Genomic DNA, 57671 nt, shown 5'->3' on the forward strand with positions numbered 1-57671 from the left:
CCGGGGTCCCCAAAATCTCTGGTTTTAAGGGTGTACCTCTCCGAATGCGTTGCTCCCGGCGGCCCGCTAGCGGCCTCTGGCCGCGCCGGGGTCCTTGCCCAGATAGGCTTCCACCACTTTGGGGTCTTTCATTGCTTCTTTGGGGGAGCCGTCAAAGATCAACTCTCCGGCGTCCATAACCAATAGCCTGGGGCACAACTCGGCCACCAGCGGCATGTTGTGCTCCACCATGAAGAAACGAACTCCCTTTTGGGTCAGCTCCCTGATCAGCTCCACAATCTGTCTGGTGAGGGAGGGGTTCACCCCTGCGGTGGGCTCGTCCAAAAGGATCAGGCGGGGATCCGCCATAAGCACCCTGCCAAGCTCCAAAAGTTTTTGCTGCCCGTAACTCAGGCGTCCGGCAGGTTGATCTGCCAGATGATCCAGTTTGAGCATATTAAGTACTTCATCGGCCTTTTGGGAATTCTTCGCCTCCTGGGCCCTGATTTTAGAGGGAAGGAAAAATACAGGCAGAATCTTTTCCCCCAACTGATGGGGGCATGAGGCCAAGAGGTTGTCCCTGACTGTAAGAAAAGGCAAAACCCGGCTGTGCTGGAAATTACGCACCAGCCCTTTTTGGCTTATTTTGTGAGCGGGCAAGCCGTGAATCGGCTGATCGTCAAAATAGACCTCCCCGCTGTCCGGTTCATAGAAGCCTGTTATAAGGTGAAACAAAGTGGTCTTGCCCGATCCGTTGGGACCGACCAATCCTGTTATCAGGCTGTCTTTAAGGTCCATACTGAAGCGGTTGACAGCTTTTATGCCGCCAAAGCTCTTGTTTGCGTTTAGAACTCTAAGCATGGCTAGTTCCTGTGCTCCGGAATTATGCCTTGCGGCCTTTTCAACATGAGAATGATAAGCACCAGGCCAAAGACCATGCCCTGGGTGGCGGCGAGGTAGCGGTTGAACTCGGAAGGTATGGGTAAAAACCGTAATAGCTCCTGGAAGAATATAACCAGGAAAGCGCCTGCCACCGGCCCCCAAATGGTGCCTTTGCCACCCAAAACCACGCAAAGCAGAATCAGAATGGTGGTCTGCAGGGTGAAGTCATTGGGGCTGATATAGGTTATGTAATGGGCCCACAGGGCTCCGGCCAGGCCTGCGAGGGTGGAGCCCGCCACCACTGCCCTGACCTTAAAGGAAACCGCACTCTTACCCAGGGCGCGGGCCACGTATTCATCTTCCCTCACTACCTTAAGCGCCCTTCCAAAGGGAGAGCTGGTGAGGTGTTTCAACCACCAGAAGGCCAACAGGGTCAATACCAGGGAGAATAAAAGGAACCAGGGCAGGGAGTCTACGCCGTCTCCTATCCACTGGGGGCGGGGAATTCCGGGCAGCCCCATGGGGCCCTTGGTTAACCAGCGTTCATTTAAAAACCAGAGCCTGGCCATCTCGCCAAAGGCAAGGGTGGCAATGCCGAAGAAGTCTCCACTCAGGCGCAAGGCGGGGTAGGCAATCAAAAAGCCGGTCAATCCAGCCATGGTCATGGCCATGATTACGCCAAACCAGACCGGATATCCGGCCAGGGTGATCAGGGCCGTGGTATAGGCCCCAACCCCGAAAAAGGCCACTTGGCCGAAGTTGTAGAGCCCGGTATAGCCAAGCTGAAGATTAAGGGACATGGCCAAGGTGGTGTATATCAGGGCCAAGATGATTATATGCAGTAAATAATCCATTTTTCAGCGCACTCCCCTGGCCATGGCAAACAGGCCATGGGGCTTGAACAAAAGCATCAATACTATGACCGAAAAGGCGATAAAATCTTTATATCCGGGATCAATAAAGGCCACGCTCAAGTTTTCCGCCACGCCTATGAAAAGCCCACCCAAAAGGGCTCCCCATACGTTGCCGGCGCCTCCCAAAAGTACGGCCGCAAAGGCCTTTATCAGGTTGCCGGTTCCCATCATCGGATCAAGGTTGGTGTCCCAGGCTAAAAGAATGCCTCCCACACCGGCAAAGAGCGAGGCCAGGCACCAGACCGTGCGGCTGATGGTTTGCATGGGAAGCCCCATGATTCCGGCCAGTTCCAGGTTGTCGGCCACCGCCCTTAAACCTTTTCCCAAAAGGGTTTTGGTTAGAAGCAGATAAAGCCCGCCTAAAAAGACCAGGGCGCAGGCGGCCATGATAAGCTGCACTTCGCTTATGGTGATTTCGCCGAACTCCAGGGCCTGCATAAGCCCCACATCATAGGAAAGCAGATCAGAACCGAAGAAGAACTGAAGGGCGTTTCTAAGTAAAAAGGAAAGGCCGATGGAGGCGATCAAAAGGGTGATGCCCTCACCGTGCCGCAAGGGGCTGTAGACCAGGCGGTCCGCGGCCAGTCCTATGGCCATGGTAAGTGCAAGGGCCAAGGGTACGGCCCAGATCATGGGCAGATCAAAAGGCCATCCCTGGAATAAGAGCACACCGTAAGCCCCCCAGGCAATAAGTTCTCCGTGGGCGAAGTTGATGAACCGAAAAATGCCGTAGGTCATGGTAAGTCCCACGGCAAACAGGGCATATATGGCCCCCGCTATGATGCCGTTAAGCAAAAGTTGTAGATAAAACATTCAAATCCCAGACAAGTTGTTTGATTCACCCTTTCGGGTCCCGACAACAGCCGGCCTTTAGAAAAAATATGCAGGCTGGGTTGGCTTTTTGGGCAAACGTCCCGAACCGAAGGCCAATGCTATTATTGTCCGGGTCGGAAATGAAGCCAAAGGGGCCGGGCAACCGGCATTTAAAAGCCTCTGCCCGGCCATCGGCAATTGATTGGATGAATCAATAGGTGGTTATTTTACCGCCTTTTACAGTCCAGCGTCCGTAGGTGGCGCCTACGTCTCCGTTTTTGTCAAAGCTCTTGTCACCGGTAACTCCGATGTAGCCTTTAGATGCCTTCATAAGGGCCTCGCGGATGGAGTCCGCCTTGAAGTCGGGGGCCATGTTCAGCGCCTTGGCTGTGAGCTTGACCATGTCGTAGTTATAGCCGCCGAATATGGGCAGCTTCTTGCCGGGGTATTTCTTGTCCCAGGCAGTTTTGTAGGCCTTGTATTTTTCGGTGCCGTGGGCGACTGCGGGATAGGTGCCGATCACCCCTTCGGCGGCTTTTCCGGCCAGCTGAGCCAGCTTGGGTGATTTGGAAGCGGAACCCATGAGCCATTGAACTTTCAGTTTCTGCTCATAGGCCTGTTTCAGCATGGTTGCCCCTTCCTTGATATAGGTAAGGTTGACAACCGCCTTGGCCCTGGCCCTTTTCAGGCGCAGGATTTCGCTTCGGTAATCCGCCTTGCCTTCGTCATGGGCAAATTCGTCCAGAATTTTGCCGCCTTTGGCTGTGAAGGTCTTTTTAAAGACCTCTCCCAGACCCACGCCCCAGTCGTTGTTGATGTAGGTCAGGACCACTTCTTTATAGCCCAGGCTCTCGGCCAGTTGAGCAACACCTTTTCCCTGCAAAAGGTCCGAAGGGAAAACCCTGAATACATAGGAGCCGCAATCCGTAATAGTGGCTGCCGCGCTCTCCGCACCGATGATCACGGTTTTGTTTTTCTGGGCAATAGGGCAGACTGCCAGGAAGTTGGAACTGGCCGCCGGGCCAAAAACAACCGGCAGTTTGTGGATGGTTATGTGCTTCTGCATGGCGGATACAGAGCCCTGGGCTGTGGAGGCGTTATCTTCAAACCGGATTTCCATGGGCTTGCCTTTTATGCCTCCGGCTTCGTTTACTTCCTGGACAGCCAACATCATGGCCCTTTGAAAACCTTCGCCGTAAACAGATATTTTCCCGCTCAAAGGCGTAATGGCTCCCACCTCAACCGCATCTGCTGCGAGAGTCGGATTGCCCGGCAAAAATACAATGCCCAAAAGGGCCAGGGCGACCAGGAATTTTTTCATAACAGACCTCCTTCAATTTATTGGGTAGGCTTTTTTTACCTAAAATAAACTGCTCCGTAAACCGTAAGATTGCATATGGAAAAATAAAAAAAATTGGAGCAGGCTTGTGAAAACGATAACTCCGGAAATTGTTTTTCCAAGCCGTGTCGTTTTTTCTGCCGGGAAACCATATTATTGCCCACAGGCCTTTGACGTAAGGATTTTTATTTTATTTTTGGGCGGTATGGATATCAGATATCCCATGGCCTTTTTTATAGCCAAGGCGCCGGAAAAGAGGTTTTTTATCTGTTATGCTAGCGGTCATGATTGAAACTAATAGAGCCTGGTAAGTCCATAATAATTATGATGTTAGAATTACTTACGATTTTTGTGAATATTTTCCGATAAAACAAGGCTCTTGAAGCGGTATTTAAGGGTTTGGGGCTATAATAACAGTATGAGTATGTCTGTTGGGAATAAGCACCATCCGTCTTTATTTTTCAGCTGAATTAAGGATATCTAATATGCTGGAAGATCTTTTGAGTTATCCCGAATTTAAAGACAGGGTGGAAAAGGTGATGCCCGGTTCCATGCTTTTTTGGGAAGGGGATCAATCACAGGATCTTTATATACTGGTGAGCGGCCGCCTGGATGTGCTCAAGGGGGAGGCCGGTATAGGCCAGATTGTGGAGCGGGGCGCTGTGTTCGGGGAAATGTCCATGCTCCTGGGCCAGAAGCGAACAGCCAGTGTAAAGGCTGTGGAGAAATCGGAGATTATAAGGATCCCCAAAGAGGAGTTGCCGGAGTTTCTGAAGAAGTTTCCCCAGGTGATGCAGGCCACCAGCCGCCTTCTGGCCAAAAGGTTGGATGAGGCCAGCAAGGCCCTGCAGGGCCTGAAGGAATTTGTGGATCAACTGCCCGACGCGGTGGTTGTCTCCGACTCCACGGGAAAGGTCATTACCATAAATAACGCGGCGGTGAAACTTTATGGGCAAACCTGGAGCGAGTTGAGGCTCAGCCCGGTTAAATCACTTTACAAGGAGCCCTCTGAGTTCAGCCGATATACCGAGCAGATAAGAGAGAGCGGGATTCCGGCGGAAAAGGTCTTTGCCATGGAGCATCCCGAAACCGGGTTGCGCTATGTCTCCATCAGCACCAGTCTGCTTAAGGACTCCCGCAACCGTTTTCAGGGGTTTCTTTCCCTGGCCCGGGATATCACCAATGCCCGGGTCAGAGAGGACCGGTTCAGGAAACTGCTTTATTGGCTGGTCCCGACTTTTTTAATCCTCACTCTTTCGGTGGGGGGCTGGTTGTATTTTAAACCCAGCTTTGGCCCTAGGCTTCCCATTACGGATCTTCGCCAAAAAGAGTTGCGCAACCAGTTGGCTAAAGACTTTTTCCTTTTACGATCCCTGGTTAAACCCTTTTTCAGAAATCCTTCCGCAAAGGAGATGAATACGCTGTTTAAGGACTTCTTCCAGGTGCAGGATAAGGACACCGGTTTTTATGAGGGGGTGGTTATTTTGGACCCCGATAAAAAGGTGTTATACGCGTTCTGCGCAGGCACGGGTAAGCCGTCTCCCGAGATGGTGGGGACGACCTACGGCCACCTGGCTTTCAAGGGAGCCAATGATTCTTTACACAAGGTTCTAACCCTTTACCGCAGGGGAAAGATGCACCCCAAGGGTTATAAGGGCTTGGAATTGGCCTTTGAGGTGAGGGAAAAGGAAAAACTTTTGGGCTGGCTGGTTTTCCAGATGAAATCGAAATTGTTAAAAGAAGAGTTTGGGGTCAGCGAAGGCGAACTTTTGAGATATCGTTTTGAAGAGCGTCTTTAAAGGACATTTTAAAAGGGCTCTACAACGGCCCTGGTATGATCCCTTGTTACGCCGTTTGCGGCCCTTGGCCGGGTGCTTATAAAGGCAATCGTGCCCCAAGGCGGCATTGGGCCCTCAATCAAATCCGACTGATCCTGATTATGAAATTTTTATAAAAACTAAATATAATGATCAGGAAAAAATAATACCTTGGTGGTAGAGGCTGCGTTTTTTAGATAAGGTCGGTTTGGCTCAAGGGGTGTGCCTTGCTTTTGCCTTAAAGGCTGCTTCGCGGATTTTAGGCCCATGCCTCGTGAAGGTATTTTTTGGTTAGTATAATTATTCGGGCTTTCTCTTTGGAAATTTCGGGGGGAAACGTGTTTTCCAATTGCGAGCCGGTTTAATCGAGTAACTTTAAGTAGCTGCTAATTTAAGTTGGTTTTGAAGCCTTGGGCGGTTGGCAAGCGGCCTGTATGCGGGCTAAAAAAACACCCCTAAAATCGGAGATTTTGGGGGCCGGGGAGGGCGGCCTGCCGAATCACGAGGCTTTTGCAATCAAGTAATTTGAGTTCCTTGCCGAACTTCGGAAAGACTTGCCGCCAGGCTGATGTATGGTGCGGGGCGCAACCTTGTATTATTCTTGAATTGGATCTGTTGGGGCCTTTTCCCTTTATAAAAGCAATCAAACCAGGGAAAACAGGCTGTTAGCTGCTTGACGGATTATGATGTGATGGTTAGTCTGATGCCCATGAAATACGAGATCATAGCTGTTGGAAATTTGAAGGGAGGTACAGGAAAAACCACCATAGCGGTGAACCTGGCCTGTGCCTTGAACGCCTATCTGGTTGATGCCGACGCAGGCCAGAATTCGGCTGCCGTTTGGCTGGAAAAGGGAAACCTCCCCATAAAGGGAGAGAGCCTGCCTTTGGGCAGCAGCCTGGAGGCCTGGGTGCGGCAGGTGGCGGGCATTAATCACCGTCCTTTGGTGCTGGATCTGCCTCCTGCCCTGGGCGAGGTGACAACCGCCGCGCTTTTTATAGCGGATTTGCTTTTAGTGCCCATAACCCCCAGCGGTATAGACCTGCAGGCCACCATACCCACCCTGGAGATGTTGCGCCGAGTGCGGGAAAGAAGAAGAGAAAGGGACGGGAGCCCTCACTGCGTGTTGGTGCCTTCTAAGGTGGATGCAAGGACCGCCAACGGCAGGGATCTGCCGGCAGTGCTCAAGGGCTTCAGAAAAATGGTGGGGCCGGAAATCAGCCAAAGGGTGGCTTTTGTGGATTCATTTACCGAGGGCCAATGGGTGGGAGACTTTGCCCCGGGCTCCCAGGCTCACCAGGAGATTATGACTCTGGCCAGGAAGGCGAGAAGATGAGCCCCAAAAAAAAATTGGCGTCAGATATAGATATTGATCAGGTTGTGGAGGAGACCCGTCGCCTGGTCAAAGAATCACCTTTAAAAACAAGCCCCCAGCCTGGGGTTCCCCCCAAAGAGACCTATTCCACCACCGCAATAAACCTGCCTTCCAAAACCCTGGCCCTCTTGAAGCAGGTCGCAGGGGCGAGGGCTGCCCGGGAAGGCGGCCGTATAAGTGTCAGCGCTGTTCTGGCGCGGCTGGTGGAGGAGCACAGGTCCGAACTTGAGGCGGAGATAAAGGGATAGTTTAAGGGGTGAGTCAAAGCCGCCTTTAGAAGCTTTTGCAGAGAATGAGCCGGTTGGTTTCTCCTTCTTGTTCTTGAGAAACTTTGTCCATCATTTGATGAATAAAGAAAACACCCAGACCTCCTATTTTACGGTCTTCCAGCCGTGAGGTCAGGTCCGGCGGCCGGGCCTGGTCAAGGTCAAAAAAACTCCCCTGGTCTTCTATAACCAAAAGTACATCATTTTCCCGGCGTTTGATCAAAAGGCGCAACATGCCTTTGGGCTTGTGGGCGTAGGCATGGGTCATGACATTGGTTGCCGCCTCGTCCACAGCCAGATCCAGGGCGTGCAAAACCTTGGGCGGAAGTTTTAAGGCGGTCCCTTTTTCCTGAATAAATTCGGCTACTGTTTCCAGGTTTTTCAGATCCGCCTTTACGCAAAGTTCATATTCGTTTGTTTCATTTTCCGCCATTAATCTGTTCCCGCTTTTTTTGTCAGGGGCGTGTCCATGGCCCGCTGGACGCCTTGTGAATCATAAACCGTTAAATTATTTTTCCAACTACTTATATTAAATATTAAATCCTCATGGTTACTGTGGGACGGCCTTTAGACAGCCTGTTTTTTCATTGGATCGCTGTTGATCTGCGCCCGGCTGCCTGTTATTTGCATACATCAATATACCATGCCTTTAAAACGAATGGTTGAATCAAGATTTATCTTTTCCCTGGTGTTCAAGCTTGCTTGACCCTTGCCGCTTCTTCTGATACAAGACTTGTAAACACGGTAAGAAGCCGTATACAATCTTTATCGAAAAATAGACATCAAGGCCGCGAAGGCATTTTTATCTGTAGAAGCAGAAAATGCATTCGCGGCCTTTTTTTTTGTGTTGTGTGACAAAAGGGCGGTGATGGGGGCTAGCTGGACGATTTAAAAGGCGATTTTGAGCTTTTTAAACTCAAAAATGTTTGTCTTTTTGGGCGTGTAATTTGGCGCGCCCGGCAGGCTTTAAAGACAGCCTGCTAAATGGCCCGCAAGGTGGAACTGGATATGTTAAATGCGCGTCTGTGTTATTGACGGACAAGGGGGCGGCATAGGCAATATTATTATTCGCCGTCTTAAGGAAGATTATGGGGAAAACATGGAGGTGTGGGCCCTGGGAACCAACGCCATTGCCACGGCTCAGATGATGAAGGCCGGGGCCAATCGGGGGGCAACCGGGGAAAACGCGCTGATTGTCAGCACCCAAAAGGCGGATGTTGTAATAGGCCCCATAAGCATCGTGCTGGCCAACTCCATGATGGGAGAAGTGAGTCCGGCCATGGCTTCGGCTGTGGCCCAGTGTGAGGCCCGAAAATTTTTATTGCCCTTGACCCTGGAAAACGTGGATATAGTGGCAGTGAAAAGAGATCCACTGCCTCATCTGGTTGACGAGCTGGTCAAGGAGCGTTTGAAGGAGTTTATAGAAAATGTGTGAAGCCGCAGTTTTCATGGTTGATGATTCAGGCAAGGAAGACCTGGTGTTGGGCGAAGTCGACCTTATTGAGCCCACTGATGACGGCCAGATTCGCATGGTCTCCATTTTTGGGGAGCAAAAGCTGGTCAGGGCCAGAATCAAAAGCACCAATCTTTCAGAACACAAGGTGTTTTTGTCACCTATGTAGAAAGAAATTTGGAAAGTTCGTCCACGGATTTTTCCTCTTGATATCTGTGAAAGTCGATTTGGGTGGATAGCCCTTGCTCTGCCCCGGGAGCTTTTGCGACAGGTTTCCGGGATCTTACCCGGGCGGATTTATTCCGCCCGGGATTTTATTAAAAATCAATCAGGACCTTTTTAGCGCCTGGTTTGGCGGCCAGTTCGAAGGCCTTTTCAAATTCGGAAAAGGGAACAACCGCCTCAATCAACGGTCCCACCTCAATCCACTTGTTTTTCAAAAAGGCCAAGGCCAGAGAGAGGTCCCCGCAGCGGGAGCCCAAAAGCCGCACCTCGTTAACCACCAGTCCGGCCAGATTAAAGGTGGAAGGTTTGTGGGAGGTGGTTTTGGCCACAATGGTTCCCCGGGGTCTGACCAGTAACAGGGCCTGCTCCAGGCCTTTTTCAGATCCTGTGGCCTCGACCACCAGGTCAAAACTCCCCAGTTCCCGGCGCAGGCCGGGCAGATCTTCCAGATTGGAAAAAAAGCTGGTGTAAATCCCCTGTTTCCGGGCCAGGGCCAGTTTTTGTTGGTGCTTACCCAAGAGGGTTAATTCGGGAATATAGTGTTTCAGGGCAAGGGCAGCCAAAAGCCCCAGTTTGCCGTCTCCCATGACCAGCGCCTTGAGCCTGCTCTTAAGGTGAACCTGCTGGGATATCTCCAGGGCGGCGGCCAGGGGTTCGGCAAACACCGCCTGCTCATTTTTTATGCCTTGATCCACAATATGCAGGTTGGAAACCGGTGCAACCAGGAATTCGGCAAAGGCTCCCGGATAGCCTTTTATTCCCAAAACCCTGCGTTCCCGGCAATGCCTGGAGTCTCCTTTCAGGCACCATGAACAATGACCGCAGCCCAGGTTTATATCGGAGACCACCCTTTTCCCCTCCAACTCGGGGTGTTCAGGGGCCTTTTGCACCAGGGCCACAAACTCATGCCCCGGAGTGCCTGTGAAGTGGTAGTACCCCTTTTTCAGTTCCAGGTCTGTATTGCATATTCCGGCCAAGATGGGGCGTAAAAGGGCTTCACCCGTTTTAGGGGACGGGCAGGGTTTTTCTATGATGGTAATTTTGCTTTCGCTGAAATATACGGCTTTCATTTTGCTTTACTAATGTGGCAGTTAAAATTTTTCCGCGGCTTTTTGGAGTATGGCCTGGGTTTCTGCGCTAAACCATAGCTCCACAAACCGGGTGTTTTTTTCATTTTGATATTTACGGCAGAGATCGGCAACCATCTCCACCCGATTGGCCTTGATCTCCTTAAAGCCGTCTTGAGGCATGGCCGCCACTTTGGAAACCCTTTCAAAAGCCGCCTGATCCACTTCGTGGTCAGGCACGATCTGGTCTACCAGGCCGGTTAAAAGGGCCTTGTCCGTGCTTACAAACTCGCCGGTAAAGAGCATCTCCGTGGCCTGCCTGTCGCCCAGGAGTTGCCTTAAGATAAGGTCTGCCTGAAACGGAACCGGAACTCCCAACTTGACTTCGTTCAACCCCATAAGAATGCGTTTGGAGCCGGCAATGCGCCAATCCGACACCAGGGCCAGGATCTGGCCTCCGGCCACGGCATGCCCCTTAATCGCTGTAACCGTGGGAAGTGGAAGGGTGTAAAGATCCAGGATGGCGTCACTTAAGGTGTTTAAAAAGGCGAGCATTTCTTCTTGGGTGATCTTAAGCAAAAAGGGCAGGTCAAAGCCCATGGAAAAGAATTTTTCACCGCCGGAAAAGACCATGCCTCGAAAGTTTCTTTTTATCTCTTGGGCAGCCTGAGTAAGCTCTTGGGCCATCTCAGGATTAATGGCATTGGTGACACCGTGTTGCAGTTTCAAAAGGGCCAAGTCTCCTTGGGCATCCAGCTTTATGGTGTTCATGATCAACCTTTCGCCTCTGTTCTTTTCTTAAGGTTGCCGGAAATTCCCCATACTAACACATTCCGGCCCAGAGCCCTCGGGGAAAGGGGGGTGGCTATGGGAGTGGATTGGGTCAAAGAAAGGCCCGGCCTTTTTTAAAAAGTGGTTCTTTAAGATGGTTGGTTGTAATCTTCTTTACTTGCTTACCATTTCGGGCAATTGGGCTTTTTCTTTATTACTTAAAGGATTTTAACCACCCTATGAAGCCTTATTCCGCTGAAAATAAAAAGATGTTCTTTTTTCTTCTGGTCATGGCCGTGACCTGTGCAACCGGTTTTCAGGGCTGGCGCACCATCTATAACAACTTTGCGGTGGAACAGGTGGGGATTACCGGGCAGGAGAACGGAATTATCCAGGGAATGCGGGAGATCCCGGGTTTTTTATCCTTTTTGGTGATTTATGTGCTTCTTTTTATCAAAGAGCATCATCTGGCCGCTGTTTCAGTATTGATCATGGGTATGGGGGTGGCTTTTACAGGTGTTCTGGACAGTTTCGGGGGCCTGCTTTTTAGCACCATGGTCATGTCCTTTGGCTTCCACTACTATGAGACTGTAAACCAGTCGCTCACCTTGCAGCATTTCAGCTCCACCCAGACGCCTCTGGTGCTGGGGCGGGTGCGTTCGGCCAATGCCCTGGCCAACATAACTGTGGGGATATCGGTCATTGGTTTATCTTATGTCTTAGATTATTCGGCCATCTTTGGGTTGCTGGGAGGTTTGGTGGCCGTGGTGGGGCTGGGGGCTTATTTCAGCAACCCTTCTCCCAAAGAGACCACGCCCCAGCAAAAGAAATTCATACTGCGCTCGCGCTATAAACTGTTTTACGCCCTCACCTTTATGGCGGGGGCCAGGCGGCAGGTTTTCGTGGCCTTTGCCGTGTTTCTCTTGGTGCAGAGGTTTTCCTTCAGCCTTCAGGAGATAGCGGTTCTTTTCCTTATCAATAATGTCATTAACTTTTTTGTGGCCCCCATGGTGGGCAAGGCCATTAACCGCTTTGGAGAAAGAACTGTGCTCAGCGTGGAATATTCCATGCTGATCATAGTGTTTTTGGTCTATGCCTTTGCCCAGAGCAAGGCGGTGGTTGCGGCTGCCTATGTGTTGGATCATATCTTTTTCAGCTGCTCCATTGCGATCCCCTCTTTTTTCCGCAAAATAGCCGATCCCGGAGAGGTGGCCCCCTCCATGGCCGTGGGTTTTACCATCAACCACATCGTAGCGGTTATCATACCGGTCATAGGCGGCCTGGTCTGGATGGTTGACTATAGAATTCCCTTTGTCGGCGGAGCTGTGTTGGCCGGAGTTTCCCTTTACCTGGCGCGTTTGGTCCCGAGCAGGGAGAACCTGAAACCCGTGGTGACAAGGGTTAAGTAAAACCGGTGGGACTTTTCCGGCTCAGCAGGCTGCCTGCTCCAGCTGGGTTTTAAGGGCGTGGAAATCCTCGATATATTTTTCCGCACTCAGCTCGGGATTGTCGTAGGCCCAAAAGGTCAGGCCCGATTCAGCTGCTGTTCTTTCGTCTACCTTTGAATCGCCGATAAATACAGCCTGCTCACGGGTTGCTTCAAGTGTGGTCAGTATATGGTCCACCCCGTCTGAAAAGGGCTTGGGCCTGGCCACATCATCGGCGGTGACCACCATGCGGAAATAATCCAGAATTCCCAAAGACTCCAGTATTTCCCTGGCTTCATGGCCACCATTGGTGTCCACGGCCATGGCTGTCCCCTTGTTTTTGAGTGTGGCCAGTAATTCCGTGATTCCCGGCTCCAGGGTGAGCCTTGGCACCAGGTCCTGGGCAGTGATCCCCCGTTTGGATTGGGCTGCCTTTCCCCTTAACTCAGTGGGAATGAACCAATCAAGAGTTTCTTCCACGGAATGGATAAAGGCGTATTCCTGCTGCTCGCGGTTCATGGGCGGCAGACCCACTTCTTCTCTGATGCGGTTGAAGTAATAACAAGTGGAGTTAAAGGAGTGGATCAAAACCCCGTCGCAATCAAAAATGACCACCTTGATTCCGGAAAAAGGCATGGCTCTTTGTTATCTCCTAGGTTTTTTTGTGGTGAGTGGGAAACAGCCTTTAGGTCGGAATTTCCTTGAGAATTCCTCCCCTGTCAATAGAGGGAGGTTACGTATTTGTGGCTTTGGCCGGGGTAAAAGGCGGGAGATATGCAAGTCTTGCTATTTAAATCAATGAAAACAATTAGTTATATTTTTGCCCCCCCGTTAGCCGTTTTCTTTCCGGTTCAGGGGCTGGTCAGGGTCAGGATCAGGGAAAAACTTTTCCCCTTTCCTTCAGGCCTGATCAGGTCTCCCTGGTTCAGGATTGAGACCAGACAGGCGGCCATATACTGGTTGGGGCTTAAATCAGAGACTGCTATCCGGTTTTCCTGCCAGATGAATTCCGTTTTGAAGAGGTGTTGTTTTGACGGATTTCGGGTTTTTGCCTTGAATAGGCAGTCTTGGACCTTTGCCATCTCATGGCTTACCAGCCAGGTAACATGGTTATGGTTGACCTCTCCGCTGACCTGAACCAGCTTGAAAACCCTTCTCTGCACCATCCCCCTGATTTGAGACGGACCGGCTGCGTCCATGGGGGCGGCTTCTTTAATTTTCGTCGCCTGGGCCAGCCTTTGGATCTGTTTTTGGGGAGCCTTTTCAGGTGCGGGTTTAGACCGGAGTTGTCCCGACGCCCCGGCTGGAGCCGCCATCTCCGGGGCGGTTTCTGTCATGGGGGCTGCATTTTTGTTTTGCTTCGCCCGGGCCGCTCTCTGAATCCGTTTTGGGGCGGGCTTTGGGGGAACAGGTTCGGAAAGGACCGGTTCCTGCGTTTTGGCAGGGGCCTGGGCCGCCATTTTGGGGGCGGGCTTAATCGGTTGGGCCGCTTCCATTTTAGATTTGGCCGCCATTTTAGGGGCCGGCAACCGGGAGGGTTCCGCATCTGTTTGTCTCGTTTCGGTGGCCGCCTGTTCTGTTGTCGGGGTTTCATTTAAAGGCGCTTGCTGAGTTTTTTGGGTCAACAGCATGTGCCCGGGCTGATAGTTCACCCAGTAAAAAGAGATCATTACCACCGCCGCCGCGGTTACGGCCACCGGAGCCAGACGGGGCAGGGTGAGAAAACGGGATATACGCTGAAAAATCGATCCCGTGCTTTTTGGGGAGCTGAAGGGCCTTGTATCCTCTGGAACCAGTGCCTGGGCCTGTTCCATCCAGTCCTTAGGCGGTGCTTCATTGGAAGATGCCTGACTGCTCTCCAGGGTTGTGGCCAGCACAGCCCTGCAAAGTGGGCAATGATTCAGATGAGCCTGAACCTCTGCCATTTCCCGGGCGGAAAGGCGGTTGTCCATATAGGCAGCCAGGTCTTCCTCTCCCGGGCAGACGTCTTTTTTGCCGAAAAGGTTGAATTTTTGTTTTTTCAGGTCATTGGGCATCTCTGGTCTCCTGGCCTTAATAGACGGAAACACCAGCTGTTTATTACAAGAAACCTTTTTCTTCGGCTTTTTCACGCAGGCTTTTTTTAACCCTGTGAATAATCTGGTTCAGATGATTACGGTTCATTTTCAGCAGCATTGCCGTCTTTTCACCGGAAAGGCCGTCTTTAAACCTTAACTGGATGGCCAGCTTTTCCCTGGGTTTTAACTCGTCTAAAAGTTCATCCAAAAATATACGGATTTCTTTTTCCTGTAAAAGTTCGAGCGGCGGAGGGCGGCTGTCCGGTATTTTCAGGCCGTTGTTGCCTTGGCCATAGAATTCTTTTCCATATGAATCCAAAGAGATTTGAGGCAGTTTTTTTTTGCGTAGATAGTCGATCACCAGGCGGGAGGTGAGAACCCTTAGCCAGGTGGCCAGGGAACAGCCGTTTTTTCCTTTAAAGATTCTAAGCTTGCGATAGTTGTCCTCGCATAGGGCCAAAAAGGTCTCTTGAAAAAGGTCCCTGGCCAGTTCCTGATCCCGGTCCTTGGCCTCAAACCTCAACAGGGTGGCTTTTATGCTGTGAAAAACCAGCCCGCTGAAGCGCCTTACAAACTCCCGCCATGCCCCGGAATCACCCTCAAGGCATATCCGTAGAAGTTTTTGGTCTGTTAGGGCCTCATAATCCATGTAAAAAATTTATTCCTTAATATTTTCTCGCCTGCCTCCGTAACAAATTCGGGCATCCTTCGTCCGTTATCAGCAGGAAAAACAAAAATCGGAGGATGAAGATGTTTAAAAGGCCTCACCTTATCCCAGTCTACATTACCTGCCTGGCCTTGGGGATCGCTGTTTTTCTTGTCTCCCCTGTTTGGGCCGGGGGTCATAAGGATAAATGCCAGGCCCCCTATTTCTATATTGAGGATGGCGATCCGGATTTGGACAGGCTGCCGCTGACCGGCGCCAGGGCCAAGGTCAAGATCAGCGGTTTTCTGGCCCGTGTGAAGGTGATTCAGGAATACCACAACCAGGGGAAGCGGCCCCTGGAAGCGGTTTACCTTTTTCCCGCCTCCACAAAGGCCAGTGTGCACAACCTAACCATGACCATTGGCCAAAGGACCATAAAAGCCAGGATCAGAAAAACCGAACAGGCGCGGCGGGAATTCGGCCAAGCCAGGCAGCAGGGGAAGAGCGCCTCTCTTTTGGAGCAGAAAAGGCCCAATGTTTTTCAAATGAGGGTGACGAATATTATGCCCGGAGATCATATCCGGGTGGAGATGGATTACACGGAGATTTTAAAACCGGCAGATAAAGTTTATGAGTTTGTCTTTCCCACAGTGGTTGGCCCCAGATACAGATCAGAGGACCAAGGCGTGGAGGCAGACACCTGGGTGGCAAATCCCTATCTGCCCAGGGGTGAACAGTCCCTGCACAGCTTTGGCCTTGAACTGGAATTGACCAGCCCCATTGCCGTCTCCAGGTTGGGCTGCCCCAGCCATAACCCGAAAATCACTTATGAGGATTCCCACAGGGCAAAGGTGGTTCTGGAGCCTTCGCCCCAGGCCGGAAACCGGGATTTCGTGTTGCGTTACACCCTGGCCGGCAATCAGATCCAGACCGGTTTTCTTACCCAAAAGACCCTTCAAGGCAACCACTTCCTGCTGATGATCGAGCCTCCCCTGGAAGAAATCCGGGCCGAGGTGTTGCCCAGGGAATTTATTTTTGTGGTGGATGTAAGCGGCTCCATGCGAGGTTTCCCCCTGACCTGCGCGATCCGACTCATGAAAAACCTGATGACCGGTCTCAGCGAAAAAGACAGCTTTAATATTCTGTTTTTCGCCGGTGGGGATCGCTTGCTTTCTCCGGTTTCCCTAAAAGCCAGCCCGGAAAATAAAAAACGCGCGCTGGCCATGCTGGAGAAGGTCAAGGGCGGCGGGGGAACCAGGCTTCTGCCTGCCTTGGAAAGGGCCTTGAAGCTGCCCGAACAGGAAGAATCCAGTCGGATTTTAGTCTTGATAACAGACGGCTATGTGCATGTGGAGCAAAAGGCCCTGGCTCTGGTCAAAAACAACCTGGGAAGGGCCAACCTATTCACCATGGGGGTGGGGAGTTCGGTTAACCGCTACCTGGTGGAGGCCTTGGCCCGGGCCGGACAGGGCGAGGCCATGGTGATTTTGAATCCGGATCAGGCCGGAAAAGGGGCCGAAAGGTTTGCCCGCTATATATCAAGGCCCGTGTTGAAAGATATTAAAATCGAGTTCACCGGCATTAGCGCAAGCGAGCTTGAGCCGGGCAGATTGCCTGATCTTTTTGACCAAAGGCCGCTTTCGGTTCTCGGAAAATTTAAGGGAGAGACTCCGGCCAAGGTCAAGATCACAGGCCGCACTGCCAAGGGGCCCTATACTAAGGTTATTGAACTTAAAGCTTCTGATCTTGATAAATCAAAAGGCTCGCTGGACCTGCTTTGGGCCAAAAAGCGCATTCAAGGGTTAAACGATCTATTGAGTGTATCTGATCCCTCTGAACTTAAAGAGGAGATAACCGGATTGGGCCTTAAATACAACCTGCTCACCGCCTTCACCTCTTTTGTGGCCGTGGATGAAAAAATAAGGGCCAAAGGCGAAAAACCCGAAGTGGTGGTGCAGCCCTTGCCTTTGCCCCGGGGAGTGGAGAATTCGGCTGTCGGGCCAAGCCCGGCAATGGCCAGGGGAAAAGCCTTTTTGTCGGCTGCCCGCGCACCCAGGCCCATGGTTCTCACCCAGCCCGCGCCTGAGCCGGCAACCGGAATCGTTGGGAATTTCAGGCTTGGATTTGTACAGGCTGGTGATCAGCAAAACCGCCGGAAAGTGGAAAATCTTTTAAGGCGCAAGTGGAATCTTCTGGCAAGTTGCCTGGGACACTCCTTGCAAAACAAGATTACAGGTTCAGAAAAGTGGGTTGTCACTTTTACGGTGAACCGAAAAGGTAAGGCCGAAATAATACAACTAGAAAATAGATCTAAAAATATAAGCATTGTCTTGTCATGTGCAACGGCGTTTCTAAAAAAACTGCTCTTTCCCGCGCTTAACCCAAGAGCTAGATACGAGGTTAAGTTTTTGATTAATTTAAATTAAATTGCAAGGGGCGGAGGCTCCTCCGCCCCTTGGTTTCAGCTTTTTACTTCCCCTTGTTTCAGGCTTTGATTTTTTTGTTCCTAATATTTCCTATTTCTGGGCTTTTGTTTTATTTTGGGCTATACTGAGCAATCAATTGCATTCAGCCCCAAGAAAACCCCGGTCCTGACCCGCCGGTTCAAGAATGGCTCCATATCCGGTAGGGGAGTAGTGTGGTCAGGTCCGGATGGAGCCGGCTGATGACAATAAAATAGGGATAAGGTAGTCATGAGAACACAAGCAAGTAATGCAAGTGCGTTGGGGGTGCTCAAAAAGGCTAAACAACACAGTTTAGTGGCTGATGTAGTAAGTCAGGTCGAGGAGACCATCCTTTCCCGCCGTATCAAACCTGGTGAACGTCTGCCTGCCTCCAGGGATCTGCAATCCATTTTAGGCGCCAGCCTGGGAACCATCCGCGAAGCCGTGGCAATTTTAGAACAAAAAGGCCTGGTGGAAGTGAAAAAGGGCGCCAAGGGGGGCATTTTCGTTAAGGAGGCCTCCACGGATTCCGTGTCCGAGGGCCTGGGCCTTTTAATCCGGCAACTTTCCATTTCATATGAAGAACTGGCCGAGTTTCGGCAGGTTAATGAAGCCGCTGTAATGCGCCTGGTGGCCAGGAGGGCAAGTGATGATGAATTATCCGCTTTGGATGATTACATGGACGATTTCAGGCGGGCCCTCAACCTGGGAGACCAGGGGTGGAAGCATTTTTTAGCCACCGAGGTGAATCTGCGCAAGCATTTGATCGAACTTACCAAAAATCGAACCTATAACGCCGTCTTAAGACCAATTCACGATAACATCATGGCCTATACGGATAAGTTGCTGCCCGGCGAGAAAAGGTTGGTGCGGGAGGCTTTTACAGACTGGGAGAGCATAATAGAGGCCTTGAAAAAAAGGGACGGCGATACCGCCGCCGACATAACCAGCGATCATATCGGCCGTTTTCTGAACCATGTAAAAGAATAGTCCCGATTATAGTTTATATCCGTTTTCTGAGCAGGATCGGCGGTTTTTACCCGGCCTGTTTACGGGGTAATCCCTGGTAAAACCAGGCCTTCCGGCCTTTGCCGATCTGCCTGCATCCGGATGGTGTAGTAAACCGGAACCTGTTTTTTTTCATGAGTGCGAGGTGTTGGGCCTTTTAAATGGTGGTGTTTTTCTTAAGGCGGGCTTGCATTTGATGGGGATAATGTTCTAAGTATTAACTATTCATATGGGATTGAAAGGATTTAATACGGAATAAATGCACAAGGATTCGGAACTCATTGAGGCGATTGTTTTCTTAAGCCTGAAAATTTCATGCCGGATTAATTGATTCTCCATTGCGCGGGTCGCACTGATAAAAAGCGGCAAGAGTTTGCTAATGCATCAAATAACCACTAAAAATTCCAAACGCTTTTCTCTTGCTCAAGCTATTCGGTTTCTGCCTTGCCCCGGCGCCCGGCCCATGTGGGGTGTTGGGGTTTTTCCGGAACCGATCAAGGGCCCTGCCCAAGGGGCGAAAACCCGGTTTGCGGTTTTCGCCTTTTTTTATCGTTGAACAAGATCCAGGCCCGTAGTCACGGTTTTTTGGGCATGGTGTGCATGCCGTGAAAAAAACATGGAGATAGTTTATGGCCTCTATAAAACCTTTTTGGAAGTTCACCGAACCGGCCGACACTTATGACGCAGTGGTGATCGGCGGCGGCCTGCACGGTCTGGCCACTGCCTATTTCTTGGCCAAAGACCACAAGATGAGGCGGATTGCCGTTTTGGAGCGCAAGCATTTCGGTTATGGCGGATCCAGCCGCAACACCGAGGTCTTCAGGGTCAATCAAAGGGCTCCTGAAATCCTGCCCCTTTACGTACTTTCCAAAAATTTATGGCTTGAATTGAGCGCTGAGCTGGAATGGAACCTTATGGTCTGGGAAAAGGGCCTGGTGGGGCTGGCTCACAGTGAGGCCGGTTTCAACAACATGTTGATGCGTCATGAAACCCAGCGCCGCATGGGTATTGAAAACTATCTGCTCAATCCGGAGGAGCTTAAAAAGTTGGTCCCGCTTTTGGATATAAGCCAACGCAGGGACCAACCCGTGGTCGGGGGGTACTTCAATCCGCCGGGCGGCCAGGTGCACCATGACGCTGCCGTATGGGGCTTTGTCAAGGCCTGCCACCGGATGGGGGTGGATCTTTGCCCTAAAACGGAAGTCACCGGCATCCAGGTTAAGAACGGCAGGGTCACAGGGGTTGAGACCCCAAAAGGCGAGATATCCTCGCCTCTGGTGCTGATGGCTCCGGGCGGCTATTCCTCAACCGTGGCGGAAAAGGCTGGCCTTGAACTGCCGGTTGTGACCCTGCCCCTGCAGGCCATGGTCACCGAGTGCGTCCGACCCTGCCTGGATCACGTCATGGTGAGCGAGTCCTATTTTTGCTATGTGCAGCAGACTGTAAAGGGCGATTTGATCATGGGAGCTCATCTGGATCCCTGGCAGAGTTACAAGCTTTACAACACATATGAGTTCGCCCGGGAGCAGGCCTACGGCATGTTGGAGATGATGCCGGACATCGCCAACTTGAAGATCATGCGCACCTGGAGCGGGCTCTGCGATATGACTGTGGACGGCGCTCCCGTGATGGGGGCCACGGATATAGAAAACCTGTTTGTGGACGCGGGCTGGGGGTATTTCGGCTTTAAGTCCTCACCAGGCTGCGGCAAGACCATGGCTGAGTATATGGCCACCGGCAATTGCCCGGAGACGATACGTTATCTGGGGATAGACCGGTTTTACGAAGGGCGCATGATCCCTGAATCCTATATTGCCAGGACCTGATGGGGGTGAAACATGGGTTTTATGATCAATTGCCCCAACTGCGGGGCGCGGGACGTATATGAGTTCAAGTTCGGTGGTGAGGTCAAAGTTGAACCGCGAAGCGGTGCGGATCTGCGCGAGCTAAGGGATTACATCTACTTCAACCAAAATAAAAGCGGGGTCCAGGAGGAATGGTGGTGGCATCAGGCCTGCGGAACCTGGCTTAAGGTGACCAGAAACACCGAAACCAATCAGGTCCTGGGCGTTACTAGCGCCGGGGTCGGGGGGGAGTGAGGCCATGATTGATCGACTGCCCCAGAGCCCTTCAGAGGTGATTAATCGTAAAAAGCCTTTAAACCTTTTTTACGGCGGCAAAAAGATCCAGGCCTATGAGGGGGATACCATTGCCTCCGCCCTTTGGGCCCAAGGGGTGAGGCACACCTATGATTCCTTTAAGTACCATCGTCCCAGGGGAGTGATGGAGCTTGGGGTTCATGCGGTTGATCCCTTGATGGAGGTTAACGGCAGGCTGAATACAAGGATAGCCCGCACCCTTGTGAGCGAGGGCATGAAAGTGGAGAGCCAGTCCCAAAAGGGGCTGGACCTTTTAAAACTCTCCGATTTGAGCGGCTCGGTCACTCAGGTGGGTTTTTATTATAAAAACGCCACCCTGTACAAATCCCGCAAGGCCTGGGACAAGGCCAGGGAGATGATGCGCAAGGCCCCCGGCAACCTGGGAGCCATAAAACCCCTGGCTCAAAAGCCCAAATGTGAAGAAATCAACCTCACACCCGAACTGTTGGTGATAGGCGGAGGTCTGGCCGGGTTGGAAGCGGTCAAAACGGCGGTGGAGACCGGCATAAAGGTGGTTTTGGTGGAGGCCGAACCCTGGTTCGGCGGGTATCACGCCTTTCAGGGGCCGGATTATCTCAGCGAGATTAAGGATTGCCTGGATAAACTTTCCGGTTATGGCAACCTTACCGCCTTGTTGAACACCACGGCCGCCATGGCCTATCCGGACGGGCTTTTCGTGTGTGTGGAAAAATGTCCTTCGGGCGGGGATTTTCAGGAAAGGTCTTACCTGGTGCGCCCCCGGTGCGTGGTCTATGCCACCGGGGCCATGGATAGGCCCCTTGTGTTTGAACATAATGACCGGCCCGGAGTGATCTTGCCCCAGACCGCTCAAAGGCTGATACACCTTTATGGTGTGCAGCCCGGTAAAAAGGCGGTGCTGGCCGGTGGAGACGAGCAGATTTATCGCACCGCCCTGGATTTGGCGGCCTGCGGGGTGGAAGTGGCGGGAGTTGCCGATATCAGGCCGGATGCCAAGCCCGGACCTCTTATGACCCGGGCCGGGGATCAGGGAATAGCTGTCTGGACCGGAAGCTCCATAAAAGAGGTCAAGGGCAAGAAGACTGTGAACGCGGCCCTGGTCAGCGCTTTGGACGGCTCCGGGGAGAAGAGCCTTAAGTGCGATCTGGTGGTGGCTGCCTGTGGCAAGACCCCCATGTTCAAGCTGGTGGCCCAGACCGACGCCGTTATAAGCTATGACCATGACCTGGGCCTTCACCTGGCCCGGAATCTGCCTGCGGGGCAGGCCACGGCCGGGCGCATCAACGGCCTTAGCGCCAGGGCCGATATCAAGGCCCAGGCCGGGCAGGCAGTGGCAAAGGCCCTTTCTCATTTGGGCATAGAGCTTTTTGCCAAACAGGAACGCGAGGCTTCCTTCGCGCCCAATCCACCCCAGGTCAGGAATCTGGGTGATAAGAAAAGGCGTTTCATCTGCCTGGGCAATGATGTTACTGAAAAGGATATTGACCAGGCCATGGCCGAGGGGTTTGACAACCTGGAGTCCATAAAACGCTACACCACCGCCACCATGGGGCCGGAGCAGGGCAGCCTGAGCCAGGTCAATTTTCTGGATTACCTGGCCCATCTGGATCCTGAAAACATGGGTGACAATGCGGTCTTCACCCCCAGGGCTCCTTTAATGGGAGTGAGCTTGGGCGTCCTGGCCGCGGGCCAACATGACCAACCCAGGGTGCCGCCCACCCACCATGTTCAAGAGGCCATGGGCGGCAGGGCCTTTCGGGCCGGGCCCTGGATCAGGATCGAGCATTTCGGCGACCCGGAGGCCGAAACCATGGCCCTGCACAGGGGGGTGTGCCTTTTGGATGCCTCAACCTTAGGCAAATTCCGGATTTTTGGGCCGGATGCCCGAAAATGGATCAACCGGGTCAATCTAAGGGATGTGGACAGACTTGATCCGGGCAGAATTTTATACAACGGGGCGGTTAACAATGAGGGGGTTTTAATTGATGACGGCGCTTTTATCAAAAAAGGGCCGGAGGAATATTATTTCACCACCTCCACCGCCAGGGCTATCTCTACCAGGGAATGGTATGAGCGCTGGCGCAGGGAAGAAGACTGGCAGGCTCATCTGGTGGACCTGACTGAATGCAAGGCTGTCTTGAACCTGGCCGGCCCCAAGGCCCGGGATGTGTTGCAAAGCCTTACTCAAACAGATGTTTCCAACCGGGCCCTGCCTTTCATGCATTGGCTTGAGGCACGGGTCGCTGAGGTTGAGGTCCTGATAATGCGTATGGGATTTTTAGGCGAGCCCAGTTACGAGCTTCACTGCCCGGCTGCCCAGGCCGACTACCTCTGGCAAGCCCTTTGTAAAGCGGGGGAGCCTTTTGAACTGATGCAGGCCGGATTGGAGACCCAATTTATCGGCCGCCTGGAAAAGGGCCATATCATCCCCGGCCTGGACGCGGACGGCAATACAAACCTTTTTGAAGCTGGTTTCGATTGGTTATGGGACGGTAAAGAGGATCATGTGGGAGGTCCCATTTTAAAGCTTTTGGCCAACAGTAAAAAGCGATGCCAATGTGTGGGCTTTTACCTGGAGGGCAGGTCGGAAGTCACCGACGGCAATCTGATTATTCGGGGAGAGGCCAGATTGGGGCATATCACCTCGGTTCGCTACAGCCCGCTTTTGAACCGGACCATAGGCCTGGCCCTGGTGCAGCCGGAAAAACCCTTTGCACCGCAAGACGATATTTTTATCTGCTTAAAGGAAAAAGAAGTCAGGGCCACTGTGGCCGAGTTGCCGTTTTATGATCCCAAGGGTGAAAGGATGCGATTATGATTACCATGAAAAATCAGGTGGTCATGCCTTCCTGGGCAGGTTCGCCGGTGGTTCGCGAAGAGTCCGGCTGGCCCTTGGTAATGGAATATGAGCCCAAGTTTTTCTGGCGGGCGGGGCTGGTGGATTTGAGTCACAGGCCCAAGGCCCTTTTATGCGGGCGGGGGATCGAAGACGCGCCTGAGCTTTCGCCGGGCCGGGCCCGTCTGCATGAGGGGGCTTTTTATTGCCGCATAAATCAGGATGAAACGGCGGTGTTTGATCTTAAGGGAGAACTGAACCGTCCCTGGCCTGATGAGTTTTATACGGATATGACCCATGGCTGGCTGTTTTTCGCCCTGCTCGGCAAAAACGCCTTGCCCATCCTGCAACGCCTGGCGGCAGTGGATGTGGAACAGCCTGGGGTTTCAGAGCCGCTTTATCAGAACACTAAAAGCCACAATCTTTGGCTTCAGATTATCAACCCCAAATTCTCTGAACCGGGATTTTTCCTGGCCTGCGACCGTTCCCACGGCCAGAATCTGCTGGACGGGCTGCTCAGAACCGGAAGACATCTGGGGTTGAGGATTTTGGGACTTGGGGAGTATCAGGGCTGGGCCGAAAAGGTCGGGATATGAAAATTAGTTATTTTATCTGTGTAGTTCAGAAAAGCCCAGTTGGGAATTGACTGAGTCAAGTTCATTAAACAACTTGTATTTTAGACTTTTGGCCGGACCACTGTCGGGGTCCGGCCAATTCGTTTAAGCGGCATCCGGGACGAAAAAGGTATGGTTTGTGGGAATTTAAGTGGTATTTTCACCATCTTGTGATACAAAGCTCCATATATCTTCAAAAGCAACTTCCTCGTCCGGCGGTCCAGGCCTGTATGGCCACGGGAGGGTGCCTGCCGGAAATAAATATATTTTATTCGGCCCGGACAGAGCCGTTAACTCAAGAGGGCTTGAGCCGGGTTTTTGTTCCCATATAAAAGGTGCGTTAAATGGAACTTCCCACACTTAAAATCGGGGATCTGGTCAGCAAGCTGCCGGTCGTCCAGGGTGGAATGGGGGTGGGCATCTCCCTTTCCAGATTAGCCTCCGCTGTTGCCAATGAAGGCGGCATAGGCGTAATCGCCGCCGCCATGGCGGGCATCGGTGAACCGGACATCTCCCAAAACAGTACCGAAGCCAATATCCGGGCCATTAAAAGAGAGATTCAAAAGGCCAGGGAATGGACCAAGGGAATTTTGGGCGTGAACATCATGGTCGCCCTCACCAATTTCAGCGACATGGTAAAGGCTTCCTTGGAAGAACGGATCGACGTAATCTTCTCAGGGGCGGGGCTGCCTCTGAATTTGCCCGGCTACCTCAAGGAAGGCCTGCATACCAAGCTGGTGCCGATTGTCTCTTCCGGCCGGGCGGCCAAGATCATCTGCCAGAAGTGGCTTTCCCGGTTTGATTACCTGCCCGACGCCTTTGTGGTCGAAGGCCCCATGGCGGGCGGTCATCTTGGTTTTAAGACAAACCAGCTCGATGACCCCAAATTTTCTCTGGAAAAGCTGGTGACCGATGTCATGGAAGCGGTGAAGCCGTTTACCAAAGCCGGTCTACCCTCTATTCCGGTCATTGCCGCAGGCGGCGTTTTTACCGGCAGCGACATTAAAAAATATCTCAAGCTGGGAGCTTCGGGCGTACAGATGGGCACCAGGTTTGTGGCCACCCATGAGTGTGACGCAGACGATGCCTTTAAGCAGACGTACATTAATGCCGAAGAAGAAGATATTGTGGTGATCAAAAGTCCGCTTGGCCTGCCGGGCAGGGCTGTGAAGAACCAGTTTTTAACCGATGTGGAGTCCGGCGAGAGAAAACCGGTGCGTTGTCCGTTCCATTGCATTCGCACCTGTGAAATGCAGAAAAGTCCTTACTGCATTGCCATGGCTCTGGATTGCGCCCGCAAAGGCAAACTTAAAAACGGTTTCGCCTTTGCCGGAAAAAACGCTTACCGGGTGAAAAATATCATTTCGGTCAAGGAACTCATCAACACCTTGAAACAGGAATTTAGCCTGGCTCCCGGCTAAGGGGTTTTAAAATTCAAAGTCAGGCCAAAGCCATTTTAACGTGATTAAGCCGCCCGCCCCTTTAAGAGGCGGGCGGTTCAATTTGTGGGTAAGCCTTCCCTCGGGGCCTTCTCGACCGCCGCTATTTGAGCGCGATGCACCGTGCATCTTGGTTCCTCAATAAAATGTTATTTTGCTGACATATTAAAATCATAAGCCTGGTAAGCTTCTAATTTGCCGGGCTTTTAGCCTTGATTTCCCCCAGACCTTTATCCGCCTCGGCAGATGCCTATCCACTATAGGCAGGCGGTTTCAGTCATTATTTTTTTTATCACGGTCATGGCAAACTTAACCTCTCTGATCAAAATAATAAAATCGGCCTATTTCCAATGGACCATGGGCAAAACCGGCCACCGGCGGCAAGCTAGGTGAACCGGCTGGAAATCTTGTGCATCTGGTCAATACGGTTCGCTCCCAGATCAAGGATTTTGACTGGTCTGTCTGCGCGGCCCGGCGTTTTTTTTCTTCCCCCTTTTTTTTTAGGCTGATCCTGGAACTTTTTTCGTTTTTTCCCTTGTTTGGCTTGCAGTTTTTCTTCTTGTATGGTTTTAGGGTTAACCGTTTAACCATGTTATAGTGATAACTCGTTTACCACTACCATGGTTGAGGTGGAATTATTTTAATAATTTACCTGTAAAATTAATTATTTAGCAAAACTGACCTACAAAGTAGTTGCATTATTGTGTTGTAGGGTTATAGTAACAACTTGATAAGAGAGGTACGTAGATGACGGAACTAAGCAAACTGCCGGATTTAAACTCTGGGGACTTTAAACCCCTTTATGTCCAGCTTTGCGAGGTGTTAACTGCTTACATCCGCGAAAACGGCCTGGTGGAAGGCGATTCGGTGCCTTCTGAAAATGAGCTTATAAAGCGCTACAGCATAAGCCGCACCACCATAAGACAGGCCTATCAACACCTGGAATCCCAGGACGTCATCCGACGCATCAGAGGTAAAGGCTCCTTTGTGGCCTCTCCCAAACGCCGCGACTGGGTGCGGCAGTTCCAATCCATAGAAAAGATGCTTGCCGAGCAGGGCGTCAAGGCCACCAACCGGGTTTTGGAGATGGGCGAGGACTACCTGCCTGTGGACTGCGCCCGTGACCTCAAACTCGCCCCCGGCACCACCGGCCTTATGATCAAGCGCCTGAAACTGGCCGACGGCAAGCCCTATGCCCTGGAAGAACGCTACCTGCCTCATGAGGTGGCTGATCAATTGGATAAGGAATTGCTCAAGACCTGCTCCCTTAACGATCTTATGGACAGCAAAAGGGAGACCAAGGTCATTGAGATGAACTATCGTATTGGCACTTTCCCCCTTACCAAAAAAGAGGCCCAGTCCCTTAATGTCGACATGGGTTCGCTGGTGATCAGGCGAAGCGGTGTGTATTTCAACGCAGAATACAAACCGGTTATGTGGGGCCGACTCACTTTTTTGGCGGACAGGGTGGAGCTGACTTACTCGTTTCACAGAGACGATAAAAACTGGGGTGGAATCACCCTCGGCTAGGCGGTCCGCGAGTGCCTTCTGCGGATCCTTGGCCGCATTATAGTGCGGGACATTCCTTTTTTGTCCCGTCCCAAGGAGGAGTAATGGGAAACCAGTATCTTGAAGCGGATCTGCTGATTATCGGCGGAGGCAGCGCCGGCTGTATGGCCGCCATCCGAGCCCTTGAGCTTGATCCCGAGTTGAAGGTGGTGATCTTTGAAAAAGGCGATATAGACTACTCAGGCTCCATTGCCCGCGGTATGGATGCCTTGAATATCGTATCCATTCCCAACCTCACCTCTCCGGAACTCTACGTGGAGAGCGTCACCGAAGGTTCGGCCGGGGTTGCCGATGCCCCGGCCAGTCACCTGATGGCTGCCCGATCCTTTGATCTTTTGAAAAAACTGGAAGGCTGGGGAGTGTATTTCCCCCTGGATGCCTCGGGCAACTACCGCACCCTGAAATATCACGTAAAGGGCAATTTCCAGACCGCCATGCAAGAGCCGGACTTAAAGACCATGATGTCCGGCATGACCAAGGAAAAGGGGGCTTTTGCGGTCAACCGGGTCATGGGCGTGAAACTGTTGCAGGACGGACCCAAGGTCAGCGGTGCGGTGGGGCTCAATGTGCGCACCGGCGAGATGGTGGTGGCCAAGGCCAAGGCGGTGATTGTCTGTGCCGGTGGTCAGGCCAGGTTCTCTTTGCCCAACTCGGGCTATCTCTATGGCGGCTTTGACTTCCCGGGCAACACCGGCGACGGCTATGTCATGGCTTATCGGGCCGGAGCCTCGCTCACCGGCATGGAGGCCACCCAGAGCCCAGTGGTTATAAAAGACGCCAATATGCCTCTTTTGGCCGTCACCGTGACCAGGGGCGGCAAGGTCCTGGACATGCTGAACAATGTGATCATGCAAAACGAGGTGAATCACATAAGCCGCATGAACGAGGTCCATGAAAAAGGCTTGGGGCCAGTGCGTATCAGGCTGAGCCACCTGGACGAGGCAGTCATTCAGGAGATTGAAGGCATCCTCTTCACCACCGAGCGCCCGGTCCAGGAGCGCTTTTTTAAGAACCGCAAGATCGATTTCCGCAGGGATGATATTGAACTCTGGCCCACTGAGTGCCAGCTCTGCGGCGGCCATGGCATCAGCGGGGTGAGGGTCAATGAAAAGGCCGAGTGTCAGGTCCCCGGCCTGTTTGTGGCCGGTGACGTGGCCAGTGTGCCCAAGCAGCACTTAAGCGGTGCTTTGGTCTTTGGTGAAGTGGCTGCGGAAAGCGCCGTTGAATTCATGAAGGAGAATAAAAAGGCGGAGTATGACCCGGCCCAGGTGCAAGAGGCCATAGGTCTCAGGAATCAAAGGGCCGAGGCCAAGACCCGGGAGTTGGATGTCCGGGAGCTTGAGTTCAAGGTCCGCCGCTTTATCGGTGACTATCTTATTGGCCTTAAAAATAAGGACAAATTGGAAAAATGGCTGCATTGGTCTGAGATCTTCCGCGACCAGCTCGCCAAACAGACCAGGGCGGCTAATCCCCATGAACTCTCCAAACTGTATGAGGTGGAGCACATTATCCAGTGCGCCGACTTCTCGGCCGTGGCCTCCCTGACCAGGACCGAGAGCCGTTGGGGATCCTCCCACAGAAGGGCCGATTATCCGGAGCAGGACGACAAGAACTGGAAATGTCATGTGGTCTTGCAAAAGGATGAAGATCCCTCCCGCATCAAGGCTTTAAAAGCGCCTGTGATCGGTATGTAGCCAATCCCGGAAATGGAGAGTTCGAAGATGATTTCAGATGTGAATATAAAAATAGACCGCGATCTCTGCTTTGCCTGCGGCAACTGCGTTGATCGCTGTATCATGGATAACTTAAGGCTTTCCGTGGCCCCCTGCCGCCAGGCCTGTCCCTTGAATCTGAACTGTCAGGGCTATGTAAGGCTCATCGCCCAGGGCAAGGAAGAGCTGGCAGCCCAAGAGCTGCGTAAATACACCCCCTTTGCCGGAATCCTGGGTGCGGTCTGCTCCCGGCCTTGCGAATCCTCCTGCGAGCGGGGCAAGACCATAGGTGACGGGGCTGTGCAGATCAGGGCACTGAAACGCTACCTGGCCGCTAAATACCCCGAGATTGTGGAAACCCCGCCCGAAGTGAAGAAGACCTCCAGGAAAACCTGTGTGGTGGGTTCAGGCCCGGCCGGTTTGGCCGCGGCCTATGAAATGGCGGCGGCTGGTCATGAAGTGGCGGTCTATGAAGCCGCTGAAAAGCCCGGCGGTTTTTTGCTGGGGGCCATTCCCGCCTTTCGCATGCCCGAAGCCGAGTTGAAAAGGGCGCTGGATCTCCTTGGCAAGATGGGTGTCAGCTTTAAAACCGGTTTCAGACTGGGTGAAAACCTGGAACTTGATCAGTTGGAAAAAGACTATGAGGCCGTGGTTCTGGCCCTGGGCGCGGGCAAGGCAATGAAGCTTAACGTGCCCGGTGAGGACCTGGAAGGTGTTTTCCCCGGCCTGGATCTTTTGGCCAAGGCCAGAAACGGCCTGGCCGAGGATATGGAGGGCCGTGAGGTGGTGGTCATAGGCGGCGGCAACACGGCTGTTGATTCGGCTGTCACCTGCCTGCGTTTGGGTGCAGCCAAGGTGACGATGCTGTGCCTGGAAGGACCTGACCAGATGCCCGCCCATGCCGAGGAGTTGGCCCTGGCCCAAGAAGAAGGCGTGCATCTGCTTAATTGTCTTGGCGTTACCGGCATCAGGGCACAAGGCGACAGATTGGCCCTGGACCTGTCCCGTTGTTTGAGGGTCTTTGATGGTAAAGGCGTTTTTGCACCCCTTTTGACTGAAGAATTAAAGCCCGCTCCCCTGATAGCGGACCAGGTGGTGGTGGCCGTGGGGCAGACCCTTCAGAACAGCGGCCTTGACCAAAACCTTGAGCAAGAGAACAAAGGCCGCCTGGCCGCAGAACCTTACACCCAGAAATCTCCGGCCAGGGAAAAGGTCTTTGTGGCCGGTGACTGCCTGAACGGACCCAGTTCAGTGGTAAGGGCCATGGCCTCGGGCAAGGAGGCCGGAATCTCGGCCAACCGTCTGTTGGCCGGGCTTGAGTTGGACTATGAGAGGGATTTTTACCTGACCAATGGCCTGGAAAAGGAATATGTGGTTGAGCCGGAAAGGGCCAGGGACATAGCCCGAACAGACCTTGACCCCAAGGGCCGGACCGCCTTGGACGGCCCCCTGGAACGTAACTTAAACGATGAACAGGCCAAAAGGGAAGCCGAACGCTGCTTAAGCTGCGGGCGATCTTTTGAGCTGAACAAAACCTGCTGGTATTGCCTGCCCTGCGAGGTGGACTGCCCGGTTGAAGCGTTGGAGGTGCGGATGCCTTATCAGGTCCGCTAAGGAATGGATTTACTTATGGGCATTGGCCTGACCAGTCAATGCCCTTTTTGGGAGGTGCGAGATGAAGCGAGGAGTCTTTTCTTTTGGGTTGACTTTGCTTTTGGCCCTGACCCTTTGCCTGGGTGGCAATGCCTTGGCCAAATATCCTGATTCACCTGTTAACCTGGTGGTTGCCTTTAAGGCCGGCGGTTCGCTGGACGCCACTTTCCGCGTCTTTGCCAAAGCATTGGGCGATGAGTTGGGCCAGCCGGTGGTTGTCTCCAACCGGGCCGGAGCCGGCGGCGCGGTGGGTGCCAGCAACCTTAAGATGGAAAAGCCGGATGGTTATACCATTGGAGCCAACGTTAGCCTGCCTTTCACTTTAAGCACTTTAGTCTCCAAGACAAATTACAAAGTAGATGATTTTGACTACCTGGCCGGGATCTGTTTCACCCAGCCTGCCTTTGTGGCCAGCCCTAAAAAAGGCTGGAAGAGCTGGGCCGACCTGGTGAAAGCGGGCAAGGAAAAAGGCATGCTCACTTTTGCCAGCCAGACTACCTGGGACAAGCTGGCCGCCAAGTTGATCAGCAAAAAGGTGGGTTTCACCCTGGCCCCGGTTCCAACCAAGGGCGGCGGAGAGATGGTGCCTTCACTTTTGGGCGGGCATGTGGATTTCGCCTGGAGCGGCGGTGTGCACTATAAATACGCCATTGCCGGCAAGATGGTGGTTTTAGCTGCCTGCACCTCAGAGCCCTTGATGGCCTTTCCGGATGTGCCGACCTTAAAGCAGTTGGGCTATGATATTTCCATGGACGTTCCCTTTATGCTGGTTATGCCCAAGGGCGTGAATGCAGAAGTGAAAAAGACCCTGGAACAGGCGGCCAAACGCGCCTTTAACCATGAGGAAGTACAGAAGCTCTTAAAGGAAAAACTGCATATGCCGGCGGTCTTCATGGATTCGCCCCGGATCACTGAGCTGATTCTAAGGTCTCATGATTCATACAAGGCTTATCTTGATAAATAGCTGAAAACCACAGTCTGCGGCAGGCCTTGAGTTTGCCGCAGACTAAAGCGGAATTATTTTCGCTGTGGGGTGATAAATATGCAACGCACGGATTTTTTTCTCTCCATTGGGTTGATTGTCTTTGGCCTCTTGATGGCCATATGGGTGGCGCCGAGCCAGTGTGCCCCGGCTCCGGAGTTTGGCATGCCCCCTGCCGCGCTGCCTGTTGCCTGTTCAGTTTTGCTGGTTGGCTTAGGCCTGGGGCTTTTATATAAAAACCTCCCCAAGACCTGGTCAGGTAAAGAGAAAACCGTTTTCAGCGCCGGATCGCTTAAGAGCGTGGGGCTTAATTTCGGGCTTTCCCTGGCAGGGCTCTTGATCATGGCCTGGCTGGGGTTTATAGCCGGAGGCTTTTTTATAGTCGCAGCTTCCATGCTGTGTTATGGGCAAAGGTCGCCTGTGATTGTGGGGAGCTTTTCCCTGTTGGTGCCCTTGGCGGTCTTTTTGTTTTTCCGTTACGGACTCTTGATAAAGCTCCCTTAGGTAAAGGGAACCAGCGGACTGTAAACAAATGGATATGATTCTGGCAGGATTCGCCGATGCCCTGCAATGGGGCAATATACTTTATCTGGCCATTGGCGTGGCCACCGGGGTCTTGGTGGGGGCGGTGCCCGGCCTTAACGGACCCATGGCCATTGCCCTGGCAGTGCCTTTGACCTTTTACATGAGCCCTTTGCTGGCCATTGCCTTTTTAGTGGGCTTAAACAAGGGCTCCACCTTTGGCGGCTCCATTGCCGCAATTTTGTTGAACACACCCGGCTCCCCCGAGGCGGTCGCCACCACCTTTGACGGTTATCCCCTGGCCAAAAAAGGCAAGGCCTTGAAGGCCCTTAAAATGGCGCTTTACTCCTCGGTAACCGGTGACACCTTTTCCGACCTGGTCTTGATCTTCGTTGCCGCGCCCATTGCCACTGTGGCCCTTAAAATGGGGCCGCCGGAGGTTTTGTGCGTGATCATCTTCGCACTTTCCCTGATCGCCGCCCTGGAGAGCGAGTCCATGCTTAAAGGCCTGGTGGCGGCTGTGTTCGGGGTGCTTTTTGCCTGTATGGGCATTGACCCCATGAACGCCTCTCCCAGGCTTACCTTTGGGGTTATGGACCTGCAAAGCGGCATCCCCCTTATTGCAGTAGGCATCGGCATGCTGGCCTTGAGTGAGGTCTGGAATCAGTTGGAAAAGGGCGCGCAAAGCAAAGAGAACATGATCGTGATCGATCAAAATTTGCCCAAAGCGGATCAAAGAATTTCTTTCAGGGAATACCTGGCCGCAGGCAAGACCATTCTGCGATCCAGCCTGATAGGAACTGCGGTGGGCACCTTGCCCGGCTTAGGCACCACCATTGCCGCTTTTTTGGGCTATGGTGCGGCCAAAAGGGCCAGCAAACACCCGGAGACCTTTGGCAAGGGCGAGTTGGAAGGGATCGCTGCGGCCGAGGCGGCCAATAACGCAGTGGTGGGCAGTAACATGATCCCGCTTTTCACCTTGGGCATTCCTGGCAACGTGGTGGCCGCTCTGCTCATCGGAGCCTTTATCATCCACGGAGTCACCCCCGGCCCCATGATGTTTGAAGAAAACGGGCAACTTATCTACGGCATCTATGCAGCAATGCTCGTGGCCAATGTTCTTAACCTTTTTATAGGCAACCTGGGGCTGAAGGTTTTTGCCAAGGCCTTGAGCGCGCCGAAGAACATTGTCTACCCCCTGGTTATTTTTGTTTGCCTCACCGGGGGATACCTGGCCGAAAACAGCTTGCTGGCTGTTTTTATCATGCTGGTCTTTGCCTTGCTGGGCTACTTTATGCGCAAGCTCAAATTGAGCTTTGTAACCTTTATCATTGGATTTGTTCTGGGACCCATGCTGGAGATGAGCCTGCAGCAGACCGTGGTTATGTCCTGGGTCAATCCTTTTTTCATAACCCAGCGCCCCATAGCCATGGTGTTTTTGGCTTTGACGGTTGTATTTCTCTGGCGCATAGCCCATAGCCGCAGGAAAAAAGAAAAGGCGGCCTAAGGCCTTTGCCGCCTGATTAACTGTTTAACCGCAAGGGATATGAACCCGGGGTGAAAGTTCACGAAACCTGCTTTTGCCCCGGTTTTTTTACGGGCAAAGGGGAGGGGCTGTCAGAGGGAGGTCTTTTGGGTGATGCCCAGTTTCTGCATCTTTCGGAAAAGGGTCTTTCTCGGCAGGTCCAGGGCCTTGGCAGTGCGAGAGCGGTTCCAGCCGTTTTGTTCCAGGGCGCTTATGAGAATTTTTTTCTCGAGGGCCATCATGGTGTCCCTGAGCCCCTTGGTGGTTTGCCCCAGTTCATCATCCACAAAGGGAGGCACCAAGACGCCTGTTTCCTTGATGCCGACCTGCAGGAAATCCAGGTTGCCAAAGGCCATGTAGCGTTCCAGAATGTTGTAAAGTTCACGCACATTTCCGGGCCAGTCATATTCCAATAATATGGCCAGATCCTTGCTTGATATCTTGGTGGAATATCCCAGTTTGTTCAGGATGTGCTCTGCCAGGTGAGGGATGTCCTCCTTGCGCTCCCTTAAGGGAGGCAGATAGACCGGTATGACATGGATGCGGAAAAAAAGGTCCTGTCGGAACCGACCCGTTTGGGCCATATGCTCTAAGTCTGCATTGGTGGCGGCTATCACCCGGAATTGGGCCTTGGTGGGCTGGGCGCTGCCTATGGCAGTATATTCGCCGGAACCCAGGGCGCGCAGAAGTTTAACCTGGCTGGTCTGGGTGAGCTCGCCTATCTCGTCCAGGAAAATGGTGCCGCCTTTGGCCTGGTCCAGAAAACCGGTTTTGTCGGCATGAGCGCCGGTGAAAGAGCCTTTTTTGTGGCCAAAGAATTCGCTTTCAAAGAGTTCTTCCGGAATGGCTCCGCAGTTCACCGGCACAAAAGGAGCTTCGTTTCTTTGACTGAGTTCGTGAATGGCCTTGGATACCAGTTCTTTGCCTGTGCCGGTTTCACCATAAATAACTATGCTGAAATCACTGGAAGCCGCCCTGATAATCGACTCGAAAACCTCTTGCATCTTGGCGCTTCGGCCGATTATGTTGCCCAGCCGCACTCGATAGTCAATGGAGGTCTTAAGCCTTATATTTTCAACCTTGAGCTGCCTGGATTCCTTTTCCATCAGCTCTTCGCGCTGCTTGAACTCCGTGATATCCATCACAAACGAAAGCACGGCTGGTCTGCCTTGCCATTCAATCGGCACCGGCCTGCCTTCAAACCAGAATTTACGGCCCTGCCTGCCCACACCGGTCCATTGAAAGTTCAGCTTGGAATCTTCCTGCTTGCTCAGGTTTTTGATCACTTTTGTGTGTCTGGTGCGATCTTCTTCAACCAGAAGGTGGGCCGAGGGCTTGTCTATGAGTTCCGCAGGGTTGGTGTAGCCGAACATGGTGCAGAAGGTCTGGTTTACAAAGATCAGCTTGCCGTCTTGCATAAGCGCCACACCAGCCGGCACATGCTCGGCCAAAATGCGCATGCTGGCCAGTTCGCCTGTGTCCGAGGGACCGGCAAGGGCCACGGGATCTGTGGCAAATACTGTCTGGATAAGAGTTTCGTTGGAATTTTGGCAAGTTACCAGCTCGGTTATCTCCAGTTTCTGGTCCCAGACAGTGCTGTAGTTGCGGACTCCCACCCAATCACCAGCCATGGGCAGCCTGAAGAGTTTGGCCTGGCCATAGGCGGCTCGGGCTTCGGCCCAGTTGTTTTTCAGATAATAGCTTACCAGCCAGGTTTGGCTGTTAAAGGGCGGTTCGGTGATCTTGGTGCCCACCACCCTTTCTGCTTTCAGGTTGGTGAGTCTTTCCATGCCCTTGTCCCAGGCCACAATTATATGGTCTTTGCCCACGACAAACTGCCCGGCTTGAACCTCACCGGACAAGGGCCTGAGACTAGCGGCTTCAAGGTTTGCGGCGTGCTGCATGTTTTTGGGTCTGCTCATGTTTCCGCCGAACAAGTAGCTTAGTATACTAGATTTTTGATCCTGTACTTTGAGTTATACCTTATGCGCCGCTTCCGGGCGAGGGCCGGATAGTAATTGTCTACATCTTTTGTCTGGTTGGCGGTCGGAACCTTGATGATCTCCACGGATTTCTTGTTCCAGCGAATGATCTTGAGCCCGGAAAGGTCTGCCTGGGTCTTGACCGCCTTTTGGGTGGTATGAAGCTGATAAGTGGTGCCGGCTCAAAACCACAGGATGTTGTCTTTCTGGAACTCGGGGTAATTCTGGTACAGGTCCCAGAATACCAGGGAGCCGCCTCGGCGCTGGGGGCTATGCCGGGAAGCTCCAACACCGTGCTGAGGTTGAATTTACCGGCGGTCCTGGGGCAGTCGTTGCCGCCGATATTGATCATGCCGCTGATGGTGGTCGTTCAGCGAGGTCGAGGTATTGGGGTTGTAGTAGTTAATTTTGATTTGGCCCTTGGTGGCCTTTTCAATATCCTTGAACCAGGGTTTTCAGGCGTTCACTACCGCGGAGTGAGTGTTCATATAGACCGTAGTCATGCAAAGTTCCATATTTGCCTGGGCTGCCCCAAAAGAATTCAGCAACATGACCAGAGCAATAGCGGCTCCTAATATGGGTTTTTTGCGGGAAATCATTCCAACCTCTCGTTTTGGCTGTTTTCCTAACCTAGATTTGGCTGGGTCGACATCAGGCGCGAGTCGTTGTTGGCCTTTAATTCTCAACTTTTCCCGGCCAGTTGTGGCTTATTCGCCCTTAGATGCCTCCTCTTGGCTCTTAATGTTTGCTTGGCCTGGAAACCGTTTGGCCACAAGGCAGGAAAGGCAAAGGTATTTGGCCTGACAAAGCAGGGGGGGTCGTTTCGGATTCAGGTATGAAGAATCTGAGCGAACGAGGCCTGCATCGAGGTCTTGACCTGCGCCTTTTGTTTCTGTTTTTCAGATAATTGCATGAAAAAAGGTTCTATCTTCAAAGAAAGACAACAGGATTTGCATAGATCGCAATCGGCTTGAAAGATCATCCGGTAGAAAACCAAGTGGTTCGGGGAAGTAATTATAGCCTTAGTATTTCTATTGCAGCGATGGGTTATTTTGCCGCTTGCGGTCTGTGAGGCAGGCCTGTTTCCAGTAGAACCTGGGTGCTGGGTTGCAAAAAACTTTGCCCGGTTGGGGTGAGCCTTCAGTCGAAAGTTTGTATTGTATGGGGCCTGCTGGGATCAATTCTGAATTCTGTTTATAATACAATTGGTTGCGAGGCGTTTTTGCCCCTTTTTTTGTTTGGCGCCTCGTCTTTTGGCCGGTGTTTGGGTCAACAACGACTCTTTAGTCTCATTTTAACCCAATTCCTGAACCAAAATATGTGCCTGAGTTTATATAACCCAAATTATATATGAATAACAACAGGATGCTAAAAATAAGATTGATACAATCAAATTTATCACTGGTCATTTATGGTCCATTTCATGAGCATTGCAGGCTCTCTTTCTTAGCTTCCATTAATAAAATGTCCCCAAATCGCCCCTTTCTTAGCTGATGCAAGGAGAGCAGGCAAAATAGCCCAATGGGCCAGAGGGATGGCTCACTGGGGTGCATAGACCTGTCTAAGCTTTCCTAAAAAGATGGAATAGGAGAATTTTAAATAGGTTATGAATTAAAACCAGAGTCGGACTTATGGGGGGGATTTAAGGAGAAGCGCCTTGTCGTCGCAAAAGCGCCCGCTTTACCATGAAGCTTATGAATAAACGCACCGGCAAGACCTTGCTGGGCATACCAGTGCTGCTGATTGTAAGTCTCCTATCGGGATATGAGTATTATAGAATCGCGAGTTTTGTTTAAATCCCGCCTGGAGGCAAGAGCCGGACCTGGATGAATCATGCTTATAACTAGCAGGGTTTGTTACATGTATCCAGCAAGTTTTAATTTGAATGCTTTAAGAAGATTCTGATTCCTCTTTTGGGTTTCACCTAATATTGAACAGGCCTTGGCCCTTTTAATATATACCTTGTAATACTTGGGCTTTACTTCTATGGCTCTTGAAAAGTCTTTAATGCTGTCAGGGTATCGCTTAAGTTTCAAAAAGGCTAAACCGCGATTATAAAGCGCTGAAGATGAATCCGGTTTATGTGTTAAGTATTTATTGTAATCAGACAGAGCAAGATCATACTCTTTTAACTCTAAATAGATATCTCCTCTCTTAAGATAAAATTTGTGGTATTCGGGGAGAATCTGGATGGCCTGGTTGATTGCTTGAAGAGCCTCTGCATATTTTTTCATTTCTTTTAGGAGTAAGGACTTGTGATAATAAGTTTTCCAAGAGCCAGGACTGATTTTGATGCCTTGATTGAACCAGATTAAAGCTTCTGAAAATTTGTTTTGTTTTTTCTTGATGTGCCCCTTTATGATATGAGAGCTGGGATCACCTGAGTTGCACTTGATGGCTTGTTCAATGAAGAATAAGGCCTGATCGTACTTATTTTTTGATGATAAAAATAACTTTTTCCATGTAACCTAAGTGAAGATTTGGGCCAATTTCTAGGGCTTTATCCAAATCCTCCATGGCTTTATTCATATTGTTTCTGTTTGAGCAAAGAAACCTTCAAATTGCATATGCTAAAGCATAGTCAGTTTTTATTTCTAGAGCAATACTTATATCTTTTAATGCAGAATTAAAGACCTTTATTTTTCTGTGGACATTACCTCTAATGGTATATGCTTCAGCCAACTTCGCTTTACTTAACTTACCTGATTCAATTTGCTTGGTGCATATGTTAATTGCTTTACTGTAATTTAATTCTGTGGAAGCTTTCCAGGCTTCATTTTTTAGTAAATGCGCAAGCTTAAGTGGAAAATAGTTTCGCACTAAAGTGGATATTACTAAATAAATAATTAAATATTCTTTAGTTTTTGTAATGCATTGTAAATTTAATCTCTCCCCAGTCGGTAATTTCAATAACTAAAAATTAAAAAGAAATATTTCGTGAAAAATAGTCTTAATAAATTAATATTCCAAAATTAACAAGGTTTTTATCTGTTCCTAGCCCGGGATTTGCCTAAGAAGATTCTTAGCCTTTAAATATCCGCCATCTGCCGCCTTTTTAAGCCAATATCTGGCTTTTGTCAGGTCCTTTGGAGTGCCATGCCCTTCCATGTAGCAGGCTCCCAAATTAAGCTGTGCTGCAGCGTGCCCTTCTTCGGCAGCCATTTTAGTCCATTCAAAACCCCTTTTGGGGTCTGCTTGTTCGCCCTGATTGTTAAGATTCATGTATCCAGCCTTGAATCTGGCTTCCAAATGTCCCATGGAAGCTGATTGTTCATACCAATAAAGAGCTGTTGTATAATTTTGAGTTACTTCTTCTCCGTATTCATATAACTCTCCAAGTTCAAATTGGGCAATAAAACTGCCTAGTTGAGCAGCTTTCTGGTACCAGAAAAGAGCCTTTTCAATATCTTTGAGAACACCATCCCCTTTTAGGTATTTCTTGGGTAAATTGCTTAGGGAAATTGTTTCTCCCTGCTTGGCTGCCTTTTTAAACCAGAAAAGAGCTTTGACTGGATCGGCAGAAATATCTTCACCCAATGCATATTTTTTACCCAATTCTTCCTGTGCGCTTGCGTAACCTTTTTCTGCTGACTTGGTATACCAATATAGTGCTTTCTGCTTATTTTCAGGCAGCCCCTTGCCAAGATCATAATAAAAGCCCAGATAGAATTGCGCGGGAGAATAACCTTTTTCTGCGGCAATAAGAAATAGCCTTATTCCTTTTTCTTTGTCTTGGGGAATACCTTCGCCGGCAAAATACATATGGGCCATTTGATATTTTGCCTTCAGCTGTCCCTGATCAGCGGCTTTTTTAAACCAAAATAAGGCTCTCTCAGAATTTTTTAAGGTTATAATTCCACATCTATAGATATACCCCAACATGAATTGGAATTTGTCATCCCCAAGCCCGGCAGCCTTAGGTAACCAAAAGAGAACTGTTGGATTGTTTTTTGGCGTTACAAAATCCTTAGGTTTAAATCTTTGATTCCAGGCCTTTTTTGCCCAAAATTTACTTTTTTTCCAATCTTTATTGGTTCCTAGGCCTTCTTCATACATAAAATGTAATAATCTCTGGGCTCGTATGTCCCCTTGCTCAGCCGCCTTTTTCATCCATTCAAAAGCTTTTTTTAAATCAGCTTCAGTGCCAAGGCCTGTGAAGTACATTCCTGCCAGCTTGATTTGGGCCTCTACATGACCCCGCTCAGCCGCCCTTTTAAACCAAAAAAATGCCTTTACCTGGTCTTCTTTCCTCCCCAGGCCATTGGCATAAAGGTCTCCTAAAACGGATTGTGCCTCTTTATCCCCGGCAATGGCTTTTTCCTCCAGATTCGGATCTTTTGCCTGGGTGGGCATCTCCATTTTTTCGGGCTCAAGTTCCGGTTCGTTATTTGAAACATTTATTGATTCTATAAAGTTATTAAGAGAGTAGGAATCCTCTATCTCTGGTAATGAAATTAATAAAAACGGGCTGATAATTAAAATGGTTGCTGCAATGCTAATGATGATTCTGATTTGTTTTTCACTCATTGTTTTTACTTTTCGCTATTTATATTGAATTCTATGGAAGCATCTTAGGATATTTTAAGGCCACTTTTGATCCGTTATCAGCTGCCTTTTCAAGCCAATACTTGGCTTTTTCAAAATCCTTTTGAGCACCCAGACCTTTCAGGTACCAAAGGCCCAAATTTAATTGGGCTGTTTTGTTCTCACCTTTTACTGCCTTTTGGGTCCACTTAAATCCTTGCTTTAAGTCTACCGGGATCCCTTTGCCAAAAAGGAGTATGTCCTCGACTTTATATTGAGCTTTTTTGTAGCCACGATGCGCCGATCTCTCGTACCCAAAAAAAGCGGTTTTATAGTTTTTCTAACCTGCTCACCCTTTTCGCATAAATCGCCAAGGATAAATGAAGAGAAAATATCACCATTATCAGCAGCTTTTGTATACCAAAAAATTGCCTTTTCAATGTCCTTGGGCACACCAGCGCCATAAAGGCAATTTTTACCTAAATGTCTCTTAATTTTCGGATTGCCTTGCGAAGCGGCTTTTTCATACCAGAAAAGCGCTTTGGACCGATTGGGTGGAATCTCCAAACTATTTGCATACCTGCCACCCAGTCTCTCCTGGGCTTCTTCATGACCCTGTTCAGCCGCTTTTTTATACCAAAAGAAAACTTTTTTAAGGTCTTCGTCTCTTTCAATACCATGGGCATAAAGGTCTCCCAAAAGGGACTGGGCCCCTTTGTCCCCGGCAATGGCCTTTTTCTCCAGCTCAGGGTCCTTGGCTCGGAGGGGCATATCTGTGAGTTTTAAGTCGAGTCCCGGCTCATTATCAGATAAACTAGCCGACTTTATCAATTTGCTGATCGAACTAAAAGTGCTGATTTCCGGGAATTTTATTAATAAAAGTGGAGTGATAATTAATAAGGTAATTGCAATATTCATTAGAATCTTAATAGTTTTTTCCGTTAAGAATTCTCCGGTATTTTAAATTTTTTATTCTGAGCATGAGACGTTTTAACCCTACTCATAACAACATGTCTGGTCAATATTTCTTAATTTATTTTTTGATAAAGAATAAAAGGCTATACTTATGGTTATGAAATAATGCTACTACTTGTAATTATTTCCAAAAATTGCTTTTGTTGAATGAATTGGGATAAAGAAAAGGATTTTGATTATGAGATTTATAGGGCAGGGTGGGGCGCGATACGCGGGCCGTGATCGAGGCGCTGAAGAGTATTCAGTTTCAATCCACGCGCCCGCGTGGGGCGCGACAAACCCTCTTGGGTTGTGCGTTGGGGTGAGCACAGTTTCAATCCACGCGCCCGCGTGGGGCGCGACCTTAGCCGCGCCGGACCGGTAATACTTAATCAAAGTTTCAATCCACGCGCCCGCGTGGGGCGCGACGCCCAGGCCCACGTATGCCTGAGTAGGTAATGATGTTTCAATCCACGCGCCCGCGTGGGGCGCGACGAGCTTAAGGCTAGCCTCGCAGGCAGCCACAAATGTTTCAATCCACGCGCCCGCGTGGGGCGCGACCAGTCAAGGTAGAGAAAAATAGGCATTTGCTCAGGGTTTCAATCCACGCGCCCGCGTGGGGCGCGACACGAAGCCTTAGACGGCGGATTTGAACGTAAGGGTTTCAATCCACGCGCCCGCGTGGGGCGCGACACATCCCGTGTGTTTCTGGCTTTTCGGAGCTCCGGTTTCAATCCACGCGCCCGCGTGGGGCGCGACGCCGCCGCCTCGATCAGGGCCAGGCCGAGCCACAGTTTCAATCCACGCGCCCGCGTGGGGCGCGACTCTCGGAGTCAGTGTGGGAGATGTCCTTCTGTAGTTTCAATCCACGCGCCCGCGTGGGGCGCGACTTTTTGGGCTCCCAATTTATGCACCCATAATTATCGTTTCAATCCACGCGCCCGCGTGGGGCGCGACAAGTAGTCGGCTACAGCCCGCCAGGCAGGCCGAGTTTCAATCCACGCGCCCGCGTGGGGCGCGACTTCCAGGGAGGCGGCCAAATACCGCGAAAGGACAGGTTTCAATCCACGCGCCCGCGTGGGGCGCGACAAATTCACAAGAGCTAATCAAGTCATGGGTGAGGTTTCAATCCACGCGCCCGCGTGGGGCGCGACCTGTGCGGTGGCATGAAAGAGATTACAGCGTTGGTTTCAATCCACGCGCCCGCGTGGGGCGCGACGTGTCAGGGTCAGAAACTCCCGCTGCATTAGTTTTCCGTTTCAATCCACGCGCCCGCGTGGGGCGCGACGGCAGTCACCGCAGAGTTAGCCGATTTAATAGCTAGGGTTTCAATCCACGCGCCCGCGTGGGGCGCGACTTGCAAAGCTGGGCCTGCGGCTCTACCGGAACACGGTTTCAATCCACGCGCCCGCGTGGGGCGCGACATTGCGATCTCAGGGACAATATGCACAGTGGGGGGTTTCAATCCACGCGCCCGCGTGGGGCGCGACCCAGGGGGGAGTTTTGGCCTGGGCGGGGGTGTTTAGTTTCAATCCACGCGCCCGCGTGGGGCGCGACCCGTCGCCCCTCACACTGCCAGCGGAGCTTATGGTTTCAATCCACGCGCCCGCGTGGGGCGCGACAACTTGTTTATTTTATTAACTTATTCAGTTTGTGTTTCAATCCACGCGCCCGCGTGGGGCGCGACGTCAACAACTCGGAGCCCTCGCCCGACCATTTGGAGTTTCAATCCACGCGCCCGCGTGGGGCGCGACTAACAGCACTCCTTATGACTTTGTGGGGGTTATTGTTTCAATCCACGCGCCCGCGTGGGGCGCGACGCGAGACAAAAACCTGGTGTAACCCCTGCTGCTAAGTTTCAATCCACGCGCCCGCGTGGGGCGCGACGTTGGCAGCACTGGATTATTTGCAGGATCATGGCTGGTTTCAATCCACGCGCCCGCGTGGGGCGCGACGGGCGGCTGAGTTCAAGATTTTCAGTTACAAGCTGTTTCAATCCACGCGCCCGCGTGGGGCGCGACGTCGGCGTCTATGATACCGGCCCTCGCCTTGGTCAGTTTCAATCCACGCGCCCGCGTGGGGCGCGACTGCTGGAACAGTTGTTAGACGATTTTGCCAGCGGGGTTTCAATCCACGCGCCCGCGTGGGGCGCGACCAACTTGAGGGCGGGGAGTCTGGCACAAAATGTGTTTCAATCCACGCGCCCGCGTGGGGCGCGACACCCTAATGATTCAAATGCCCGGTTTATTTCAAAACGTTTCAATCCACGCGCCCGCGTGGGGCGCGACATCAGATATTAAAATGGGCGCAAGTCCATTGGGAAGTTTCAATCCACGCGCCCGCGTGGGGCGCGACGGGGAAACTCCCAAATCCAGCAAGCTACCGTCACAGTTTCAATCCACGCGCCCGCGTGGGGCGCGACGTCATCGTCGGCTTCGTCATCACTCACGCCCGAGTTTCAATCCACGCGCCCGCGTGGGGCGCGACCACCCATAATGCGGTTGACCGTCTGTCCTACTTGTTTCAATCCACGCGCCCGCGTGGGGCGCGACAAGCGCGCTTGAGACCTTTCTGGGCAGGTTCAAGGTTTCAATCCACGCGCCCGCGTGGGGCGCGACAGCAAAAAGCCATACTGGAACTACATAAGCACGAGTTTCAATCCACGCGCCCGCGTGGGGCGCGACGTAACGCGATCTCCCACCCATTCCCGCATGCGCGGTTTCAATCCACGCGCCCGCGTGGGGCGCGACTTAGGTTACGCTGCGTAGCCGGCTACTTTGTTGCGTTTCAATCCACGCGCCCGCGTGGGGCGCGACGTCGACCATGCTCGACACCGCATCTCTCGGCACTAGTTTCAATCCACGCGCCCGCGTGGGGCGCGACACATGCTTTCTGCTGTGCGGGAGCGGTTTGAAGGAGTTTCAATCCACGCGCCCGCGTGGGGCGCGACAACCCAATGGAATCAGTCAAAGCCTCGGAACTGGTTTCAATCCACGCGCCCGCGTGGGGCGCGACAAAGTGATTACGGGCAGCAAGGTGGCTTTTACATGTTTCAATCCACGCGCCCGCGTGGGGCGCGACTAGTGTCCGTAGGAAACGGCACCGCTCCCTCTACGTTTCAATCCACGCGCCCGCGTGGGGCGCGACATAAATTTCATTTTCGACGCCATCGCCGTTTCGTTTCAATCCACGCGCCCGCGTGGGGCGCGACACCAATCATCTCCGCTTGGGCTTACAACAAGATCAGTTTCAATCCACGCGCCCGCGTGGGGCGCGACCGGCTCATATGCCTCACCCGCGAAATATAGTATCAATGTTTCAATCCACGCGCCCGCGTGGGGCGCGACCAGACAGGCCGGTTCGGAGTGGGTTATAGCACCGTGTTTCAATCCACGCGCCCGCGTGGGGCGCGACTGCTGGATGATTGGCAGGATATGGGCAAGAACATGTTTCAATCCACGCGCCCGCGTGGGGCGCGACTTACGGCCGGTAGGCATTACTACCGGTTGGCCTGTTTCAATCCACGCGCCCGCGTGGGGCGCGACCTGACTCTAGCATCTCATATTACGAGCTGGACAAGTTTCAATCCACGCGCCCGCGTGGGGCGCGACAGCCATTGCGGGTATCCACTGCTAACACTGACCGTTTCAATCCACGCGCCCGCGTGGGGCGCGACATAACGAGATCGTGGCTGTTTCTGATGCTATTCAGGTTTCAATCCACGCGCCCGCGTGGGGCGCGACAGCGGGCCTGGGACTATTGGCATGGGCTGCCGGAGTTTCAATCCACGCGCCCGCGTGGGGCGCGACTAATCTATACGGGATGTCCATCAAACAAGCAGCCGTTTCAATCCACGCGCCCGCGTGGGGCGCGACGAAAACACCGAATATCTTGGTTGCGAAAAGGAAAGTTTCAATCCACGCGCCCGCGTGGGGCGCGACTAGTATTTGGGTGCTGATATATGCGGGTTTGCCATGTTTCAATCCACGCGCCCGCGTGGGGCGCGACTACTTAAGTCGGTTTCGTATTGTTCCCGGCTTATGTTTCAATCCACGCGCCCGCGTGGGGCGCGACCCCCTGCCGTGGCCGGTGACAAACTTGTTATCGTGTTTCAATCCACGCGCCCGCGTGGGGCGCGACACGATTGGGTGATAGGTATGATAAAATGCGATGGTTTCAATCCACGCGCCCGCGTGGGGCGCGACCACCGCAAAATACGAGAGATACAACCAAATCCAGGTTTCAATCCACGCGCCCGCGTGGGGCGCGACCGGTGTACCATGGCACTCACCCGCCATCTATATAATGTTTCAATCCACGCGCCCGCGTGGGGCGCGACCTTCTTTGGATGGGGCCACCCAGGCATCGATCATGTTTCAATCCACGCGCCCGCGTGGGGCGCGACGGCGGGGGTAGTGATGACATAGTCGTTTTTATCTAAGTTTCAATCCACGCGCCCGCGTGGGGCGCGACTCAGGGTTTTACGTTGGAACTCTTCTTGATAACGAGTTTCAATCCACGCGCCCGCGTGGGGCGCGACTCGGTATCTATATTCGCAACAACACAGGGGTGTCGCGGTTTCAATCCACGCGCCCGCGTGGGGCGCGACTCCCATGTGTGCATGGGGAGGGGTAGCAGCTTGGCGTTTCAATCCACGCGCCCGCGTGGGGCGCGACGGATCGTAGCCACTCCATTTCCCCTTCTCATCACAGTTTCAATCCACGCGCCCGCGTGGGGCGCGACGGCTATCCCGGAAATGTCTTCCAGGGCCAGCTTGTTTCAATCCACGCGCCCGCGTGGGGCGCGACTGCGGCCATTATAACAAGCCGAAATTGCAGGAGAAAAATTACGCTTTCCGCGAACCTGTGTTTTTTGAGCTTGTCATGATGACCCTTCTGGGGTTGTATTTGCTCTTTTTTGTTTTTATTCAGCTGCTTAACTCTTGCGCGAACCTCCCGGTGATTTCATGTGTGATTGGGGTTCGCGCAAGAGGCTTTACCTTCTGCCAACAGGCTGTGTTTTAGCGATGAAAATAAGCCGGGTACCCGTCTATATCGCCCCTTAGATGTCTGGCCAGCAAAAGCGCCTGGATAAAAGGCAGTTGCCCTAGGTTAAGTTTTTCTTTCAAATATGGATGCATAACCTCAACCTTTTTCCGTTCCTGGTATGCCTTTAATACGGTTTTCCTGGTGGCGTCATCCATGGTAAAGGCTCCGGTCTCCGAGTGGTGAAAACCCTTTTTGCTGATTTGGCGGCGGTTGATCAAGGTCAGCACCAGACGGTCGGCTATTACAGGGCGTAGTTCTTCCATGAGGTCCAAAGAAAGGCTTGGCCGTCCCGGCCTGTCCCTATGTAAAAAGCCCACTTGGGAGTCCAGACCGGTGCATTCACAAGCAGCCCCGACATCATGCACAAGTAACGTGTAGATAAAGGAGAGCAGGGCGTTCACTTCATCGGTGGGAGGTCTTCGGCTCCGCTTGGTAAAGCAAAATCCATGAGAGCCGCTGGTCATTCGGGCCTCAAAAGCCCTGAAATAAGTCTTTGCCGCCGTGCCTTCCAACCCCCTTATGGTGTCAAGGTCATCTTTTTCACCCAGTTCTGCAAGCAATTTGGCCAGTTCCCGGGCCGCCTGGTTCAGCGTTTCTTTTTTGTTTTGGTCTTGCTGGTCCCTTAAGGAGCGAAGCAACGTACTTCGGCAGTTGGCGATTTTGGCCGCCACAAAAGCCCTGGCTATACCGGCTGATCTTTCCAAATCATCAGACCGGCGGTATTGCTCCTTGCGCAACAGTACATTGCCTGTCACCGGTCCCTGGACCTTGGCCAGAAAACGGCCGTTCTCCGACAAAAAGGAAATGGCGGTTTGCTTCTCCGCGCAATGGGCCATAAGCCAGGGACTCACCTTGACATCCCCAAAACAGATAATTCCGCCCAGAAGATGCACTGGCGTTCGAAGGGCCACCTTGCCCTCGGCCTTGACCAGAACGCATTCTCCCTCTTTGGCTAGATAAGAACCCTGTTTGCCAACAAATAAGGTGTTTAGGAATCGCTTCATGCTTCTCTCATGTTCCGGGTTATCTGTCTTTTCAGATAGGTTTCCACCTTTTCCTTGCCGCTTGTTTCCGGCAGGCAGACTTTGACCAGAGAACAGCTTTTGCATTTGGGGCCGGGCTGTGCCTTTGGGGTCCGGCCCTGCTCCATCATCTGATGCAGGCTTTGGGCAAGGTCTTTGGTGGCTTGCCTCAACGGATCATCAAAAAGCACATCCAATCTTCTGTGGGTTTGGCCGTAAAAAAGAGCGCCTCCGGCAATGCTTTTTTTAAGCATTTCCTCGAGACATATGGCTTGAGCGCATAACTGCACCTGATCACAGTTTCCAGCCTTGGGCCGACCACGTTTATATTCAACCGGAAAGGGCTCGCCATTATGGAACTCCACAATATCAGCCACCCCACTCAACCCCAGGCTTAATGAACGCAGGGGCAGGCCCCGCACAATGCGCAGCCCGCCCCTGGTTTCTGTTTGTTCTTCATGCGCCTTTTGGTGCATAACCCTGCCTTGAGCCGTGAAAAGGTTTTCTTCCCACTGACGTTCCAGGTGGATCAGTCCGCATTGCCTGGGACAAAAAGCCAGGTGCTGCAAGGCAGAGAGCGGCAGAAGATCAGCTTCAAGATACATGAGATTACAGCATCTCCAGCAGCTCCACGCCTTGGGGAAGGTTGTCTTTATCCACTGATATGCCGTTTTCATAGTCAGCAAAAGAGCGCGGCGGTTTGCCTGTTTCTTCTTTTGCATCCACCTTGATCAAATCGAACAGTTTATGGGCCGGGGCATTGCCCAAGGCAGAGTCATGCTTGAAAACAAATAGCTTGCGTGCGTTCATTTTGCCCCTGGCCGCTGAATGGTCATGATCAAACATGTTGATCAGAGATGCCCATAGAAGCTCAAGGTCATCTTCAGAAAAGCCCGTATCCTGGGCCAGATGGGCAGAGATATAGCCTTCGGCCCGGAACAGGCCATAGGGAATCAGGTTTTTTCGGCCCATGGTGCGGTTGTCGCCATCCTGGCTTTGGGCTTCTTTTTCCGTTTCCACTGCCATGCGGGTGATTGTGAACTCCAAAGGCATAACCGGGTCTATGCTGCGCGAGAAATTAAGCTGAACCGGCCCCCGCACCTGGCCGCAGTTGTTTTCTTTGGTGGACATCACAGCGCCAAAGGTCCGCACATCAAAAAAGTTCTTGCACATAAAATCGCGGCCCAGTTTTATCTTGTCCGCTTTGGCGTCTGTTTCGACCTGTTCATAAGCTTCTCCACGAACCGTGCTCAGCACAGCCTTTTCCCGCACATAAATGCGAAAAGGGCTTTCCTGTTTTTTAACGATTTCCACAAAGTTTCTGATCTTGCGTTTCAGGCAGACATCAGTAACCAGTCCGTGACTGGTTTCAGGATCAATACGGGGGGTGTTGCCCGCATCAGGGTCCCCGTTGGGGTTGCCGTTTTCGCAATCAAACAGATAGACAAACTCATAACGGTTGTTAATGGCTGCGGACATGGCTTATCCCTCCGATTCTTTATCGTTTTTGGCGGTGAAGAAGTCTTTACGCTGATGGTAGTAGCCCAGGAAGAATTGTCCTTGCTGCTCCAAGGTGAAATGGGCGGGGAACGCATCAATTCCATCCATGATTTCACCAAGGGTTTTATCATGGCTTTTGGCATATTCGGTTTTTTTCATGTGAGCCTGGGCCAAACGCAAAAGATGGGGAAAGGCCACCTTGGGTGTTGCCGAGGCGGAAGAGATGTAACGGTCTCGAATTGTTGCGTTGAGCGTGCCAAGGGCGTCACGTTGCAATTTTTCAAGGGCGGCAAACAGGCGCCCCAGTCTATAGGCGGTATCTGTGGATTGCTTGTCCAGGCTCATGGAGACCTCCATGTGGTTTGGGTTGTTGCGATAGGAAGGGGAAAGGCGATAACAACGGCTGAGATATGCCTTTATCAGGGCGGTGCGCAGGTAATTGACTTGCTGATCCGCGCGAATGCGCTCCAAAACCGCTTCCAAAAGGGAGCGGGGGTAACTTTGCCCGGTGATTATGGCGCGGGTGAAGTCGCCGCTTAGCTTGGGCGAGATATTGCTGGATTTTTTTTGCAAGGCGGTTTCACGCAAGAGGGCCCAGGGAGAAGGGTATGGAGATTCGTTTTCCCATTGCCTCACCAGCTCCAGGTCATGGAAATGCTCACTCAAGCGCTTTTCCATCTCCGCCACAGTGCTGGCCAGCCAGAAACGAACCGAAATCCGGGAGCTGTTGGGGGAAAGCCCTAAAGCGTAAAAAGGGTTTTCACCCTCCAGCCCCGTTGAATGTTTTCCCGCCTTGAGTGACTCTAAAAAGACCTGAAGCTCCTGATTAAGAGCGCTGTCCTCGGCCTGGGGCGGTTTCAGAACCATGCCGAACCGTTTGGATGCCGGTGATTTGTTTTCTGTCCAAAAAACCACACTGGTCTCGCCTATTCGGACCATTCTTTCGTTGTCGGCCTGTAAAAGCCGGTTCAAGGCGGTGGTGTAGTTAAAGGCGCTTTGGGAGCTTATGGGAGAGTTGAGGTTCTGTTCTTTGCCATAGGATTTAAAGGCATCCAAATTAAAAGAGACCAGGGAGGTGCCTGAAGGTTGCCCACCGGCCACCCCTTTTATTTTGGGGTGGGTCTTTTCCAGTGGCTGGATTTCACCGCTAACCAGGCATTGGCCTTGTGCTCCAGTGTCTTTGGAATTGTAGTGTTCCAGCCAGGCCTGGCGCACTGTTGGCGATTGGTGAACAAACCCCCTGGCCCCGTCCAGGCGAAAAACCAGGTTTTGGCCGGCCATTTCTTCCCAAAGGGAAAGTTCAGCGGCCTTTTCCGGATTCCAGCTATCTAAAAAGGTAAGCACCGCGGCCATGCCGGGGTCGTCAAGACCGTCACCCACCTGATGGCAAAGCTCAACAAAGGATTCAAAGGCCTGGATTGCCCTTTGCGCATCTTTTGCTTCTTTTCCAGGGTTTGTTTTTTCCTTGTTCTTGGGAGGTGCGGCAGCACCCAGGACATAGTCTGTTTTATCCCAAAGAAAGTTTGGGCTGATGCCGGCCGATCTGATGACTGCCTCAGGCACTTCCAAAAATAGAGGCTCTTTCCTTTTACCCTTGGTTAGGCGCAGATCCTGAACCTCCACCAACTCTCCCTGTGGGCTGAGAACCAAGGCAAATAGTATTTTGGCCACGGAAAACCCCTGCAAAGAGATGTTTTCCTCCGGGTCTTGGGCCAAGCGTTTGTAATAAGCATCCAATGCCTGAATAATCATGATCTTGCCTCCCCTGTATTAAGAGGCGGCACCTTGATCACCCCGTCGGTCATTTGGGCCCGGAAAAACTTGGGTGTCATGTTATCGCCAAAATCAATATCATGGAGCATCCAGCCCAGGTCTTTAGCGCCCATAAGCTCCTCCGGGCAGGAAGGGGGCTCTTCTTCCCAAAGCTCAAAGGCAGCGGGAAATTCCCGGCAGCCCAAATAGGGCTGGTGAAAGCACTGGCCTTTGCGGGCCCTTCTATTGAAGATATCCAGATGCTTTCCGGGATTGTTGTCTTCTTGGCTTGTGAATTCAAAGTGAGCTCGGATAAGATAATCTACGTCCCTGAGAACCAGGGCCGCCCTTTGCTGGCGGTTTTTGGAATCGTCTACAAAAAGGGCAGGGGGCTCTCCTCCTTTCATGGCTTTTCTTATGGCTGCCAAGGGGAGTTTTTTGGAAACCTCGTTACGGCGGATATTGGTGAAACGGATGGGTTGCAAAACATGGATCTGATCCACAACCCAAAAAATGGCGGGTTTCCAGTACACTGCCTCCAGAATCCCCCTGGCGGCAGATGGGGTGAGCACATCATAGCTCACCCGCTCAACTTTCATTTCCGGCCGAGTGCAACATGCGTATTTGCCCCGGACCCGCAGGGTTACCCCTTTACTCATTGACACCTCCAAGTCTGATCAGTTGCTGTTTGGGGCATCTATGGTCCAAATTTCTATATACAGATAGTAAGAAACTGTTTAATAATATGTAAGATTTAGTTGTATGTCAAGATTATTTGGAAAGCCGCACCAAATTTTCGGTTTGTTTTTTTGGCAAGGGGGGATGCATTATGATGGTTTTGGTTTGTTACGATGTGAGTACAGAAAACAAAGAAGGTAGAAGGAGACTGCGAAGAGTAGCCAAACATTGCCAGAATTATGGCCAAAGAGTGCAGAATTCGGTTTTCGAATGCCTATTGGATCCGGCTCAATGGACAACACTTAAAAATAACCTTTTCAAAGAGATAGATACGGAAAAAGACAGCCTGCGTTTTTATTTCCTGGGCAGCAACTGGCGCAAGCGGGTGGAGCACCTCGGCACTAAAATCACCCCAGACCCGGAAGGCCTTTTGCTGGTTTGAAATCCATGCGCGAACCTATAGCGCACATAAAATCCCCGGGAGGTTCGCGCACAAGATAACTGGTTGAAAGAAGGTGAAAAATGCTATTCAAGCCGAAAACGGTGTGTTCTTGAGACCCGCAAAAATAGTAGGTTCGCGGAAACAGCATTATTTTATTTGTATTTTCCCTTTGTTATAATACCCGCAGTCGCGCCCCACACGGGCGCGTGGATTGAAACTCTGCGACGACGAGTAAGTAGACAAATCCCCCGGTCGCGCCCCACACGGGCGCGTGGATTGAAACTGGATGCGGGGATATCTAAAGCTATGATCGATGCCGTCGCGCCCCACACGGGCGCGTGGATTGAAACAACGGGTCCTGGCCGCCCACCAAGAGGCCCTGCCCGGTCGCGCCCCACACGGGCGCGTGGATTGAAACCTGCACGTCGGAAGGCAGCAAGGACCAACCGCTTGTCGCGCCCCACACGGGCGCGTGGATTGAAACCCGTTTTGGAGCATCGGGCATGACAAAAGACACTCGTCGCGCCCCACACGGGCGCGTGGATTGAAACATTTTTGTTTTTTTAACCGCCCTCGATATGTATAAAGTCGCGCCCCACACGGGCGCGTGGATTGAAACCACGGCCAAGTATCCAAGGACCCGAGCAAATTCGGTCGCGCCCCACACGGGCGCGTGGATTGAAACCCCTTTTTTGCCCGCGCCGTCCAGGTCCTGGTGGAGTCGCGCCCCACACGGGCGCGTGGATTGAAACCTTACCGCCGCGATCGTCGGCGAAGACAAAGACGCGTCGCGCCCCACACGGGCGCGTGGATTGAAACGCTAGTGAAATAGTGAGGTAAATATGTGTGGGCGTCGCGCCCCACACGGGCGCGTGGATTGAAACCTGATTGATGACGCGGAGGGCGGCCCCATACCCAGTCGCGCCCCACACGGGCGCGTGGATTGAAACAGGAACGAGCAGGCCAGAGGAATATATTGTTGCTGTCGCGCCCCACACGGGCGCGTGGATTGAAACTTTGCAAAGAGTGTTGTGTTGAAGCTTGATAAAAGGTCGCGCCCCACACGGGCGCGTGGATTGAAACCTGGAAGATCCGGACAGGATTGCAAGTCCCACACGTCGCGCCCCACACGGGCGCGTGGATTGAAACTGAACGATCAGGCCAGACAGAGCGGTATCCAGGGTGTCGCGCCCCACACGGGCGCGTGGATTGAAACAGGCGAGATCCAAAATCTTTTGCTCTATCTGCAGCGTCGCGCCCCACACGGGCGCGTGGATTGAAACCAGGACTCCGGTGACCGCCGGGGGCCACGCGGTGGTCGCGCCCCACACGGGCGCGTGGATTGAAACCGTAAAACCCGTATTGCTGCACGTCAACACAGGTCGCGCCCCACACGGGCTCGTGGATTGAAACTGAAACTGAATAGCTGATACCACCTGCCGGCCACAGGTCGCGCCCCACACGGGCGCGTGGATTGAAACAGCCCCTCAGACGTCGCCAAGTCCAAAATTTCAGTCGCGCCCCACAAGGGCGCGTGGATTGAAACCTTGTAAGGGTCTTTGGGTGATTTAGGTGGGTAGCCGCGCTCCATTCGGTCGCGTGAAACAAATAAAGACTATAAAGAAGTGAAAATAGGCCGGGGATGAGCCAAGGGGAGTTTGATTTTGAGGGTTTTCACAAAAATAAACCAGGCTGTGGCCAAACAGCCTGGTTATTCCTATAAACCGAAAGTAAGTTTCAATCCACACTACATATTATTGTAGCGACTTGGAAATATTAACATAAAGCTGCCTTTTTGTTCAACTGTCAAGAAACCTGTAATAGATCGTTCGGATCAATCCGGTCTGGCTGGTCTAGCAAAAGCCCCAAATCATCATCATACGCTGTCTGGTTTTCCAACACTGGAAACTGCAGATCCCCGACCCTGCGTATTACTCCCATTTGTTCCAGGCTTAGCATTTGCCAGGGATAAACCTGCACAGTGTAGGGCTGGGCCATGCGGGCATATAAACCGGGCTTCTTTGAATAACATAAACCAGTTACTATCTGGTCTCTTTTTTCTTCTTCCGGACACACAAACACAGCCTGGCCCGGGCTGTCTATGTATTTAAAGTCTTGAGCAACCTGGCGAAAAGGGAAATTTAAATCACCCGCCCCTTGTTCCAGGTGTTTGATAATATTTTTGGAATCCAAAAGCCCGCTTTGCCCTTCGCGCCAGAATAAAAGCCCAAAAAAGGTTTCCACTGCTTCAAGGCTTAAGGGATCCTCGAAATTACGCAGAACACTGCCGGCTTCTTCGCTTGGCGCGCGTAGGCTATAACCCGGCAAGCCGCACTCGGGCGTGAAGATGAATAATTGACCCAATCCGTTCAACAGCCCTTCCCGGTTGCAACGCCCCGCGGCCTGGGCCATGGAATCAATCCCCGCGATGGCCCGATAAACCACCGGAAAGTCGAGGTCCACGCCTGCCTCCACCAATTGGGTGCTTATAACCCGGCAAGCCCTCCCCTGGCTAAGGGCCTGCCTTATTTCCGCCAATTTGGCCTTGCGATGCTCAGGGTACATCAGGGCGCTTAAATGAAAACAACCATCTTCACCCGTTAAGGCGGTTAGTTTTTTAAAAAGTTTCTTGGCCTGCTTTCGGGTGTTTACAATGCATAAGACCCGCTCTTCCCTGGACAGTCGCTGGCAAAGGTCATTATCGCTCAATTTCCCCAGGTTAACAGCCTTTACCCGGCGTAGCCTTTTATAAAGGCTTTGGGGCTGTTCGATTATTTCACGCGGGCGCATGGCCGCCTTTTTAAAGGTTTCCGCGTCATTTAAGGTGGGCTGGGTGGCGGAGCACAAAACCACACTGGCTCCATAATGGGTGGTCAACTCGCGCAAGGCCTCCATGCAGGGAATAAGTAAATTCCTGGGCAGCATCTGGGCTTCGTCCAGAATGACCACACTCTTGGCCAGATTGTGTAGCTTGCGGCAACGTCCGGGCCGGTTGCTGAAAAGGGATTCAAAGAACTGCACATTGGTGGTTACAACCAGGGGAGCGTCCCAGTTTTCACTGGCCAGACGGGCCCTGGTTGTGGCCGGATCCAGGTCTTGTTCAGGATCAGGAATGCCCAGGTTGCTGTGATGCTCCAGCACTGCTTCTTCACCCAGGATTTTACGAAAAACCTCTGCGTTTTGCTCGATGATGGAAGTGTAGGGTATCACGTAAATTATGCGATCCATCTTGTGTTTGTGGAGGTGTTCCAGGCCAAAGGCAAGGGTGGATATGGTCTTGCCCCCGCCCGTGGGTACGGTGAGGGAAAAGAGCCCGGGGTCCCAACGGGCTGCATCCAGGCATTGATCCAATATTTGGTTGCGAATTATGTTTAACGGATTTTCCTTTGCCTTTGCGCGCAGTTGGCTAAGATAGCGGTCTAAAATTGTTTTAAGTTCCGCAAGGCTCGGCGCCCCTTTTCGCCAGTCTCCCTTGTCTGGATTGAGAAACTTTTCCGTATCCAGGAAATCGGCATCCACCAGGCTGGAAAAAACCATGCGCGTAAAAAAGCTTAGCTCAAATCCAGAGCGGTAAGGGTCTATCTGAAAGGGAAGGTTTAATATTTGCGGGTAATCCAAGGAGAGGCTTTTCCTAAAGACCTTTGTGTCTTGTACTTTTTTTATTAGCCTTTCCCTAAGCGAGACAGACTCGGCGGAGATGCCGTCGGGCATGCCGCCATGATGTCCGCAAATGGCGTAGGCCAGTAGCCTGCCCTCATCCGGCCCGAATAGATCCATTGCCTGTTGGGCCCCGGCTGTGGAATGATCCACCTTGGGGCCGCCTTGCAGGCGTTTTTGATAGGCAAGAGAGCCCTTGCCCTGATCATGTTGAAGCCCTGCGGCGCATCCCCACTCGGCAGCATCGAATTTTCCAGCAAACCCGGCCGCCAGGCCCGCCACGCCAGTCAGATGATCCTGCAAAGTTTGCCAGGTTGATTTGTCTGTGGATTCAGTGGAATGGGCATAAAAATCAGTAGGCATTTTGGGGTCCCGATTTAAGAACAAATTAAGTTGGAAACAAGTCTTTGTTTTTTAAAAGACAACCTTCAGTTGGTTTGTTTATCAAAAAGGTGCTTTCTAATAAAACTGAAAGCAGGCTTTGTCAAAATAAACTTTCAGCGCCGACGAATCAAGGCAGGATGCAAAGGATGCTTGAATTTCGGTTGCGAGTTAAAGACCGGGAATACGGTATGCTAAGTTAACCGGGAAAATCCTGTAAAAAACTTGAGGGTGGTGACTGAAAAGGAGTATGCAGATTTGGTAAGGGAAAAGATCTTCCTTTTCGGCAATAAGCACCGGCAAGTTGATCCGGTTTTTCCGAAAACGGATCAACTGCCAATAAGAAAAATATGCCATTTGAGCCGTAGTCTATAATCGAAAATTCGCGTCTACCTCTGATTAAGGTTTTACAGCTCTAGTTCTTAAGATAACGAAATCCGACACGGTTCTTAAATCAAAAAAGGGATTGGCCGCTTTCAGCCAATCCCTTGATATTCTTATTTGGTGCCCTCGGCAGGACTCGAACCTGCTGCCTACGGCTTAGGAGGCCGTCGCTCTATCCAGATGAGCTACGAGGGCGTGTTGCGGTTGTTTATTTAACATAAACCGGGCGGATTCGCCATGGTGAATATTAAGGTTTGTGAAGTCTTTGTGGCATTTATTGCCGTCTTTTAGCCAAGCCTTTTTTGGTTGGGGGCTTCAGGTGGTGAGCCTTTTGACCAGGATATTGGTCAGGGCCCAGATAGAGTCCAGGGCAAGGTGAAAAGAGGCGTGGGCGTCTATGCCGATTACAGACCTGGCCTCAAATTCGTCATCCTGGGTCCAGAGCAGCACATACAAAGGTATTTTGGGCAATCCCGGCAGTTTGACAGCCACATCGGCGCCTTCTATCTTTTCCGCGCCCAGGCTGAGGGCTTTTTGCAGAAAGGCCTTGGGCTCTTGGCCAAAGGCGGCGCAGATATCAGGCAGGGCCAGGGCATGGGGCCCCACAAAGAACATGGCCCCGCCGGGGAGTTCCTGAGGAGTCACCATGCGGCCTGAAGGAGGCAGGTCCATGGACCTGCCTAGGGCGGTCAAGAGGACCATGCCGGTCTGAAAACCCACAGGCTTATCCGGCTGATCAAGCAAGTGGACCCGGCGCTGGGCCGGGTCCACTTTATATTCTCTACCGATCAGCGGGACCAGAAAAAACTCCCCATTCCAGGTTGCGCCCGAGTTATGGGCGGCATCCGCAGGGGCAAGGGCGTCCAGATCATCCCACAGGGCTGGGGGAAGCTGGTCTGCGCTTTTGTAGATGTCTTTTATTTCTTCTGGATCAATCAGTGCCATTCTCCAGAATCACGGGCGGCTCAATATCTTTTTTGAACTTGCGTACATAGAGGCGCTCACCCTTGCGTGGTTTGTCATTCCGACGGGTTCGAGCATAAACTTCAAGATATTTGGCCACATTTCGTCTGAGGTCAGCTCTGGGCACAACTTCCTGAATGCCTCTTATGTTACCGAAATAGTCGGGCTCTTCCAAGGTGCGGGAAGATATTTTAAGCAAAGAGTCGCTTCTGACCAGCTCTTCCTGTACAGGGAAGCCCCTGGATTCCATAACCCTGGGCCCGGTGAATATAACCATGGCTCCCGGCTCGGCGATGCATACGTCGCCCAAGGCGGCGTAAGATGCGATAGCCCCGCCTGTGCTGGGGTCTGCCAGGATGGAGATAAAGGGCAGGCCTGCATTTTTAAGACGCTCAACCGCGGCAACGGTCTTGGTCATCTGCATCAGGGCCACAATACCTTCGTAAAGGCGGGCGCCGCCGGAGCAGCAGACACTTACCAGGGGCCATTTTCTGCGGATGGCATACTCCACGGCCAGGCGGAATTTTTCGCCAAAGACCACACCCATGGAACCACCGGCAAAGTTGAACTCGCTGATGGCCAACACGGCGGGATAGCCGTAGACCGTGGCGTGGGCGGTGACGAGTGATTCGTTAAAAGGCGTGCGGCCTTTTTGCTTGGCCAGAAACTCCTTGTAATAACTGTGGATGTCCTGTTCCGGCAAAAGGTCGTCTACAGTCAGGTGCCTGAACAGCTCATGGAAGCTGCCCGGATCGGTGATTGCGTTGACCCAGCCTTCGGCCCCCAGGGTGTAGCGTTTGCCGCAGTTGGGGCAGATCTGGTGGTTGCGCATATATTCGTCCAAGGGGATCATGGCCCCGCAGCCGCCCTTGGAGCGTTTTCTTTCCTCGCCGCAGCGGATATAGGCCTGA

At 52.0% G+C, this 57671-nt stretch carries 45 protein-coding genes, 1 tRNA gene, 1 pseudogene and 2 CRISPR repeat arrays (1 of these 49 only partly in view); of the genes and pseudogenes, 22 read left to right on the forward strand and 25 right to left on the reverse strand.

What is annotated here, in order from left to right:
• Positions 1–66: 66 nt before the first annotated feature.
• The 4 genes from X474_RS23470 to X474_RS23485 all read right to left on the reverse strand — a co-directional run bounded on the left by X474_RS23470 (position 67) and on the right by X474_RS23485 (position 3909).
• Positions 67–840: an ABC transporter ATP-binding protein gene (locus X474_RS23470; RefSeq protein WP_044352420.1), complete on the reverse strand. Its 774-nt coding sequence runs from the start codon at positions 838–840 to the stop codon at positions 67–69.
• A 2-nt stretch (positions 841–842) separates the two neighbouring features.
• On the reverse strand, positions 843–1715 hold the full coding sequence (locus tag X474_RS23475; RefSeq protein WP_044352421.1) for a branched-chain amino acid ABC transporter permease: 873 nt from the start codon (positions 1713–1715) through the stop codon (positions 843–845).
• A gap of 3 nt (positions 1716–1718) precedes the next feature.
• Complete coding sequence (locus tag X474_RS23480; RefSeq protein WP_044352423.1) at positions 1719–2588, reverse strand: branched-chain amino acid ABC transporter permease; 870 nt, start codon at positions 2586–2588, stop codon at positions 1719–1721.
• Positions 2589–2799: 211 nt separating this feature from the next.
• The gene (locus X474_RS23485; RefSeq protein ID WP_044352424.1) at positions 2800–3909 is read right to left on the reverse strand and encodes an ABC transporter substrate-binding protein; all 1110 of its coding nucleotides are present in this window, start codon (positions 3907–3909) and stop codon (positions 2800–2802) included.
• A gap of 106 nt (positions 3910–4015) precedes the next feature.
• Between X474_RS23485 and X474_RS23490 the strand changes: the two genes are divergently transcribed.
• From X474_RS23490 to X474_RS23505, 4 genes are all read left to right on the forward strand, one after another.
• Positions 4016–4219, forward strand: a complete 204-nt coding sequence (locus X474_RS23490) for a hypothetical protein (RefSeq protein ID WP_044352425.1) — start codon at positions 4016–4018, stop codon at positions 4217–4219.
• 193 nt (positions 4220–4412) lie between these two features.
• A complete protein-coding gene (locus X474_RS23495) occupies positions 4413–5726 on the forward strand; it encodes a cyclic nucleotide-binding domain-containing protein (protein WP_052515568.1) in 1314 nt (437 codons plus the stop codon).
• Between the two features lie 691 nt (positions 5727–6417).
• Entirely contained in the window at positions 6418–7080 is a 663-nt protein-coding gene (locus tag X474_RS23500) for an AAA family ATPase (protein ID WP_156360907.1), read from the forward strand.
• A complete protein-coding gene (locus tag X474_RS23505) occupies positions 7077–7367 on the forward strand; it encodes a hypothetical protein (protein WP_044352427.1) in 291 nt (96 codons plus the stop codon). Before X474_RS23500 ends, X474_RS23505 begins: the two co-directional genes overlap by 4 nt.
• Before the next feature lie 25 nt (positions 7368–7392).
• Here the strand turns inward: X474_RS23505 and X474_RS23510 are convergent, their stop codons facing one another.
• The gene (locus tag X474_RS23510) at positions 7393–7818 is read right to left on the reverse strand and encodes an ATP-binding protein (protein WP_044352428.1); all 426 of its coding nucleotides are present in this window, start codon (positions 7816–7818) and stop codon (positions 7393–7395) included.
• Positions 7819–8400: 582 nt separating this feature from the next.
• On the opposite strand from X474_RS23510, the gene X474_RS23515 reads away from it, so the two are divergent.
• Positions 8401–8820 carry a DUF3842 family protein gene (locus X474_RS23515; RefSeq protein ID WP_044352429.1) on the forward strand — a complete coding sequence of 140 codons (420 nt, stop codon included), beginning with the start codon at positions 8401–8403 and terminating at the stop codon, positions 8818–8820.
• Positions 8813–9007 (forward strand): CooT family nickel-binding protein, encoded by a 195-nt coding sequence (locus tag X474_RS23520; RefSeq protein WP_044352431.1) that lies wholly within the window; start codon positions 8813–8815, stop codon positions 9005–9007. Before X474_RS23515 ends, X474_RS23520 begins: the two co-directional genes overlap by 8 nt.
• A gap of 148 nt (positions 9008–9155) precedes the next feature.
• Here X474_RS23520 and X474_RS23525 read toward each other — a convergent pair whose 3' ends face one another.
• On the reverse strand, positions 9156–10133 hold the full coding sequence (locus tag X474_RS23525; protein WP_044352432.1) for an MDR/zinc-dependent alcohol dehydrogenase-like family protein: 978 nt from the start codon (positions 10131–10133) through the stop codon (positions 9156–9158).
• 21 nt (positions 10134–10154) lie between these two features.
• Entirely contained in the window at positions 10155–10901 is a 747-nt protein-coding gene (locus tag X474_RS23530) for an enoyl-CoA hydratase/isomerase family protein (RefSeq protein WP_044352433.1), read from the reverse strand.
• 239 nt (positions 10902–11140) lie between these two features.
• Between X474_RS23530 and X474_RS23535 the strand changes: the two genes are divergently transcribed.
• On the forward strand, positions 11141–12310 hold the full coding sequence (locus tag X474_RS23535) for an MFS transporter (RefSeq protein WP_044352434.1): 1170 nt from the start codon (positions 11141–11143) through the stop codon (positions 12308–12310).
• Positions 12311–12331: 21 nt separating this feature from the next.
• Here the strand turns inward: X474_RS23535 and X474_RS23540 are convergent, their stop codons facing one another.
• From X474_RS23540 to X474_RS23550, 3 genes are all read right to left on the reverse strand, one after another.
• A complete protein-coding gene (locus tag X474_RS23540) occupies positions 12332–12964 on the reverse strand; it encodes an HAD family hydrolase (RefSeq protein ID WP_044352435.1) in 633 nt (210 codons plus the stop codon).
• Positions 12965–13179: 215 nt separating this feature from the next.
• Complete coding sequence (locus X474_RS23545; protein ID WP_044352436.1) at positions 13180–14364, reverse strand: zf-HC2 domain-containing protein; 1185 nt, start codon at positions 14362–14364, stop codon at positions 13180–13182.
• Positions 14365–14407: 43 nt separating this feature from the next.
• On the reverse strand, positions 14408–15034 hold the full coding sequence (locus X474_RS23550; protein ID WP_052515570.1) for an RNA polymerase sigma factor: 627 nt from the start codon (positions 15032–15034) through the stop codon (positions 14408–14410).
• Between the two features lie 101 nt (positions 15035–15135).
• On the opposite strand from X474_RS23550, the gene X474_RS23555 reads away from it, so the two are divergent.
• From X474_RS23555 to X474_RS23625, 13 genes are all read left to right on the forward strand, one after another.
• A complete protein-coding gene (locus tag X474_RS23555) occupies positions 15136–17457 on the forward strand; it encodes a VIT domain-containing protein (RefSeq protein WP_052515571.1) in 2322 nt (773 codons plus the stop codon).
• Between the two features lie 267 nt (positions 17458–17724).
• Entirely contained in the window at positions 17725–18465 is a 741-nt protein-coding gene (locus X474_RS23560; protein ID WP_082464605.1) for a FadR/GntR family transcriptional regulator, read from the forward strand.
• Positions 18466–19112: 647 nt separating this feature from the next.
• Positions 19113–20309: an FAD-dependent oxidoreductase gene (locus X474_RS23565; protein ID WP_044352438.1), complete on the forward strand. Its 1197-nt coding sequence runs from the start codon at positions 19113–19115 to the stop codon at positions 20307–20309.
• Positions 20310–20321: 12 nt separating this feature from the next.
• Positions 20322–20582 (forward strand): sarcosine oxidase subunit delta, encoded by a 261-nt coding sequence (locus X474_RS23570; protein WP_044352439.1) that lies wholly within the window; start codon positions 20322–20324, stop codon positions 20580–20582.
• Between the two features lie 4 nt (positions 20583–20586).
• Complete coding sequence (locus X474_RS23575) at positions 20587–23439, forward strand: 2Fe-2S iron-sulfur cluster-binding protein (protein WP_044352441.1); 2853 nt, start codon at positions 20587–20589, stop codon at positions 23437–23439.
• On the forward strand, positions 23436–24053 hold the full coding sequence (locus X474_RS23580) for a hypothetical protein (RefSeq protein WP_044352442.1): 618 nt from the start codon (positions 23436–23438) through the stop codon (positions 24051–24053). The genes X474_RS23575 and X474_RS23580 overlap by 4 nt, the downstream gene beginning before the upstream one ends.
• A gap of 362 nt (positions 24054–24415) precedes the next feature.
• A complete protein-coding gene (locus tag X474_RS23590) occupies positions 24416–25492 on the forward strand; it encodes an NAD(P)H-dependent flavin oxidoreductase (RefSeq protein WP_044352445.1) in 1077 nt (358 codons plus the stop codon).
• Between the two features lie 765 nt (positions 25493–26257).
• The gene (locus tag X474_RS23600) at positions 26258–27040 is read left to right on the forward strand and encodes a GntR family transcriptional regulator (protein WP_044352449.1); all 783 of its coding nucleotides are present in this window, start codon (positions 26258–26260) and stop codon (positions 27038–27040) included.
• A gap of 83 nt (positions 27041–27123) precedes the next feature.
• Positions 27124–28773 (forward strand): FAD-binding protein, encoded by a 1650-nt coding sequence (locus X474_RS23605; protein ID WP_044352450.1) that lies wholly within the window; start codon positions 27124–27126, stop codon positions 28771–28773.
• Positions 28774–28800: 27 nt separating this feature from the next.
• Entirely contained in the window at positions 28801–30405 is a 1605-nt protein-coding gene (locus X474_RS23610) for an FAD-dependent oxidoreductase (protein WP_044352451.1), read from the forward strand.
• A gap of 61 nt (positions 30406–30466) precedes the next feature.
• Positions 30467–31408: a tripartite tricarboxylate transporter substrate binding protein gene (locus tag X474_RS23615; protein ID WP_044352452.1), complete on the forward strand. Its 942-nt coding sequence runs from the start codon at positions 30467–30469 to the stop codon at positions 31406–31408.
• A 78-nt stretch (positions 31409–31486) separates the two neighbouring features.
• Positions 31487–31930, forward strand: coding sequence for a tripartite tricarboxylate transporter TctB family protein (locus X474_RS23620; protein WP_044352454.1), 444 nt, complete (start codon positions 31487–31489; stop codon positions 31928–31930).
• Positions 31931–31958: 28 nt separating this feature from the next.
• Positions 31959–33455 (forward strand): tripartite tricarboxylate transporter permease, encoded by a 1497-nt coding sequence (locus tag X474_RS23625; protein ID WP_044352455.1) that lies wholly within the window; start codon positions 31959–31961, stop codon positions 33453–33455.
• Positions 33456–33565: 110 nt separating this feature from the next.
• Here the strand turns inward: X474_RS23625 and X474_RS23630 are convergent, their stop codons facing one another.
• Positions 33566–35395 carry a sigma-54 interaction domain-containing protein gene (locus tag X474_RS23630; RefSeq protein WP_052515573.1) on the reverse strand — a complete coding sequence of 610 codons (1830 nt, stop codon included), beginning with the start codon at positions 35393–35395 and terminating at the stop codon, positions 33566–33568.
• 218 nt (positions 35396–35613) lie between these two features.
• Here X474_RS23630 and X474_RS23635 point away from each other — a divergent pair, with 218 nt between their 5' ends.
• Complete coding sequence (locus tag X474_RS23635) at positions 35614–36030, forward strand: hypothetical protein (protein WP_044352456.1); 417 nt, start codon at positions 35614–35616, stop codon at positions 36028–36030.
• Between the two features lie 1281 nt (positions 36031–37311).
• On the opposite strand, the pseudogene X474_RS23640 reads toward X474_RS23635, so the two are convergent.
• From X474_RS23640 to cas5c, 10 genes and pseudogenes are all read right to left on the reverse strand, one after another.
• A pseudogene (locus X474_RS23640) lies at positions 37312–37881 on the reverse strand (tetratricopeptide repeat protein); the annotation flags it as partial.
• A gap of 130 nt (positions 37882–38011) precedes the next feature.
• Positions 38012–38365, reverse strand: a complete 354-nt coding sequence (locus tag X474_RS26385) for a tetratricopeptide repeat protein (RefSeq protein ID WP_156360908.1) — start codon at positions 38363–38365, stop codon at positions 38012–38014.
• An 84-nt stretch (positions 38366–38449) separates the two neighbouring features.
• A complete protein-coding gene (locus X474_RS23645) occupies positions 38450–39982 on the reverse strand; it encodes an SEL1-like repeat protein (RefSeq protein WP_052515574.1) in 1533 nt (510 codons plus the stop codon).
• A gap of 31 nt (positions 39983–40013) precedes the next feature.
• Entirely contained in the window at positions 40014–40238 is a 225-nt protein-coding gene (locus X474_RS27460) for a tetratricopeptide repeat protein (protein ID WP_082464607.1), read from the reverse strand.
• Positions 40208–40897: a tetratricopeptide repeat protein gene (locus X474_RS23650; protein ID WP_044352459.1), complete on the reverse strand. Its 690-nt coding sequence runs from the start codon at positions 40895–40897 to the stop codon at positions 40208–40210. The genes X474_RS27460 and X474_RS23650 overlap by 31 nt, the downstream gene beginning before the upstream one ends.
• 301 nt (positions 40898–41198) lie before the next feature.
• Positions 41199–45741: direct repeats of the CRISPR family, unit length 32 nt; unit sequence GTTTCAATCCACGCGCCCGCGTGGGGCGCGAC.
• A 212-nt stretch (positions 45742–45953) separates the two neighbouring features.
• Positions 45954–46985, reverse strand: coding sequence for a type I-C CRISPR-associated endonuclease Cas1c (cas1c, locus tag X474_RS23655; RefSeq protein ID WP_044352462.1), 1032 nt, complete (start codon positions 46983–46985; stop codon positions 45954–45956).
• Entirely contained in the window at positions 46982–47608 is a 627-nt protein-coding gene (cas4, locus tag X474_RS23660; protein ID WP_044352464.1) for a CRISPR-associated protein Cas4, read from the reverse strand. Before cas4 ends, cas1c begins: the two co-directional genes overlap by 4 nt.
• Positions 47609–47612: 4 nt before the next feature.
• Positions 47613–48482, reverse strand: coding sequence for a type I-C CRISPR-associated protein Cas7/Csd2 (cas7c, locus tag X474_RS23665; protein WP_044352466.1), 870 nt, complete (start codon positions 48480–48482; stop codon positions 47613–47615).
• Between the two features lie 3 nt (positions 48483–48485).
• A complete protein-coding gene (cas8c, locus tag X474_RS23670) occupies positions 48486–50255 on the reverse strand; it encodes a type I-C CRISPR-associated protein Cas8c/Csd1 (RefSeq protein ID WP_044352468.1) in 1770 nt (589 codons plus the stop codon).
• Entirely contained in the window at positions 50252–50914 is a 663-nt protein-coding gene (gene cas5c, locus X474_RS23675) for a type I-C CRISPR-associated protein Cas5c (RefSeq protein WP_044352469.1), read from the reverse strand. The genes cas8c and cas5c overlap by 4 nt, the downstream gene beginning before the upstream one ends.
• Before the next feature lie 170 nt (positions 50915–51084).
• Here cas5c and cas2 point away from each other — a divergent pair, with 170 nt between their 5' ends.
• A complete protein-coding gene (gene cas2 / locus X474_RS23680; protein ID WP_044352544.1) occupies positions 51085–51375 on the forward strand; it encodes a CRISPR-associated endonuclease Cas2 in 291 nt (96 codons plus the stop codon).
• A 186-nt stretch (positions 51376–51561) separates the two neighbouring features.
• A CRISPR array of direct repeats spans positions 51562–52921; the repeat unit is 32 nt; unit sequence GTCGCGCCCCACACGGGCGCGTGGATTGAAAC.
• A gap of 260 nt (positions 52922–53181) precedes the next feature.
• Here the strand turns inward: cas2 and X474_RS23685 are convergent.
• From X474_RS23685 to X474_RS23705, 4 genes are all read right to left on the reverse strand, one after another.
• Positions 53182–55395, reverse strand: coding sequence for a CRISPR-associated helicase/endonuclease Cas3 (locus X474_RS23685; RefSeq protein WP_044352470.1), 2214 nt, complete (start codon positions 55393–55395; stop codon positions 53182–53184).
• Positions 55396–55915: 520 nt separating this feature from the next.
• Positions 55916–55992 (reverse strand) — tRNA-Arg (locus tag X474_RS23695).
• Positions 55993–56112: 120 nt separating this feature from the next.
• Positions 56113–56742, reverse strand: a complete 630-nt coding sequence (locus X474_RS23700; RefSeq protein ID WP_044352473.1) for a DUF3786 domain-containing protein — start codon at positions 56740–56742, stop codon at positions 56113–56115.
• A protein-coding gene (locus X474_RS23705) for a carboxyl transferase domain-containing protein (protein ID WP_044352474.1) crosses the window boundary here: on the reverse strand, positions 56729–57671 show its final stretch. The gene runs 950 nt beyond the window's last position; 943 of the gene's 1893 nt are visible here — the last part of the coding sequence; its start codon lies beyond the right edge, outside the window; the stop codon is at positions 56729–56731. The genes X474_RS23700 and X474_RS23705 overlap by 14 nt, the downstream gene beginning before the upstream one ends.

Source organism: Dethiosulfatarculus sandiegensis (assembly GCF_000931935.2).
Classification (GTDB): domain Bacteria; phylum Desulfobacterota; class Desulfarculia; order Desulfarculales; family Desulfarculaceae; genus Dethiosulfatarculus; species Dethiosulfatarculus sandiegensis.

What these genes read in the sequence shown, in the direction of transcription:
- X474_RS23545 (WP_044352436.1), bottom strand. Translation starts at nt 14,364, where the DNA reads ATGCCCAATGACCTGAAAAAACAAAAATTCAACCTTTTCGGCAAAAAA.
- X474_RS23475 (WP_044352421.1), bottom strand. Translation starts at nt 1,715, where the DNA reads ATGGATTATTTACTGCATATAATCATCTTGGCCCTGATATACACCACC.
- X474_RS23700 (WP_044352473.1), bottom strand. Translation starts at nt 56,742, where the DNA reads ATGGCACTGATTGATCCAGAAGAAATAAAAGACATCTACAAAAGCGCA.
- X474_RS23505 (WP_044352427.1), top strand. Translation starts at nt 7,077, where the DNA reads ATGAGCCCCAAAAAAAAATTGGCGTCAGATATAGATATTGATCAGGTT.
- cas2 (WP_044352544.1), top strand. Translation starts at nt 51,085, where the DNA reads ATGATGGTTTTGGTTTGTTACGATGTGAGTACAGAAAACAAAGAAGGT.
- cas4 (WP_044352464.1), bottom strand. Translation starts at nt 47,608, where the DNA reads ATGTATCTTGAAGCTGATCTTCTGCCGCTCTCTGCCTTGCAGCACCTG.
- X474_RS23650 (WP_044352459.1), bottom strand. Translation starts at nt 40,897, where the DNA reads ATGAATATTGCAATTACCTTATTAATTATCACTCCACTTTTATTAATA.
- X474_RS23470 (WP_044352420.1), bottom strand. Translation starts at nt 840, where the DNA reads ATGCTTAGAGTTCTAAACGCAAACAAGAGCTTTGGCGGCATAAAAGCT.
- X474_RS23625 (WP_044352455.1), top strand. Translation starts at nt 31,959, where the DNA reads ATGGATATGATTCTGGCAGGATTCGCCGATGCCCTGCAATGGGGCAAT.
- X474_RS23605 (WP_044352450.1), top strand. Translation starts at nt 27,124, where the DNA reads ATGGGAAACCAGTATCTTGAAGCGGATCTGCTGATTATCGGCGGAGGC.
- cas5c (WP_044352469.1), bottom strand. Translation starts at nt 50,914, where the DNA reads ATGAGTAAAGGGGTAACCCTGCGGGTCCGGGGCAAATACGCATGTTGC.
- X474_RS23590 (WP_044352445.1), top strand. Translation starts at nt 24,416, where the DNA reads ATGGAACTTCCCACACTTAAAATCGGGGATCTGGTCAGCAAGCTGCCG.
- X474_RS23685 (WP_044352470.1), bottom strand. Translation starts at nt 55,395, where the DNA reads ATGCCTACTGATTTTTATGCCCATTCCACTGAATCCACAGACAAATCA.
- X474_RS23525 (WP_044352432.1), bottom strand. Translation starts at nt 10,133, where the DNA reads ATGAAAGCCGTATATTTCAGCGAAAGCAAAATTACCATCATAGAAAAA.
- cas7c (WP_044352466.1), bottom strand. Translation starts at nt 48,482, where the DNA reads ATGTCCGCAGCCATTAACAACCGTTATGAGTTTGTCTATCTGTTTGAT.
- X474_RS23575 (WP_044352441.1), top strand. Translation starts at nt 20,587, where the DNA reads ATGATTGATCGACTGCCCCAGAGCCCTTCAGAGGTGATTAATCGTAAA.
- X474_RS23615 (WP_044352452.1), top strand. Translation starts at nt 30,467, where the DNA reads ATGAAGCGAGGAGTCTTTTCTTTTGGGTTGACTTTGCTTTTGGCCCTG.
- X474_RS23515 (WP_044352429.1), top strand. Translation starts at nt 8,401, where the DNA reads ATGCGCGTCTGTGTTATTGACGGACAAGGGGGCGGCATAGGCAATATT.
- X474_RS23600 (WP_044352449.1), top strand. Translation starts at nt 26,258, where the DNA reads ATGACGGAACTAAGCAAACTGCCGGATTTAAACTCTGGGGACTTTAAA.
- X474_RS23480 (WP_044352423.1), bottom strand. Translation starts at nt 2,588, where the DNA reads ATGTTTTATCTACAACTTTTGCTTAACGGCATCATAGCGGGGGCCATA.
- X474_RS23530 (WP_044352433.1), bottom strand. Translation starts at nt 10,901, where the DNA reads ATGAACACCATAAAGCTGGATGCCCAAGGAGACTTGGCCCTTTTGAAA.
- X474_RS23510 (WP_044352428.1), bottom strand. Translation starts at nt 7,818, where the DNA reads ATGGCGGAAAATGAAACAAACGAATATGAACTTTGCGTAAAGGCGGAT.
- X474_RS23635 (WP_044352456.1), top strand. Translation starts at nt 35,614, where the DNA reads ATGAAGCTGATAAGTGGTGCCGGCTCAAAACCACAGGATGTTGTCTTT.
- X474_RS23535 (WP_044352434.1), top strand. Translation starts at nt 11,141, where the DNA reads ATGAAGCCTTATTCCGCTGAAAATAAAAAGATGTTCTTTTTTCTTCTG.
- X474_RS23485 (WP_044352424.1), bottom strand. Translation starts at nt 3,909, where the DNA reads ATGAAAAAATTCCTGGTCGCCCTGGCCCTTTTGGGCATTGTATTTTTG.
- X474_RS23540 (WP_044352435.1), bottom strand. Translation starts at nt 12,964, where the DNA reads ATGCCTTTTTCCGGAATCAAGGTGGTCATTTTTGATTGCGACGGGGTT.
- X474_RS23565 (WP_044352438.1), top strand. Translation starts at nt 19,113, where the DNA reads ATGGCCTCTATAAAACCTTTTTGGAAGTTCACCGAACCGGCCGACACT.
- X474_RS23645 (WP_052515574.1), bottom strand. Translation starts at nt 39,982, where the DNA reads ATGAGTGAAAAACAAATCAGAATCATCATTAGCATTGCAGCAACCATT.
- X474_RS23560 (WP_082464605.1), top strand. Translation starts at nt 17,725, where the DNA reads ATGAGAACACAAGCAAGTAATGCAAGTGCGTTGGGGGTGCTCAAAAAG.
- X474_RS23580 (WP_044352442.1), top strand. Translation starts at nt 23,436, where the DNA reads ATGATTACCATGAAAAATCAGGTGGTCATGCCTTCCTGGGCAGGTTCG.
- X474_RS23620 (WP_044352454.1), top strand. Translation starts at nt 31,487, where the DNA reads ATGCAACGCACGGATTTTTTTCTCTCCATTGGGTTGATTGTCTTTGGC.
- X474_RS23520 (WP_044352431.1), top strand. Translation starts at nt 8,813, where the DNA reads ATGTGTGAAGCCGCAGTTTTCATGGTTGATGATTCAGGCAAGGAAGAC.
- cas1c (WP_044352462.1), bottom strand. Translation starts at nt 46,985, where the DNA reads ATGAAGCGATTCCTAAACACCTTATTTGTTGGCAAACAGGGTTCTTAT.
- X474_RS23555 (WP_052515571.1), top strand. Translation starts at nt 15,136, where the DNA reads ATGTTTAAAAGGCCTCACCTTATCCCAGTCTACATTACCTGCCTGGCC.
- X474_RS23570 (WP_044352439.1), top strand. Translation starts at nt 20,322, where the DNA reads ATGGGTTTTATGATCAATTGCCCCAACTGCGGGGCGCGGGACGTATAT.
- X474_RS23550 (WP_052515570.1), bottom strand. Translation starts at nt 15,034, where the DNA reads ATGGATTATGAGGCCCTAACAGACCAAAAACTTCTACGGATATGCCTT.
- X474_RS23495 (WP_052515568.1), top strand. Translation starts at nt 4,413, where the DNA reads ATGCTGGAAGATCTTTTGAGTTATCCCGAATTTAAAGACAGGGTGGAA.
- X474_RS23630 (WP_052515573.1), bottom strand. Translation starts at nt 35,395, where the DNA reads ATGAGCAGACCCAAAAACATGCAGCACGCCGCAAACCTTGAAGCCGCT.
- X474_RS23610 (WP_044352451.1), top strand. Translation starts at nt 28,801, where the DNA reads ATGATTTCAGATGTGAATATAAAAATAGACCGCGATCTCTGCTTTGCC.
- cas8c (WP_044352468.1), bottom strand. Translation starts at nt 50,255, where the DNA reads ATGATTATTCAGGCATTGGATGCTTATTACAAACGCTTGGCCCAAGAC.